The organism is Bradyrhizobium sp. SZCCHNR1051 (assembly GCF_032489615.1).
In the GTDB taxonomy this organism is placed as follows: domain Bacteria; phylum Pseudomonadota; class Alphaproteobacteria; order Rhizobiales; family Xanthobacteraceae; genus Bradyrhizobium.
Map to the genome: position 1 here is coordinate 1 of NZ_JAUEYJ010000030.1, position 57,671 is coordinate 57,671.

44 protein-coding genes, 1 tRNA gene and 1 pseudogene (1 of these 46 running past the window's edge) are annotated in these 57,671 nt (G+C 60.5%); 22 read left to right on the forward strand and 24 right to left on the reverse strand.

Features of this window, described 5'->3' with window-relative positions; genetic code table 11:
- The coding region (locus tag QW868_RS30095; protein ID WP_316232243.1) for an IS3 family transposase at positions 1-684 on the forward strand (684 nt) is incomplete at its 5' end.
- Here QW868_RS30095 and QW868_RS30100 read toward each other — a convergent pair.
- From QW868_RS30100 to rmuC, 3 genes are all read right to left on the reverse strand, one after another.
- Complete coding sequence (locus tag QW868_RS30100; RefSeq protein WP_316232244.1) at positions 671-1,396, reverse strand: hypothetical protein; 726 nt, start codon at positions 1,394-1,396, stop codon at positions 671-673. The two genes, QW868_RS30095 and QW868_RS30100, sit on opposite strands and share 14 nt — an antisense overlap.
- A 20-nt stretch (positions 1,397-1,416) precedes the next feature.
- Complete coding sequence (locus QW868_RS30105; protein ID WP_316232245.1) at positions 1,417-4,263, reverse strand: MIT C-terminal domain-containing protein; 2,847 nt, start codon at positions 4,261-4,263, stop codon at positions 1,417-1,419.
- Positions 4,264-4,389: 126 nt separating this feature from the next.
- A complete protein-coding gene (rmuC, locus tag QW868_RS30110; protein ID WP_316232246.1) occupies positions 4,390-5,988 on the reverse strand; it encodes a DNA recombination protein RmuC in 1,599 nt (532 codons plus the stop codon).
- Positions 5,989-6,097: 109 nt separating this feature from the next.
- Between rmuC and QW868_RS30115 the strand changes: the two genes are divergently transcribed.
- The 5 genes from QW868_RS30115 to QW868_RS30135 all read left to right on the forward strand — a co-directional run bounded on the left by QW868_RS30115 (position 6,098) and on the right by QW868_RS30135 (position 17,586).
- Complete coding sequence (locus tag QW868_RS30115) at positions 6,098-7,000, forward strand: WYL domain-containing protein (RefSeq protein WP_316232247.1); 903 nt, start codon at positions 6,098-6,100, stop codon at positions 6,998-7,000.
- Positions 7,001-7,136: 136 nt separating this feature from the next.
- A complete protein-coding gene (locus QW868_RS30120; protein ID WP_316232248.1) occupies positions 7,137-10,214 on the forward strand; it encodes a BPTD_3080 family restriction endonuclease in 3,078 nt (1,025 codons plus the stop codon).
- On the forward strand, positions 10,211-13,159 hold the full coding sequence (locus tag QW868_RS30125; RefSeq protein WP_316232249.1) for a site-specific DNA-methyltransferase: 2,949 nt from the start codon (positions 10,211-10,213) through the stop codon (positions 13,157-13,159). The genes QW868_RS30120 and QW868_RS30125 overlap by 4 nt, the downstream gene beginning before the upstream one ends.
- Positions 13,160-13,170: 11 nt before the next feature.
- Complete coding sequence (locus QW868_RS30130; protein WP_316232250.1) at positions 13,171-15,297, forward strand: 3'-5' exonuclease; 2,127 nt, start codon at positions 13,171-13,173, stop codon at positions 15,295-15,297.
- A 45-nt stretch (positions 15,298-15,342) separates the two neighbouring features.
- Positions 15,343-17,586, forward strand: a complete 2,244-nt coding sequence (locus QW868_RS30135) for a DUF262 domain-containing protein (protein WP_316232251.1) — start codon at positions 15,343-15,345, stop codon at positions 17,584-17,586.
- Between the two features lie 384 nt (positions 17,587-17,970).
- On the opposite strand, the gene QW868_RS30140 is transcribed toward QW868_RS30135, so the two are convergent.
- A complete protein-coding gene (locus QW868_RS30140) occupies positions 17,971-18,768 on the reverse strand; it encodes a hypothetical protein (protein ID WP_316232252.1) in 798 nt (265 codons plus the stop codon).
- 287 nt (positions 18,769-19,055) lie between these two features.
- On the opposite strand from QW868_RS30140, the gene QW868_RS30145 reads away from it, so the two are divergent.
- The 11 genes from QW868_RS30145 (at position 19,056) to QW868_RS30195 (ending at position 28,960) form a co-directional block, all read left to right on the forward strand.
- Positions 19,056-20,768 carry an AAA family ATPase gene (locus tag QW868_RS30145; RefSeq protein WP_316232253.1) on the forward strand — a complete coding sequence of 571 codons (1,713 nt, stop codon included), beginning with the start codon at positions 19,056-19,058 and terminating at the stop codon, positions 20,766-20,768.
- 84 nt (positions 20,769-20,852) lie between these two features.
- The gene (locus tag QW868_RS30150) at positions 20,853-21,443 is read left to right on the forward strand and encodes a hypothetical protein (RefSeq protein WP_316232254.1); all 591 of its coding nucleotides are present in this window, start codon (positions 20,853-20,855) and stop codon (positions 21,441-21,443) included.
- A 30-nt stretch (positions 21,444-21,473) separates the two neighbouring features.
- Entirely contained in the window at positions 21,474-22,130 is a 657-nt protein-coding gene (locus QW868_RS30155; protein WP_316232255.1) for a hypothetical protein, read from the forward strand.
- A gap of 185 nt (positions 22,131-22,315) precedes the next feature.
- Positions 22,316-22,891 (forward strand): site-specific integrase, encoded by a 576-nt coding sequence (locus tag QW868_RS30160; RefSeq protein WP_316232256.1) that lies wholly within the window; start codon positions 22,316-22,318, stop codon positions 22,889-22,891.
- Between the two features lie 137 nt (positions 22,892-23,028).
- Positions 23,029-23,952 carry a hypothetical protein gene (locus QW868_RS30165; RefSeq protein WP_316232257.1) on the forward strand — a complete coding sequence of 308 codons (924 nt, stop codon included), beginning with the start codon at positions 23,029-23,031 and terminating at the stop codon, positions 23,950-23,952.
- A gap of 211 nt (positions 23,953-24,163) precedes the next feature.
- A complete protein-coding gene (locus QW868_RS30170; protein WP_316232258.1) occupies positions 24,164-24,784 on the forward strand; it encodes a hypothetical protein in 621 nt (206 codons plus the stop codon).
- Positions 24,785-24,894: 110 nt separating this feature from the next.
- Positions 24,895-25,218 carry a DUF3768 domain-containing protein gene (locus tag QW868_RS30175; RefSeq protein ID WP_316228064.1) on the forward strand — a complete coding sequence of 108 codons (324 nt, stop codon included), beginning with the start codon at positions 24,895-24,897 and terminating at the stop codon, positions 25,216-25,218.
- A gap of 1,086 nt (positions 25,219-26,304) precedes the next feature.
- Positions 26,305-27,114 carry a hypothetical protein gene (locus tag QW868_RS30180; RefSeq protein WP_316232259.1) on the forward strand — a complete coding sequence of 270 codons (810 nt, stop codon included), beginning with the start codon at positions 26,305-26,307 and terminating at the stop codon, positions 27,112-27,114.
- A 221-nt stretch (positions 27,115-27,335) separates the two neighbouring features.
- Entirely contained in the window at positions 27,336-27,593 is a 258-nt protein-coding gene (locus QW868_RS30185; RefSeq protein ID WP_316232260.1) for a hypothetical protein, read from the forward strand.
- Positions 27,594-27,638: 45 nt separating this feature from the next.
- Positions 27,639-28,838, forward strand: coding sequence for a site-specific integrase (locus tag QW868_RS30190; protein WP_410051338.1), 1,200 nt, complete (start codon positions 27,639-27,641; stop codon positions 28,836-28,838).
- Positions 28,839-28,882: 44 nt separating this feature from the next.
- A tRNA-Met gene (locus QW868_RS30195) sits at positions 28,883-28,960 on the forward strand.
- Positions 28,961-28,977: 17 nt separating this feature from the next.
- Here the strand turns inward: QW868_RS30195 and QW868_RS30200 are convergent.
- From QW868_RS30200 to QW868_RS30220, 5 genes and pseudogenes are all read right to left on the reverse strand, one after another.
- A pseudogene (locus QW868_RS30200) lies at positions 28,978-29,565 on the reverse strand (tyrosine-type recombinase/integrase); the annotation flags it as partial.
- 93 nt (positions 29,566-29,658) lie between these two features.
- A complete protein-coding gene (locus QW868_RS30205; RefSeq protein ID WP_315775888.1) occupies positions 29,659-30,189 on the reverse strand; it encodes a hypothetical protein in 531 nt (176 codons plus the stop codon).
- Complete coding sequence (locus tag QW868_RS30210) at positions 30,179-31,069, reverse strand: FAD:protein FMN transferase (RefSeq protein ID WP_316232262.1); 891 nt, start codon at positions 31,067-31,069, stop codon at positions 30,179-30,181. Before QW868_RS30210 ends, QW868_RS30205 begins: the two co-directional genes overlap by 11 nt.
- Positions 31,050-31,508, reverse strand: coding sequence for an FMN-binding protein (locus QW868_RS30215; RefSeq protein WP_315715594.1), 459 nt, complete (start codon positions 31,506-31,508; stop codon positions 31,050-31,052). Before QW868_RS30215 ends, QW868_RS30210 begins: the two co-directional genes overlap by 20 nt.
- Positions 31,509-32,136: 628 nt before the next feature.
- The gene (locus QW868_RS30220; RefSeq protein ID WP_316232276.1) at positions 32,137-34,131 is read right to left on the reverse strand and encodes a multicopper oxidase domain-containing protein; all 1,995 of its coding nucleotides are present in this window, start codon (positions 34,129-34,131) and stop codon (positions 32,137-32,139) included.
- A 575-nt stretch (positions 34,132-34,706) separates the two neighbouring features.
- Here QW868_RS30220 and QW868_RS30225 point away from each other — a divergent pair.
- Entirely contained in the window at positions 34,707-35,009 is a 303-nt protein-coding gene (locus QW868_RS30225; protein ID WP_316232263.1) for a hypothetical protein, read from the forward strand.
- A gap of 97 nt (positions 35,010-35,106) precedes the next feature.
- Here QW868_RS30225 and QW868_RS30230 read toward each other — a convergent pair whose 3' ends face one another.
- The 14 genes from QW868_RS30230 to QW868_RS30295 all read right to left on the reverse strand — a co-directional run bounded on the left by QW868_RS30230 (position 35,107) and on the right by QW868_RS30295 (position 48,774).
- A complete protein-coding gene (locus QW868_RS30230; RefSeq protein ID WP_316232264.1) occupies positions 35,107-35,787 on the reverse strand; it encodes a hypothetical protein in 681 nt (226 codons plus the stop codon).
- A complete protein-coding gene (gspM, locus tag QW868_RS30235) occupies positions 35,784-36,341 on the reverse strand; it encodes a type II secretion system protein GspM (protein ID WP_315738695.1) in 558 nt (185 codons plus the stop codon). The genes QW868_RS30230 and gspM overlap by 4 nt, the downstream gene beginning before the upstream one ends.
- The gene (locus QW868_RS30240) at positions 36,338-37,435 is read right to left on the reverse strand and encodes a PilN domain-containing protein (protein ID WP_315771942.1); all 1,098 of its coding nucleotides are present in this window, start codon (positions 37,433-37,435) and stop codon (positions 36,338-36,340) included. Before QW868_RS30240 ends, gspM begins: the two co-directional genes overlap by 4 nt.
- Before the next feature lie 2 nt (positions 37,436-37,437).
- Positions 37,438-38,379, reverse strand: a complete 942-nt coding sequence (locus QW868_RS30245) for a type II secretion system protein GspK (protein ID WP_315771940.1) — start codon at positions 38,377-38,379, stop codon at positions 37,438-37,440.
- A 2-nt stretch (positions 38,380-38,381) separates the two neighbouring features.
- The gene (locus QW868_RS30250) at positions 38,382-39,086 is read right to left on the reverse strand and encodes a prepilin-type N-terminal cleavage/methylation domain-containing protein (protein ID WP_316232265.1); all 705 of its coding nucleotides are present in this window, start codon (positions 39,084-39,086) and stop codon (positions 38,382-38,384) included.
- On the reverse strand, positions 39,086-39,499 hold the full coding sequence (locus tag QW868_RS30255) for a type II secretion system protein (protein WP_315813765.1): 414 nt from the start codon (positions 39,497-39,499) through the stop codon (positions 39,086-39,088). The genes QW868_RS30250 and QW868_RS30255 overlap by 1 nt, the downstream gene beginning before the upstream one ends.
- Complete coding sequence (locus QW868_RS30260; protein ID WP_315771935.1) at positions 39,468-39,941, reverse strand: prepilin-type N-terminal cleavage/methylation domain-containing protein; 474 nt, start codon at positions 39,939-39,941, stop codon at positions 39,468-39,470. The genes QW868_RS30255 and QW868_RS30260 overlap by 32 nt, the downstream gene beginning before the upstream one ends.
- A gap of 2 nt (positions 39,942-39,943) precedes the next feature.
- Entirely contained in the window at positions 39,944-40,423 is a 480-nt protein-coding gene (gspG, locus tag QW868_RS30265; RefSeq protein WP_316232266.1) for a type II secretion system major pseudopilin GspG, read from the reverse strand.
- An 18-nt stretch (positions 40,424-40,441) separates the two neighbouring features.
- Positions 40,442-41,656 carry a type II secretion system F family protein gene (locus QW868_RS30270; RefSeq protein ID WP_316232267.1) on the reverse strand — a complete coding sequence of 405 codons (1,215 nt, stop codon included), beginning with the start codon at positions 41,654-41,656 and terminating at the stop codon, positions 40,442-40,444.
- Positions 41,657-41,660: 4 nt separating this feature from the next.
- A complete protein-coding gene (locus QW868_RS30275; protein ID WP_316232268.1) occupies positions 41,661-43,334 on the reverse strand; it encodes a GspE/PulE family protein in 1,674 nt (557 codons plus the stop codon).
- 113 nt (positions 43,335-43,447) lie between these two features.
- On the reverse strand, positions 43,448-43,975 hold the full coding sequence (locus tag QW868_RS30280) for a tetratricopeptide repeat protein (protein WP_316232269.1): 528 nt from the start codon (positions 43,973-43,975) through the stop codon (positions 43,448-43,450).
- Positions 43,972-46,329, reverse strand: coding sequence for a type II secretion system secretin GspD (gspD, locus tag QW868_RS30285; protein WP_316232270.1), 2,358 nt, complete (start codon positions 46,327-46,329; stop codon positions 43,972-43,974). Before gspD ends, QW868_RS30280 begins: the two co-directional genes overlap by 4 nt.
- Positions 46,330-46,466: 137 nt before the next feature.
- The gene (locus tag QW868_RS30290; protein WP_316232271.1) at positions 46,467-48,305 is read right to left on the reverse strand and encodes a porin; all 1,839 of its coding nucleotides are present in this window, start codon (positions 48,303-48,305) and stop codon (positions 46,467-46,469) included.
- A 232-nt stretch (positions 48,306-48,537) separates the two neighbouring features.
- A complete protein-coding gene (locus QW868_RS30295) occupies positions 48,538-48,774 on the reverse strand; it encodes a hypothetical protein (protein WP_315775874.1) in 237 nt (78 codons plus the stop codon).
- 449 nt (positions 48,775-49,223) lie between these two features.
- On the opposite strand from QW868_RS30295, the gene QW868_RS30300 reads away from it, so the two are divergent.
- The 3 genes from QW868_RS30300 (at position 49,224) to QW868_RS30310 (ending at position 56,781) form a co-directional block, all read left to right on the forward strand.
- A complete protein-coding gene (locus QW868_RS30300; RefSeq protein ID WP_316232272.1) occupies positions 49,224-54,278 on the forward strand; it encodes a helicase in 5,055 nt (1,684 codons plus the stop codon).
- A 34-nt stretch (positions 54,279-54,312) separates the two neighbouring features.
- On the forward strand, positions 54,313-55,833 hold the full coding sequence (locus QW868_RS30305; protein ID WP_316232273.1) for a formylglycine-generating enzyme family protein: 1,521 nt from the start codon (positions 54,313-54,315) through the stop codon (positions 55,831-55,833).
- A gap of 384 nt (positions 55,834-56,217) precedes the next feature.
- A complete protein-coding gene (locus QW868_RS30310; protein WP_315813784.1) occupies positions 56,218-56,781 on the forward strand; it encodes a DUF4399 domain-containing protein in 564 nt (187 codons plus the stop codon).
- Between the two features lie 45 nt (positions 56,782-56,826).
- Here the strand turns inward: QW868_RS30310 and QW868_RS33620 are convergent, their stop codons facing one another.
- Positions 56,827-57,117, reverse strand: a complete 291-nt coding sequence (locus tag QW868_RS33620; RefSeq protein ID WP_409998865.1) for a hypothetical protein — start codon at positions 57,115-57,117, stop codon at positions 56,827-56,829.
- Positions 57,118-57,376: 259 nt separating this feature from the next.
- On the opposite strand from QW868_RS33620, the gene QW868_RS30320 reads away from it, so the two are divergent.
- Positions 57,377-57,671, forward strand: the 5' portion of a protein-coding gene (locus QW868_RS30320) for a hypothetical protein (RefSeq protein ID WP_316177220.1). It continues 47 nt past the right edge of the window; 295 of the gene's 342 nt are visible here — the first part of the coding sequence; the start codon lies at positions 57,377-57,379; its stop codon lies off the right edge, out of view.

Below are 57,671 nucleotides of genomic sequence, written 5' to 3' on the forward strand. Positions count from 1 at the left end.
CTGTTCCGGCTGTACCGGGAGGAACGGCTCACGGTGCGCCGCAGAGGTGGCCGCAAGCGGGCCCTCGGCACACGAGCACCGATGACGGTGCCGCTGCTCTCGAATGATCGCTGGTCGCTCGACTTCGTGTCGGATCAGATGACCGACGGCCGGCGCTTCCGCGTCCTGACCGTGGTCGACGACTGCACCCGCGAATGCCTGGCGCTGGTGGCCGACACCTCACTCTCGGGCGCCCGGGTCGCTCGGGAGCTGGACCGGCTGGTCGCCGAGCGCGGCAAGCCCAAGATGGTGGTGAGCGACAACGGCAGCGAGTTCACGAGCAATGCCATTCTGACATGGACCGATCAGAGCCGTGTCGCCTGGCACTACATCGCACCGGGGAAACCCATGCAGAACGCCTTCATCGAGAGCTTCAACGGCCGCCTGCGGGATGAACTGCTGAACGAGACGCTGTTCACCTCGCTCGCCCAGGCCCGCGTTGCGCTCCGATGCTGGCAGACCGACTATAACGACTCTCGGCCGCACTCCCAGCTCGGATGGAAGACGCCATCCGAGTTCGCCGCCACCTGCAATCCGCGTCGGGATCTGGCGCTGCGCTATGCCGAGAGCTCCGCGCCAGCTCCCGCCGCTACGACCGCCCAGATGGGCACATCAAACCGCCCGAACGAACTCAGATCTGGATAAAACTTGGGGGCAAGGTCAACCCGTTGCCCCTTGACGGATGGGCCACGTGAACCCAGCGCTTTCCACCCGCGCGGTAGGAGACTCCCTCGTACTCTGGTTCTCCGCAAAAATCAGCGGAATAAAAGTCTCCGACAATCCTCTTCATTTTCCTCAAGTAGCCGTCCGAGTTACCCAGCAACACGACTAGCTTGGTCCGTTCTGGTAGAGCCGATAGGAATTGGCTGAAACAGTTGCGCACCACTGCTCTCATTTCCAAATGATCGAATGCAGGCAGAACCTTTCCGCTTTCACCAGAGTATTGGTTATTCTTTGCGTCCCATCCCGTGAGGCTGCATCGAATCACGGAACCCCATCCGAACTCCATTTCTTTAGATACAATCAGCGAATCCACACAATTGGTGTCCTTAGCCAACCCGACAATCTGGAGTACCGCTGTTAGTCGGTCGCGAAACTTTGCATACGCTACCTTGTCAAAGTCCCCCTCACCAATGCACGCGCTCATCGCATTGGATTGGGTATTCCCCTTTGTCATTCCCAAAACCAAGACGCGCGGCTCACGGGAGCCCCACGCGGCGGGATCATTTACAAGCTTGAATTTAGAATCTCTAGAGACATATTCCGCGCCCGTACCGAAAGACCCCCAACAGCGCCTGCACTCAATCAATCCATGTGCGGGCAACAAATTTGCGCTACGCGCCTCACTTTTGCTCACGCAGGCTCCAATCTTCACTATCAATGCAGCCCTCGCACCTTCTCAGGAGCAAACACGTCTATTTCGCACTCCTTTACTTTGCGAAGAGAGGCATTGGAGGCGGCCAACCCGCTTGCGGACTTATAGATGTCCAGGCCCCGTCCCAGCTTGAACACGTTCCCGTTGTCCAAGACAACAAATCGATCATGCAGGTCCTCTGAAAATGAAACACTGACGCGGCAGCCGATCTGTTCGTACAAATCTCGGTCGAACGCCTCCAAGAACTTGGATACTTGTTCCAGCTCAGCGCTATCCTGAACTTTGGTTTGAACGCTGATCGATTTGAGCTTTGCAGCAGAACATGCTGCCCGCACAAATTCTGAAAAATTGCGTCGTTGGTGCCCTTTGACTAGGAACGGTTCGATCAACCAAAGATTAACGGTCCCCTTTAAGAACTTCGGCGCAAAGATTTTATCGAATGTCCATCCCGTGGCATTGTTCTGCAGTGAAAATCGCGCAACACACGCCTGTGCATTCGTTCGAATTTCCGCCGGGTCGTCCAAGCGAATAACCGGAGCTTGACGCTCGCCTCGATCTGGCTCCTCCTCCTGTGGGCCGCCCAATGCTGTGGGCTCGGAAGGCACCATCGCGGGCGCCGCCTCAACCCAGTCTAGCAACGTTTGGACCTCGCCAACGACCTTGCCAATTTCCGACGTAAGCTCCTCAGCCAATCGTTCGAATATTTCCTTTTGGCCAGCTATTGCCGCTTCGGCTGCGGCGCGAATGTCCGCTGAAACTCGCTCGATCTCTGCACCCGCATGGCTCAGCGCCCGATTGGGAAGCGCCGCTGCCTGCTGATGAAGGTTTTGAGAAAACTCAGCGAACCGACCCAAAACATGTGCACGAAGAGCGTCGCTGAGGATCTTCACCACCCTCTTATAGAAGCTGCGGACCTCGACATTTTGATTGACTACGGTTCCCTTACCCCAAATTCCCGATACGCTTTGGCGCGCCTTGGAAATCTCGTCCTCGACCTTCTGATCTATGAAATCCTCCAACAAAGTTACAATCTTGTTCTCTTCTCCTGTGATCAATTCCTGCAAAGAACCGAGCGTTCCGTCCAAAAATTTCTCTAACTCGCCTGCGATGTCGAGCTGAACATCTGAACCAAATTCGAGTGCGCGCTTTGTTTCTCCGGCTCTATCGGACAGCGCCTTTAGGTGGAGGCGAAACTTGGCAATGAAACGGCTGAACTCCTCCGTCTGCTCATTCAGTTGTTGCGCGACCGTCGGAAATATTTTGTTCGCGACACGCAACTGGAATTGATGAAGGTAGCCCCAATTGCCGCCACGCCGGGTGCGCCAATGCCGACCAGCATCATCAGACTCGTATGCGCCCAAAACGGCTTGCGCATGTAACACGACATTCTCCGAAGCCAGCTTCTCGATTGGTGCCCTGTTCTCCAACGCGACTTTGAGTGTCTGAGCATCAGCAAGGGTTACTGCCGAAAATTTTGAACAATCGTCTCTAAATTGGTCACGAAAGTTTCCAAGCTTCTCTTCGGCCACCTCCCGGTTCTTGAGATTTCGAACAGCGGATCGGCGACCTTCAATCAACGCGAGCAGTTGCTGCAGAATCACGACCGTGTCAGCCTGAATCTTGTCTTTCGCAGCAGCGAGACGAGACTCTGTAGCCAGAACTGAAAACAGTATCTGCCGAATCTGATTCATCCCGCCGGGATCCGCGGCGGCGAGCGGAAAGCGCACAGGCTCTTTTTTCAACCAATCACGATGATTGGTCGCGGACGTAAAGGCTATCTCAATTGCGCCCAATTGTTCTCGATAGCGCTGCATCGAAGCGCCACCCGATGCTTTTTCGAGTTCGTCGAGCGTTGCCTCGATTTCACCTCTCAGCCTAACTCGTTCCGCTTCAATGCGTTGAGAAATCGGCTCGGGTTCTTCATCTTCGTGTTGCCGTTGTTTAACGTGCTGATCATAAGTGTGGTCAACTTGTGTTACGACGAAGATTAGCTGCTTGACCGTTCCTCTTCGCAAGAGAGAGAGCAAGAATTCCTTCTCTGACTGACCGTATGCAGCTCCTGACTTGGTTAAGAACAAGACGGCATCGACATTTTCGACGGCCTTTTCCGTAAGCTGGACGCGAAATCGTTCGGTATCATCCAATCCTGGGGTGTCGAGTAAAATGACGCCTTCCCCAAGAATCGTCGAAGGTGTCTGAATTTCAATCGACTCGACAAGGCAGTGATATGGCTTGGTGCTGCTGGTATATTCTTTCAAGCTACGTCGAAATTGACTTTCTTGCTTCTTGCTCGAATCACGCGACGAACTAGAAAGCGTGATCTCGCGCGAGTGCCCTCCAACATGAACCAAATCGCGTTCAATTCCCCTAAGGTCGAATTCGAACGGGCGGCCAGTGCCCGGCTCGACCCCCTTCGAGAATTTCATCCAGTTCGCGAATCGGTGAGCGTTTGGATCTGACTCGTCGAGTTCGTGGAGCTTCTTGAGTTCGTCCCAAACAGCCCGGTCAATTAGATTGATCGTTGCGCGGACCTCGTCACCGCTTCGGAAAGTTGTGATAGCTGCTGTTTCCGGCGACGTGTCTTCCCCCGCAAGTTGGCGTTCGAGCAACTCGTTCACAAACGAGGATTTGCCTGCTTTGAAGCGACCAATTACGGCGACCTTATAAGCGGCTGGAATCTCGCTCTGCTTCAGAACATCTCGAAGCTTGGCGGCTGCGGCGCTGCACTCCGAGCCGAGGTTCCATTGACTGTCAATGGACTTTGCCTCAAGGAGATTGGCTAGACGATTTATCCTGTCGCATGCCGTTTCGAGGTCCTTCTTGAGCTTGCTTGGTGTCTTACGGTTCAATTGCTCAGCCCCTTTTTCCCGAATATCACCCTTACTTCGCCATTCCTGCTTTTCAACCCTGCATTGGTATGAGACCTCGGAGCATCTACCCGGACCGAACGAGCGTGGCTGTACAGTCAAGCATGGTCAGGACTCCGCAGTTATCAGTTCACCCCCAACATTCACGGCGGGCATCGGAGCTTTGGTCTTTGCCCCCAAGCTCCGGATGCGCTCGCCTATGCTGAGCACATTACCCTTTCCGGTCGATAGCCGCTTTACTGCCTCGCTATGAGCAGCGAGCGCATTGTTCATGCGGTCTGCGACTACGTTTAGATCGGCCAAGCTTGCGCCTACCTTGTCGCATAGGGTGCCCGCAAGCTTCGCGATCTCCTGCGCATTCTGAGCTTGCAGTTCGTATCTCCAAATGGAGGCGACAGTTCTGAGAGTCATCAGAAGGGTCGGCGGCCCGACCAAGACGACGCGTTTATCCCAGGCGTAGGTGAACAGTTCGGGTTCAGCGGCAAGAGCGGCAGCAAGCGCCCCCTCAATTGGCACAAACATCAGAACGCAATCGTGCGCAGCAATTTTCTCGTTATCCTGATAGCTCTTGCGCGATAGGCCATCGATGTGCGTTTTGATATCCCGCACAAACTGCGTCGAATACTGCGCACGTTCGTCCTCGACTGTCGCTGAAATCAGCCGGTCGTAGGATGCCAATGATATCTTCGAATCGATGACCAGAGTTCTTTCTTCGGGCAAAAGAATAAGCACGTCTGGTCGCTGCGCCACGCCGGACTCGCTCTTGAGGCCCAGGCCGCGTGCTTGGGTGATGTATTCCCTGCCTTCTTGAAGACCAGCGGCCTCCAGAATACGTTCCAGAACCAGCTCACCCCAACGCCCCAACATTTGCACGTCGCCCTTAAGAGCCTTTGCGAGCCCATCAGCTTGCGAGCCGAGATTCTGGCTTGCCTCAACGACGAGCCTTATGTGCTCCTTGAGAGACAACACCTCTCGCTTCTCCGCATCATAAGCAGTCTCGACCCTATTCTGGAACTCGGAGATGCGCTCGCGCAAAGGATCCACAAGCGCAGCAATTTGCTTTTGCGATACCTCAGTCAGCTCGGCAGCGTTTACCTTCAATGCTCGCGTCGCAATGTTTTCGAATTCGGTTCGAAGCGTGTCGTTGAGCTTCTTGTCTTGGGAGCGAAGCAGCTCGATTTCATTGGCTTGAGCTTGGCAGCGCTCGCCAAGCCGAGCAACTTCTTCCGCAACACTTTTGCATTGCGCTCGGAGTTTCGAACTTTCCTCGTTCAAGTGATCGCGCGTGTCCTCCAGCGAGGTGATCTGCTTCTTGAAGGATTCTTCCCGTTCGAGAAGGCGCACCACCTTTTCACTTTCTTCCCGCGCCAAATCCTCCGCTCGCACCCGGGCGGCGCTGGCCTGCTTTAGGGATTCCGAAAGATCGACAACCTGTCTATCCAGAACTAGCGCCCGCTCATCCAGCCTAGCGCCGCTCTTTTCGAGGGCCGCAAGAGTTTCAGACTTCGCCCGAGCCTCCTCTGATGCCGCCTGTAGCTCTGACCTTGCTTCCCCGAGCGCGGTCGTAAGCCGCTCGACTTCTACCTGTGCCGCGAGCAAGGCTGCTCGGTCGGCTTCCCGCCGCTGTGGAAAAAGATACCTTCCAACGAAAAAGCCCAGCAATCCCAGGATCGCGGCCAGCAAACAGACAAAAATAACGAGTTCCATAGCTACCCCCGACGACAATCATTCTTGCAAACGAAGCATCATGGGAATATAAACTATACGCGTCTATAAACGATGTCAATATACTTTCTATTCCCATCTTGAGGAAGCAATGAGCGAGACCATCCCGGCGTTAAAGTGGGGCATCGAGCAGCGCTTGGAGTTTATCGAATTTCGATTGTTTTGGGATGGCCGCGTGAACAGGTCGGACATCATTGAGGTCTTTGGCGTCTCAGTACCTCAAGCCTCTAAAGACCTCGCGCAATACCAGGAGCTCGCACCTCGCAATCTTGAATATGACAAAAGCGCGAAGCGCTACGTTTGCACTTCTCATTTTCAACCACGCTTTTTGAAGCCCGACCCCGATGCCTATCTTGCTCGACTGCGCTCGCTTTCGGAGGGACAGACCAAGCCGTCTGAATCGTGGATCGCATCGCCGCCGGACGCCGATGTCGCACTCACTCCAAAGCGGGACATCAATATGGACGTGCTACGAACGGTGCTTGCCGCGATACGGGATCAAAGGTCTGTCGAAATCTTCTATCAATCGATGAACAAGGAAAGGCCCGATCCCATGTGGCGGCGCATCACGCCTCATGCCTTCGGGTACGATGGGTTGAGATGGCATGCTCGGGCATATTGCCATCTTCAGCACGCCTTCGATGATTTTCTGCTGCCTCGGGCTTTGAAATGTCGTGGGCTGGGTGCACCCGGTCTTCTGGCAAACGATGACCATCTCTGGCGCGAGCACTTTTCATTCGAGATCATTCCGCATCCGAAGCTGACTCCCAGCCAGCAAGCAGTGGTCGCCAAAGACTACGGAATGAAGGGCGGCAAGCGGACTCTCACGGTTCGCTATGCGATGCTGTTTTACGTCCTCAAACGCCTTGGCCTGCTCAACGAGGCGCGAGAACAAGACCCCAGGCAACAGCATATCGTCTTGCTAGAGTCAGCAGATGTGCAATCAGCGCTCAGAAGGGTTGAATCCTCGACAAGCATGGCCGAAAAAAACTGACAGCCATCTAGCGAGTCGAATAGGCGATCTCAAGCTAGGGTATCGTTCGAAAGTCGTTGTGGGCACACACCATTAATTTCGGCTATTGTCGGTTGATCAAAACAGCATTCGAACGGGCAGGTTGATTGGAAACAAGATGACTTCAGATTCGGCGGCATTCTTTGAGAACCCAATACTCAACTCACCCTATGAAGAGCCAAAACGCTACCACCCGCTCGATAACGAGGGACAGCCGCTCGATGAGCTGCCGCGCGAGGGACGGCGGAAGTCCGAACTGATTACGCCTGTACCCAAGCCGCGCAAGAAGAAGCGCAAGAGCGCCAAGGATCAGGGCAACCTCGACTTGCAAGGTGAGGATGGGCTTTCGACCGACGAACAGGAATACAACCCGACTCCCATCATCAACGAGATCCGTAACCACGTCGGCGAATGGCGGCGTTCAAATCCTGCCGCTTGGGGCGTTACACCGGCCACGGCGCGCTTGCTCAACTATTGGCGCAGCCATCAATTTCATGGAGTACGCCCGTTCTTCTGCCAAGTGGAGGCGGTCGAAACCATCATATGGCTCACGGAAGTGGCACGCACCAAGCGTCAGTATGCCCACATCTGGGAGCATATCCTTGGGGCCAACGAACAAGCCAACCCCGAACTGCTTCGCCTCGCAATGAAAATGGCGACCGGCGCGGGCAAAACCACCGTTATGGCGATGCTGATTGCATGGCAGACGGTAAATTCGGTCCGCTCGCCCACCAGCAACAACTTCTCGCGCGGTTTTCTTATCATCGCGCCGGGCATCACAATCAAGGACCGTCTCCGCGTCTTGTTGCCGAGCGATATCGAAAGCTACTACCGCGCCCGCGAATTGGTCCCCGGCGACATGCTGGAGGACATTAACAAGGCCAAGATCGTCATTACCAACTATCACGCGCTCCAGCTTAAGGAAGTTCTGGAGGTCAATAGGGTTGGACGCTCGCTACTCCAAGGCCGCCACGCACCGATTGCGACCAAGGAAACCGAAGGCCAGATGGTTCGTCGCGTGGCCGAAGAACTCATGGGCCTCAAGAATATCGTCGTCATCAACGACGAGGCCCACCACTGCTACCGAGAAAAGCCGGACAACGAAGACATCGACGAGCTGAGCGGCGACGACAAGGTTGCCGCCAAGGAGGACAATGAAGCGGCGCGGCTCTGGATCAACGGCATTGAATCCTTCAAGCGCAAGCTGGGTGTCCGCGCCGTCTACGATCTGTCGGCTACGCCGTTTTTCCTGCGCGGCTCGGGCTATGCCGAGGGCACCCTGTTTCCTTGGACGGTCAGCGACTTTTCGTTGATGGACGCGATTGAATGCGGCATCGTTAAGCTGCCGCGGGTGCCCACCGCCGACAATATCCCCGATGCGGATGTTCCGGTGTTCCGCGACCTGTGGGAGCACATTCGCGACGAGATGCCGAAGAAAGGACGCGGCAAGGGTCAGGGGGACCTCGATCCCAACTCGCTTCCGGCGAAGCTGCAAACCGCCCTTGTGGCTCTCTACAATCACTACCAAGAGACCTACGATAAATGGAAAAAGGCGGGCATCGACACGCCCCCGGTATTCATCGTCGTCTGCAACAACACGTCCACGTCGAAGCTGGTCTACGAATGGATTTCAGGCTGGCAGCGCGCGGTTGCGGAGGACAGCGAGGAGCTTCGCACCGTTCACCACGGCCATCTCTCTCTTTTCAGCAATTTCGATGAGCACGGAAACCGCCTCGCCCGGCCCAACACGCTTCTGATCGACAGCAAGCAGCTTGAAGCGGGCGAACTCGACGACGACTTCCGCCGCGCCGCCGCCCTTGAAATCGAGCAATTCAAGCGCGAGATCGCGCAGCGCTCGGGCGCAGCCGAGGTCGGAGAACTGTCCGACTCCGATCTGCTGCGCGAGGTCATGAACACGGTCGGCAAGAAGGGGCGGCTTGGGGAACAAGTACGCTGCGTCGTTTCCGTCTCTATGCTAACCGAAGGCTGGGACACGAACACCGTCACTCACATTCTCGGCGTTCGCGCGTTCGGCACGCAGCTCTTGTGCGAGCAGGTCGTCGGGCGCGGTCTGCGCCGCTATTCCTATGATCTGAATGCAGAAAGCCTGTTCAATGTCGAATATGCCGACATCATGGGCATCCCGTTCGATTTCACGGCCAAGCCGCAGGTAGCTCCGGTCAAGCCGCCCAAGAAAATGACACGCGTGGCGGCGATGCGCGACCGCGCCGCACTCGAAATGATTTTCCCGCGCGTGGTCGGCTATCGAATCGACTTGCCCGAAGAAAAGCTGCAAGCCAATTTCAACGAGAATTCTAAGCTCGTTCTCACGCCCGATATGGTCGGGCCGGGTCAGACTCTGCTCGAAGGCATTGTCGGCGAAGGCGTTACGCTCACTGTTGCCGAAATGAAAGACAAACGCCCGAGCACCGTGTCGTATGAATTGGCCAAGTATCTTCTCTATTCCTATTTCAGGGATGCCGACGGCGAGCCGAAGCTGCACCTGTTCTATCAAATCCAGCGCCTTGTCCGGCGTTGGATCGAGGAAGGTTATCTTGAGTGCAAGGGCGGCACTGGCCCATGGATGCTGCAAATCCTCAGTGTCGCCGCGCAAGCGGCGGAGCGCGTGTATCATGGCATCGCCGCAGCGATTGGCGACGAAGAGCGCATCCGCGCCGTTCTGGATCCCTACAATCCAAAAGGCTCGACGCGCCATGTCGGGTTCATGACTAGCAAAGACCTCTATACGACCGATCCTAGGAAATGCCACATCAATTACATTGTGTGCGACAGCGACTGGGAGGCCGAGTTTGCACGCGCGGCTGAGCATCACCCGCGCGTCCTGTCCTACGTCAAGAATCAGGGCCTTGGCCTCGAAGTGCCGTACAAGGACGGATCGACTGCACGACTCTACCTGCCGGATTTCATCGTAAACATTGACGATGGGCGTGGCCCTGACGATCCCCTGCATCTAATCGTTGAGGTCAAGGGCTATCGGCGGGAAAACGTGAAGCTGAAATCGGAAACAATGCGCCAGAAATGGATCAGGGGCGTGAACAATCTAGGCACGTATGGCCGCTGGGCATTCGAGGAATTTAACGACGTTTTCGAAATGCAAGAAGAATTCGCTAAGCTGATCGACGAAGCGCTCGAAAAGAATAGCGAACATCAATTGGAAGCAACGAGCCAAGCATGAGCAAGGGAACCAAGAAAAGATCAGCGGGTGCGCCAAAGCAGGTCGAAACACTGACGCATAAGGAAGCGAAACGAAAGAACATCCCGACCGCCGAGCTTCAATCCGCGGCACAGCGCGCTGAGGAAGTCGCCCCTTTCTCCCCAGTGGTATATTCGCGCCGCTACCCGCTCGCCCAGGGCGAAACCCGCCCACGTGATGGCGACCTCGACCCTCAGCTAGTCTGGAAAGGAACGCGCGTGCGCCTGACGCCGGAGCAAATCAAGAAAGCGGCGGCGACCGGCTACATCGAACTGTCCAATGCGGAGCTTACGTGGCGAGGCAAGGATCAGCAGGACTGGTCAGACCTCGTCGTGAACGCACCGCCGCTCTACATTCAGGAGAAGATTCACCCTAAGGCGATCATTGACGACTTGACCCGCCGCACGAAGGCAAAGCGCGAAGCCGAGAGCGACATCGCCGACTTGTTCCACGACTTCAACGGCATCGACCCCGAAGCCAAGACTGAATTCTACCAGCACGACCAGAACTGGTCGAACCGCTTCATCTTGGGCGACAGCTTGCAGGTGATGGCGAGCCTTGCCGAACGAGAGGGACTGCGCGGGCAGGTTCAGTGCATCTATTTCGATCCGCCCTATGGCATCAAGTTCAACTCGAATTGGCAGGTGTCTACACGTTCGCGCGAAGTAAAAGACGGCAGGCTCGAAGAAATCTCCCGTGAGCCAGAGCAAGTGCGTGCCTTCCGTGACACATGGAAAGATGGCGTTCACTCGTACCTGACCTACCTGCGAGATCGCCTCACCGCGATGCGGGACTTGCTGACCGAAAGCGGCAGCATCTTCGTGCAGATCGGCGATGAGAATGTCGCGCGGGTGAGGATGGTTCTTGATGAGGTGTTTGGACCAGATAATTTTGTTTGTGCAATCGCCTACCAAACGACTCCGTATGCCACCAGCAACTTTCTTCCTGCAGTATACGACACGATACTTTGGTTTGCTCGTGATAAACAAAGGCTGAAATACCGCCAGTTGTTTAAAAGCAAGAGCGATCTTGGTAGCATTGGTCGGTTCAGCACGGTTCGTTCGGAGGATGGCATCACCTGTCGCCTCATGACTGAGCACGAAAAGGCTGGCGATTTATCTATCGAGTGGTCGCCTTTCCAGCCAGTGTCCCTTGTTTCTCCAGGCGCGGCTTCCGACACGCAGCGGTTTGATTTCGAAGGACAGCAATATTTGCCGCCTGCTAGTTCCCACTGGAAGGTGCGACTTGATACGCTTGGCAGAGTCGGGCGCGCTGGCCGACTACACAAGACAAAGAGTGGGTTGCGTTTCCGAAGCATGCTATCGGATTTCCCAATTTCGATGACCCACAACATTTGGGTCGATACCAGTGGCGGGGTATCGAGCCGAGCGGACGAAAAGCGTTACGTTGTAGAAACGTCGCCGACCGTTATCGAACGGTGCCTACTCATGGCTACCGATCCGGGGGATCTGGTGCTCGATCCAACCTGCGGCTCGGGTACGACAGCAACCGTTGCCGAACAGTGGGGCCGACGCTGGATTACCATCGACACATCGCGTGTCGCGCTCGCGCTCGCCCGCGCGCGGGTGATGGGCGCGAAGTATCCCTATTATTTTCTCTCTGACAGTGAGGACGGCCGCCTGAAAGAAGCAGAGTTGACTGGGAAACCACCGGCCCACGGCGCAGCGCATGGCGATATCCGCCAAGGTTTTGTCTATGATCGCGCGCCTCACGTAATGCTAAGTTCCATCGCCCGTAACGCCGAGATCGACGTGATCTGGGACGAGTTCAAAGCGAAGCTGGAACCGTTGCGCCATGAACTGAACACCGCTCTCGGCAAGAACTGGGAGGAATGGGAAATCCCGCGCGAGGCTGCGCCGGGCTGGTCGAACAACATCAACGGGCTCCACAAGGCTTGGTGGGAGCAGCGCATTGCACGGCAGAAGAAGATCGACGATTCGATTGCGAAGAAAGCTGATGTCGAACTTCTCTATGACCGGCCCTATGAGGACAAATCCCGCGTCCGCGTTGCGGGCCCGTTCACAGTCGAAAGTTTGTCGCCCCACCGTGTGGTGCCATCCAGCGAATGGGAATTGATCGACGAACTGGACGCCATTGAAGGCACACGCAAGCGGAAGCTGCCCAAGGGTACCGAGGAACTTAACGACTTCACGACGATGATCCTGGAGCACCTTGAAACCTCAGGTGTCCAACAAGCGAAGAAGGAAGATCGTATCACCTTTACGGCGATCACTGGCTGGCCGGGGACATGGATCGCCGCCGATGGCCGGTTCATGGAAGGAGAGACGGAAAAGCGCGCCGCGATCTTCATCGGTCCTGAATTCGGTACGGTCAGCCGCGCCGACCTGACTGCCGCCGCGCGCGAGGCCCTGGATGCGCGGTTCGATGCGCTGATTGCCTGCGGGTTCAACTTCGAGGCGCACACCTCGGAGCTGAACAAGCTCGGGCCTCTCCCGATTCTCAAGGCGAAGATGAATCCCGAACTGCACATGTCTGACGAACTCAAGAATACGGGCGCAGGCAACCTGTTTGTCGTGTTCGGCGAGCCAGACATTAAATGGGAATTCAGCGCGGACGGCGAAATCGTTGTCGAGGTTCTTGGTGTCGATGTGTTCGATCCCAGGACCGGTGAAGTCCGGGCCAGCGGCAAGGACGATATTGCCGCTTGGTTCATCGACACCGACTACAACGAGGAAAGCTTTTTCGTCCGCCACGCCTATTTCCTTGGCGCTAACGATCCGTACAAGTCGCTCAAAACGTCGCTCAAGGCCGAGATCGACGAGGACGCCTGGGCAACCCTCTACCGGGATAAGTCGCGTCCATTCCCCCGTCCCGAAACCAACCGCTTTGCAGTCAAGGTCATCAATCACTTCGGCGACGAGGTGATGAAGGTCTTCGCGGTGTAGGAGATTTAAGAATGATCTTCTGCATCGCCGACAGCTTTCAGAGCGCTTTAAGTCGCCTGTCTGGCCAAGAACAAAAGGCGGTCAAGGAGACCGTTTTCGACTTGCAGATGAATCCAGCCGCGCCTGGGCTTCAATTCCACCGCATCGACAAGTCGAAAGATCCCAATTTCTGGTCGATGCGTGTCAGCCGCGATATTCGGCTCATAGTGCACAAGACGCAGGCTAGTTTTTTGATTTGCTATGTTGGGCATCACGATGACGCCTATGCTTGGGCAGAACGTCGTCGCATCGAAACGCACCCCAAGACAGGCGCGGCCCAGATCGTCGAGGTACGCGAGCGGGTTCAGGAATTCGTCGTCCACAAGCCTGTAGAGATTGAGCGGCCCGCAGCGCCGATTCGCGCCCTACTGCCGCCGCCGCTGTTTCCCCACATTACGGACGAAGAGCTCCTTAGTTATGGTGTCCCGGTCGATTGGTTGGCGGATATCAAGACAGCCACGGAAGACACCATTTTTGATCTTGCCGTGCATTTGCCGCGCGAAGCGGCGGAAGCGCTACTCGACCTCGCCGTTGGCGCAAAGCCGCAGATCCCGGCTGTCACAGCGCCCGAAACGGTTAGTCCCTTCGAGCATCCGGACGCCCAACGGCGCTTTCGCGTCATGGACGATGTCGAAGAACTCAAGCGCGCGCTCGATTTTCCGTGGGATCGATGGACGGTGTTCCTTCATCCGTCCCAACGGCAGGTGGTCGAGCAATCGTTCAATGGCCCTGCCCGCGTCTCTGGATCGGCGGGAACGGGGAAGACCGTCGTTGCCCTGCACCGCGCGGCGAACATTCTGCGCCAACATCCGCAGGCGCGGTTGTTGCTCACGACGTTCTCGCTGCCGCTCGCCAATGCGCTTGAAGGCAAGCTACGCATTCTGACCGGCGAGGATAAGGGGGTTGTCCCCCGAGTCACCGTCCTGCCCTTCAAGGGCGTGGCCAATGAACTGTTCACGCTGGCATTCGGCCATCACCCGAGGGCCGCGACCGAGGATCAAATTCGCGGGGCACTCAGAACGGCGGCGAGCGAGGCTTCGCTCACAAGCTTCACGCCGCGATTTCTAGCCTCGGAATGGCTCAATGTTGTAGATGCTTGGCAGTTGGAAAGCCTCGACGCCTATCAGGACGTTCCTCGTCTCGGTCGCAAGAACCGACTCGGTGTCAAGCAGCGGGAAAAGCTATGGCCTGTCTTTATGAGAGCAAGACAACTTATCGAGGCGCAAGGGCTTCTGACATGGCCTTCCATCTTCGGGAAGGTGACTACACATTTTTCGCAGCGGACCGATAAGCCCTTTACCCATGCGGTGGTCGATGAGGCGCAAGACCTTGGCGTGCCTGAATTGCGGATGCTAGCCGCAGTCACGCCCAAAGGTCCCAATGCGCTCTTCTTTGCGGGCGACCTGGGCCAGCGCATCTTTCAGGAGCCGTTTTCTTGGAAAGCACTCGGTGTCGATATTCGTGGACGTGCGCGCACCCTGAAGGTCAACTACCGAACGTCGCACCAAATCAGGCAGGCCGCCGACCGCCTCCTCCCGAAGCTCGTGCAGGACGTTGATGGCAACGAGCAAGATCGGCGCGGCACGGTGTCCGTGTTCAACGGCCCCGATCCAGAATTCCAGACATACGCCAATGACGAGCGCGAAATCGCAGGCGTGGCCGATTGGATCAAGAAGACCGTGGCCGACGGAATTGCACCCGCCGAGATAGGGATTTTCGTCAGGTCGAACGATCAACTCGCCAGGGCGCGCGCGGCGGTGAAGGCGGCCGGTCACACGCAAATGGAACTATCCGAACGTCTCGAACAGCCGCAGGGCCGTATTTCCATTGGCACTATGCACCTCGCGAAGGGGTTGGAATTCAAGGCCGTCGCCGTGATGGCCTGCGATGACGACGTGTTGCCTCTGCAAGAGCGGATCGAGACCGTTGCCGACGAATCCGAATTGGACGAGGTTTACGAGACGGAACGGCATCTATTCTACGTTGCCTGCACCCGCGCTCGCGATCAGCTTTTACTCTCTGGCGTCAATCCAGCTTCCGAATTTTTGCGCGACCTCGGAGACGCGAACGCCAAGACGGCTCATTCAGCAAACCGATGACTATTCGCCAACATATACAACAAGCCTCAGATTCTAGGAGCTAAGATGAGGGACGCGCAGAAGCCTGATCACTTGAGCCTGAATACACTGGTGAGTTGGCTGCGCGAGGGACGCTTCGTTATTCCCGACTTCCAAAGAGAGTTTGAGTGGAAGCCTTGGGACATTCGAGAATTGATGCGGTCGATTTTTCTCGACTACTACATTGGAAGCTTGCTTCTCTGGAAGGGCAAGCCAGAGAATTTTGAAGCATTATCGTGCGAGGGGGTTTACGGCCACAAGGGCAGTGAAAAGCCCGAATACATAGTACTCGATGGACAGCAGCGGCTCACCGCAATCTACTATGCATTTCTCGCGCCTGATATCCCGCTTCCAAACCGGTCAAACCGATTTTTCTATTTTGTCGATGTGAAGAAATTCATGGCTGAAGAGTATGATGAAGCGTTTGGATACGAGTGGCTGACGCGCCGATGGGCCAAGGTACTTGCTAACAAGGAAGCCCAGTACTCGACGCACATGTTCCCATTCTCTGTGATCGGGGCAACTGGCTGGGAGTTGCCCAACTGGGTCCAGGGATATGAGGGATTCTGGAAAAGAAAGGCGGCGGAGGCTGAAGCCGCAGAAGATGCCGAAGCTGCCGCGGAAGCTCACAACCACGCCAAGAACGCTTCAGACTTTGGGGTTCATCTCCAAGGTATTACCGGCCAATATCAGATTTCATACAACGAACTGAACAAGGACCTGGAGGTAGATAAGGTCTGCGACATCTTCACTCAGATCAACAGCCGCGGCGTTCGACTCGACGTATTCGATCTCGTGAACGCACTTCTGAAACCTAAAGGTTTGCAACTAAAACAAATGTGGCGTGATGCAGCACCTCGTTTGAGCGACGTGGATACGGAGAAGATGAATGTTTACATCCTTCAGGTGATGAGCATTCTTCGGCAAAGCTACTGTTCGCCGAAATATCTTTATTTCCTTTTGCCGGGGCAAGAAAAGCCCGTGCGAGATCCCGATGGAACGCGCCGCAAGGAGATTCTTGTTTCCGACATCGTTGTCTTTGAGGCTCGCTGGAAGGAAGCCGTAGACGCATTGGCGGACGCAATCAAAGTCCTAATGCATCCACAAGAATATGGCGCAGTAAGCTCTTCATTCTTACCTTACGTATCGATACTTCCTGTATTTGCAGCCCTGCGCGCTCACGCCAAAACTTTGCCACCCGCTCGGCAGCTCGATGCGCGCCGGAAACTCCGACATTGGTATTGGGCGTCAGTATTCAATAATCGATATTCTGGTTCGGTCGAATCGACTAGCGCACGTGATTTCCTGGACATCAAAGCATGGTTCGATGATGATGCGGCTGAGCCATCACTCATTCCGGAATTTGCGCAGCGGTTTCGAAACCTCGACCTCAGGAAGGAGGTAAAGCGAGGAACATCGGTCTACAACGGCATATTCAATCTGCTCGTTCTCCAAGGAGCAAGAGATTGGATGACAGGCGACGTGCCGCAGCATGGCGACCTCGATGACCACCACATCGTTCCCGACTCTTGGGGAAAGAAGCACATCAAGGGTGGGTTAGCCGGATCGATATTGAACCGCACGCCGCTGACGGCTGATACAAACCGAAATGTAATCAAGGCTCGCCTACCCAATGAATATCTGCCGGAATTGATCGCACAGAGCGGCGAAGCGACCGTGCGGGGTATCCTTGAATCCCATTTTATTTCACCAACGGCATTCGACATCTTGCTGCGTGATCCGTTCGGTCCAGATGATTTTGACGCATTTATCGCCGAGCGCCAGCGAACGCTTCAGGATGCAATTGAAAACCTGCTGATCAAGGAACGGTTAGATTTGTCGCCTCGGCTTCGCGAGCTAGATACGGCGACTGAGCAGATAGAACTTAACTTGCGAAAGGCAGTCGAAACTACCCTCGGGGGGGACCACAACGATGTCCCGCCGCATGTGCTGCAGAAGGTTGACGAGCGGATCGCACGAGCGGTCAAGAAAAACGCGTCTCTCGATGCGGAGTCGTATCAGAACCTTGCTGGAAAACTCGAATATTTCGATCTTCGGGAGCTGCAAGAGGTTATCACAAGTAAGGCCCTATGGCCTCGGTTCGAGCCCCGCTTTTCGACTAAAGAAGCGCTCGCGGCGGAGTTTGATCAACTAGCTGAACTCAGAAACGGCATCAGGCATAGTCGAGCCGTAAGCGAGATTGTCCGGAAACGGGGAGAGGCTGCGATTCTTTGGTTTGATCAAGTGCTGAAGAAGCAGACTGCTCAGTAGCCCGACAACGCACGGGTTGGAACACATTCCGAGAAGTCATTCGCTCGTCGCTTTGGGGGAGGAGGCCATGTCTTCGAAAAATTCGGATTTGCTAGGGCTCTTCAGATCAGAACCAACGCAATGGGGGCTGCGCGGTGATCCTTTTCTCTGGCAAGATATGAAACGAGCGCTGCAGAAGGCTTCACTTCCGGCGACAGAGGCTAACCTAATAGCTTTTCTGGAAGACACGTTTAAGAGACTGACCGGTCACGAGTTGCCGAGTAAGAACATATTAGAAGAGGACGACTCGATTTTTGTAGAGCAGTACGCGCACGGAGGAATGTCTAGTGGTCACGTCTCCCTACAATTTTGGCGCGATGTGGCCATACCAATGCTGTGCTCACGCTATCGTTCGAAAAGTAGTGCCGCGACCTGCTCCCAGGGCAAGTGAGATCGAACGATCTTGGCTTCGGTTTGTTTTCGACCATTGCCGTGACATTTCATCGCGGCAATAGCCCTTCTGATTAGCTTGGGGTCCTCACCTGCAGCCTCACTAAGCCACACAATCATACGCCCATTGGCAAGACGCTGGTATACGGCTCGGGCATCTACATTCCAGTCGCAACGTCCATAATAGCCCGGTCCGTCATATTCCTTGAGCCATCTTATCCAGTGATCCCGGTGAGTTTCGTAGCCACCTTTAGAGAGTTTATCCGACTGAGGCGCGGTGGCCGGAAGTCGTCCCACTGCTTGTAGAAGCTCTTTGATGGCGTAAGCACGGATCGAAGTGTCCTTTGTTGCAGAATTGAATAACAACTCCTCGATCTTTGACCAAGGAACGACCTTGCGAATAGCAGCGCACTTACCCTGAAGGCTTCGAGATGCCTCAAGTGCCGCCTTCTTGGCTCGCATTATTAGCGACGTGTTGACGCCACTGGCCTCCCCTAACCAAAGGACCATTGGTGGACAGACAACATGGTTGTAAGCAAATTCCGCCGAGCGCACGACCAGCGCTTTGCGACCGTAAGCTCCCGGCCCATCATATTCCGAAAGCCAACCCAGCCAGTGCTCTTTTTGCGATCTGTACCAAACACCATCAGCGCTCCACGTTCCTTGCTTGATCAACGCTCTCTGGAAACTAAGCGTAATCGGTGGAGCAGGCTCAAAGCCCTTAATCTTTCGGCGAAGTTGGTGCGGCGTCATCGTGCTTAACCTGCTCGGGCTTTCCATTCGCCTGCCGACTCTCGGAAGGCTCACTCGATCACTTTTCAACTTTCTGTTTAGAGACGCTATGGGTCTCGTACCCGAGACGAGCGCTCTGACGACTAGCCCACCCGTACCAATTTGCGCTTTTAAGTTACCCGCTGTCTTCGCCGCAGACTCCAGACCATCCAAGAAGCCCGTCGAAATGCGCAAAGAAGTGCTCAGATGACTATTAAGCACACGGAAAAGCTGATATTGGCAAGGCTTTCAACTCAACGAGTCGCCCCGTGGCCCGCATTTCCTCCGTCATTGTTCGTCGATTTAAGCGCATCGCAGAGATCGAAGTGCCCCTCGAGGAGGTAACGCTTCTAATCGGGGAAAATAACTCGGGCAAGAGCAGCGTACTTCAAGCGATCCATTTTGCTGTTTCAGTTGCGCAGACTGCCGACCTCGTCGGAGAAGGCATCTCATGGCGAAATGACAAGTTCGAGCTTTCCTACAACCCTGCGCAGCTTCTGTACTCGCCTGTAGGCGACGTTCTCTCGCTCAGCACGAACGCGGTGCTCACGGAAGACAAGCTCACCCAAATAGAAATCGAGTTTCGGGACGTAGAAGCGAATGTCTGCATCGTTGGCTTGAGGCGTGGCCGCAATCGAAATCTAGCGGTCTCGATTTCAGGGAGGACAATCGGCGAGCAGCTAATGAACTTGGAGTCGCCATTCACGGTGTATGCGCCAGGGCTCGCGGGCGTCCCGAAGGAGGAACGCTACATGTCGCCCGGCGTTGTACGGCGCATCGTTGCCCGTGGAGATGCCAACTTGGCCCTCCGAAACGTCATCCGCATGCTGACTGATGACGATTCGACCTTCGACCGCTTCCTTTCCGATATGCGCTTCATATTTCCAGGAATCGATGTCGATATCGAATGGGAACCTGCAACAGACGAGCACATAAACATCTTTTTCCAATTTCCCGGAGGCTCACGCCTACCGATGGATGCCGCGGGCACGTCCGTCCTGCAAGCTTCCCAAATCCTTGCCTATATCCACTTATTCAGCCCTCAGGTGCTCATTCTCGATGAGCCAGATTCCCATCTGCATCCGGACAACCAGCGCCTTCTCTGCGACTTAGTTTTCAAGGTCGCTAAGGAACGCGATTTCCAGGCCCTCATCAGCACGCACTCTCGACATGTTCTAAACTCAGTGACCGGAAGAGGAAGAACCATTTGGCTGAATAAAGGTGCAAAGGTTGACTCGCCCGATGCCAACACGACATCAGTCCTACTCGATCTGGGCGCGCTCGACTCGATTGATTACTTCGCAGACGGAGAAACACGCTGTGTAATCGCAACGGAAGATAGCGCCACAGACGGCCTGCGGGCTCTGCTCTTGAGCAACGGTTTTGTTGACGACGACATCGAGATCGCATCCTATTCAGGATGTACAAAGTTGGATTCAGCTCTGGTTCTCGGAGGCTTCCTTTCGGATAAGGCCCCCCACGTCAAACTCATCGTCCACCGCGACCGTGACTATATGGGCGATGCCGAAACCCAAAGGTTCGACCAGAGACTCACCGCGGCTCAGATTTACCCGTTTGTCACCGACGGAAGCGACGTTGAATCCTATTTCATCAATGCAGCGCACCTCCATTCCCTCAATCCAGCCGCTTCGCAGGAGCGGATACAGCAGCTTATCGACCAAGCTACCCTGGAAATGGCCTCGAAGTCAGTCGAAGCGATCATCAATCAGCGGACAACACAAGCGTTCAAGGATCGGCAAAACGGCGTACAGGTGAACCACGGGGCCATATCAACCCAAGCAAATGCTGATTATGCCGCGAGTCCAACCCTCATGAGGCGTGGAAAACCAGTGCTCGGCCGACTTACCGCCCTTCTACAGCAGGAGATACAAGCCAATCCGCGCATCTACGAACCGACCGAGTTTCTAAAGCTTCCCCGGCTTCAGGCTATAGCAGGCGCGATCTGGCCGCCCCAGCACTAGCCTGACACTGACCGGAGCCGTCAAGGAGGGGAAGCGCGGGCGGTTCAATTTACGCATTCGGGATAACCGTAAAGGAGCAATCGCATGACGGACTGCGCTGACCGCGAGCCTTCCGATGCCGAACTGAGCGCAGCGCACGAAGCTCTAACCTCGTGGCAGACGCCCCAGGAATTCGTATCCAAAGTCAGGGCGTTCGACTCGCTCGTTAAGTCATCTACGCTTTTCAACAGAGCGAATGCGGGCTTCTTGCTAGATGCAATTCCGATTGCTGCGTTCGCCAAGCATCGCGCCGTGCAGTCGGTTAGGCTGGTTCGACAGCGGGAACGGCTGAACGATGGGCAGTTCCGAAGCGCGAATGAAACTATTGATATCGAAGTAACCGAGATTTTGGACCCCGGCAGAAAGCGCGGCGACGAATATCGTTGCGAAGCAGAACAAAGCGTTCGGCATTTTGATCCCCAGCTCGGAGAAACAATCGCACATCAACTGGCGAAGGGAATTAAGAAGAAAGCCGACAAAGGATACACGACGACGCCGCTGCTTTTGGTTTACCTCAATATTTTGGGCGGCGGACGCCTCGGGGGCGAAATCGAAATTGCAATTGAACGACTGAGGGTGGAACACGCGAACGCGTTCCGCGAAATATGCGTGCTTTGGGGTACAAAGTGGTGCTGACAGGTGCCGTTCGCAGATTGTGATGCGTCGATGAGCGGAACGACACTTGCGCCTCTGAATATTCAAAAGGTGTTGTCGATCCCCCGCGGAGGGCAAATCTTTCTTCCTCGAAAATTCGGACTATTGACGATATCGCACTCAGGACGGCGGCATTCACTGCTTTGTTTGCAATCGAAACTTGAGGAATTAGAAGGGGCCAATGTGAACAATCAAATCGATCTTGACTCCAAGCACCGTACCGACAATTTCCGCGCGAGCGAACGCATTCGGGTGAAGAGTCTCTACTCACAAAAGCGTCATGGACTGTTAGGAGGCTTCTCTAGCGCGGCCGAGCTCGTTGATTGGTGGATGAATAGGATCGACGAGCAGAACGGTTGCTGCGCTTACTGTAAAACATCGATTGGCCTGATCAGCGAACTTATCGACGCTGGCTTGCTCAAAGCCAGAAGAGTGAACACCGACGGGAAGCGCGGCCCCTGCCTTGAGCTTGAGCGTAAGAACGCCGACGGCGGCTACTCGCCGGAGAACTGTGCGCTGGTTTGCTATTACTGCAACAACGACAAGTCATACGTCTATTCAGAAGATGAGTATCGACGGTTCTTTGCACCGGCACGAACACGTCACTTCCAGCATCTTGGCCAAATTCTGCTATCTCAGACTACTAGCGACGGCAAGCCCGGCGGCTAAGTCAGAGTTGCTACCTCTACACTATAGATGATCGAGTAAAGGCACGCCGCGCCAATTCAGGCAGATAAGTCGGCTGCAAACGATAAGCTTTTCATAGAAACCTTGCCGAAGTGCAATGGTGCTAAATTTCCGGTTGCATATCGATCAGAGCACTCTAGAATCGATTGATATTCATTCTGAGTGACATGGCAGGCAAGCAAGCCAAGACACTTTCGGCCGATCATATCGACGATCTCCTCCTTTTCGCCGAGCGCTCTCGCCATCCGTTACGCAACCGCTTGATCGTTCTGCTTTCGGTTAAGGCCGGTCTTCGCGCTGCAGAGATAGCCAAACTGACCTGGGATATGGTGCTCGACCCGAGCGGCGAAGTCGGCAGCACTATCGAGCTTCAAGACAAGATCGCAAAGAAGCGTAGCGGGAGGTCCGTTCCGCTGCACGCCGACCTGCGAGAGGCGCTTTCCGCAGTAAGGCAGTTAGGCGTAAATCAAGGGCCGGTCATTCGGTCACAGCAAGGCGGCGCAATGACGCCGCTGAGTATCGTTGTCTGGTTTCACCGCGCGTTCAAAGCGCTGGATTTGAAAGGCTGCTCCTCACATTCAGGTCGCCGAACATTTATCACTCGGGCGGCTAGGCTTGTACATAGAGCCGGTGGCTCGTTGCGCGATGTTCAGTTGCTTGCTGGACATCGCTCGATCCAGACCACGCAAGGGTATATCGATGGCGACAGTGACGCCCAGCGGAGGTTGGTATCTCTGATCTAGGGCCCCGCTCGCCTTATCCACGACCGCCGCAACGGAAGGCGGCAACGCTGAGTGCCCCGTTTCGCGAGCATCCTGAACCACAGAGTCAAGCCGACGCTTTGATCCGCACCGTCTGCACAGTCGCTGGATCATTATCGTTGCTCGATGAGATCGACGACGAATTTCGTTACGCGGGCTTGGATCAAGCTGTCGCGTCGAGCAGCACACCGCCCATTTTCGATTGGCTCCTAACGGCGTTCAGCTTTCAGGGCATCTCCGATCAGGTTGCCCGTAGCTACATGGAGAAGCATGGGAGGGCGTCGTGGTCCAAAATGGAAGCCAGCCTCCGAAATTCGCCCTCCTGCCCAAAGCTCCGAACCTTCTGGGACTACGGGAGCTGCCGATACGACAAGGGGAGCATCACCTGTGCCGAGCCCGATCATATCGACGCATGTCCAGTACCTCGTCCACACCTCCGGAACGGGCGACTGAATCAGACCGCATTCTCGTTCTTCTTGTTCGTCCGGGACGTGGCTCGCGGCGATCTCATTGGCTGGGTCGATAGCCAATTGGAAGCCGCCACAGGCGCATCTAACGCCGATCTGGAGCGCGCCCGACAGGAAGCCGTGATCGGCCCTCTTCGAGACGTTTTCGGCGTGGCCGACAAGGTCCTGACCAATGCGCTGTCGTGGCTAATGATAGGCGTGCGTAACCACCGGCCCGGTTGGTTCGAGACCGGAAAGGCCATGGTCGTCATTGATACCTTGGTCCACAATTTCTTGCACCGCACCGGCATCGTGGAAGGCTGCGGCCTTTCCCATCGATACGGCCCAGCCTGCTATGCCACGGGCGGTTGCGCCGAGATTATCCGAGATGCCGCAGAGCGGATCGATGCCCGCTCCTTCAATCCGAGCTTTCCAGAGACGTTTCCGCGTTTTGTCCAGCACGCCATATGGCGGTTCTGCGCCGCGGACGGCCTAGACCTGTGCAATGGCAATCGAATTGACGACCGCGAGGCGTGCCAAATCAGCTACTGCTATCTCTTTCGAATCTGCGGTCGAAAACCGATAAAATCGACGTAATTTCAGATATTTAACGCACTTTCAGATGCTTGTTCTCGACCATTTATTAGCGTATACTGTATAGGCAAGGTCGATTCACGACTTTGCACATTTTAGACTTGGAGATACTTCCGGGAATACTTTTGCCCCACCCTTCGGGTCTGAAATGACTGTTCCACTCGCGGATTGAGGGAGCCCTGCGGCTCCCTTTCGCATTTCTAGGAGCTGCTCAATGGGCAAGAAAACTGGGAAGACCGAACCGGCAAAGGTTGATCCGGTCTACATCATAGGACTGGACGCCAACGGTAAGCCGCGCGGCGCTCGGTTCGCCGAGCTAAAGGACAGCATCGTGTCTGCGGCCATCGACCTAAAGTGCCGCGTATTGATCGACCAACCGGCAGCAGTGTCGGCCTTGGGTATGAAGCTGCCGGTAGGACGAGTTTACGGCGGCGGCAAGGTCGTAAGGCTGTTCGTCCCGAATATCAGGCGCGAACTCTACGACAAGATACTGGAAGCGGCGGGTCCGCTTGCAGACGGAGAGCCTACCGCCGAAAGAGCCGATGTTCCGGGTCTTACGTCCGAGAACCCTCAGGCAAAAGGCGAAACGGATGCTGCGACGGACCACGTGAGGTGCATCTCGCCGGTAACATCGGGCTTGCCGCGCAGTTGGGAGGAAATCACCGTCGGCCACATGGTGCTGGCCCATGAGTCGCCTGACGATGGCTGGTGGGAGGCGGTCGTTATAAAGCGCGAGGAAGAGATTCTGACCTTGCGGTATCGCGACGCACCCAAGCTGCCGAAGTTCATCAGGCACATCAACACGGTCGCGTTGGTCAACCCCGGCCCCGGCTGATCTACCCACCCTCGTCTGCAAATTGGCTCGGGCCGCAGCCCGAGCCAAGCCCCTATCCATGCGCCGGACAGATTCTGGCAATCCCCCAAACATCAGCGGAGAAAGCAACCATGTCGGTTGAACGGATTCGTGCGCTCAATGATCAGCTTCGAACGACTCTCACGGGCGGCAAGGCGTTCATGACGCCCGGCATTGCCGCGCTCGGACCAGAGGCCGTTCAGCGTCTCGTGACAGCTATAGCGACGTTCGACGATTTCTGTATGGCCAACGATCCGCACGGCGAGCATGATTTCGGTATGTTCGAGTTCGAGAGTTCGTCCATAATTTTCAAAATCGAATACTTCGACACGAACTTTGAATTCGGTTCACCTGACCCAGCCGACCCCGCTGTCACTCGGCGGGTGATCACCCTGATGCTGGCCGAAGAATATTAGCTGGCCTCTAGGCGGACCACACCACCATTAGTCAGAAGTCAAAGGCAGGGAAAGCGCCTCAGCGATACGGGTCATAACCAACAGGCTGGGATTGCGTTTGCCTCGCTCGATCCCGCCCATATAAGTCAAGTCTCGCAGCCTGCGCGGCAGAACATTGCCTTAATGCTGGGTGCTTCATGAGCCAGAAAGCAGTGCTCGACCACGCGCGACGGCTTGGCAGCCCATTTCGGCCGTTCGGACTTGCGAGGCTCGCAACGGCGCTGTGCATCGTCAATCCGTCCCTCCTGCCACTAAGAAACGAAACGAGCCCCACCTATCTTTGGCGGGGCTCGTCTCTTCTGTTCAGAAAACCGCCCCTTCAGCTAACGGGCGAGCGTACTAAGCGGTTTATCCAAATTCCAGCCTCGTCGGCCATAGCGCCAGCTTGAGTCTCGCTGTCAGTTCGGAAAGCTCTTCATGGTTTCCGAGATTCCCAAGCTCCTCAAAGCAATCCGACACCAGTACGCTTCTCTCACAGGCGGCTATGTGATTGGGGCCCGGAAACCGCTGGGTAAGATGGCCCCTATTGCGAACCACCTGATTGGCCGCGAATGCCAGTCGGTGTTCTGCGTGGTTTGCGTCATCACTGCTATAAACTAGTAAATCGTGGTCGTGCTCTCTCTACCTCATTCGACGCTCTCTCTGCTCTGTATATATTACAAGTGAGACACTGCAAGCCACTGGCCTTTCAATCCGGAGCCCATCGAAAGTACTGACTGATCAGCAGGCCGATTTCAGTCGAGGACCCGTCCTCGACCTTCATCTTGTCTGCGACCTGCACGCGACGACCGCATCAAGTCACGGACTTGTCCGCCACTGAATTTCATGATAGTCGCGGACACACTGCTCCTGAATCCAATTGACCCACGCTACAAAGCCGTCGTTGTCGCGGCAAAGTTTTGTCCGTGATTACCTTGTGTTTCTAATGGCGGACTAGTCCGTGATCCACCACGACGCGGAAGTAGGATCGGGTTCAAGTGCCTCTGGTATTCGGCGTCCGTACCGTGTTGTAAAGATTCCAGGTGAATCGGTCTTCGTGAGGTGGCTGTGAAGTTCGACTTTTATTCAGCGGAAATTGACGACAACTTTGACCCCGAGACCAAGCTCCAGAAATTCGAAAGCGTCGAACAAGCTAGGGATGCGCGTAGGCAGCTCGCGCAGCATCTCTCGAACTTAGATTCCGGTCGCAAGCTCGGCCGACGCATCAGCGCATGCGGTTTGGGAAGATGTCGTTCGGCGGCATGTCCGCGCTGCCTCCGTGACTTCCGTCGGTGGTGGGGATCGCAAATTGCGTCCTACATGTCGAGGGACCCCGAAGGCTGGTACACGGTAACCATCACTCCCGCAGACCTGTTCTTCAACATAGGCGAATTAAACCGGTTTCGATGGGACCTCGTCAAAGGTCGCCTGAGAAAGCAGGTCGCACGTAGCGACATCAACAGGGCGCTGATACTTGGCGGCTTCGACTATGCAATCCAGAATTTTACGGACGGCCGCGCTTCAAAGTGGCGTCCCCATATTTACTTGCTTTTGACGCGAACCGGCAAAGAGGAGCGCATCGCCCGCGCACTGCGCGAGCATTATCCTGCCGACGAGGATACAAAGAAGACAGTGGTAGTCCACGAACAAAAGACCGATGATCGCGATCTGATCAGGACAGCAACCTATAGCTTCAAGTCTTACTTCTACGACCGAGAGCCTACCATTGATAGGCGCGGCAATGCCGACACTAAGAAGTCTCCCCTATCCGCGTCTCAGAAAGCAGAACTAGCAGTCCTGTTGGATCGGCAGGGTTTCCTAGGTCGAATGATTCGCTACGGAGACGATCCCTCGCTCCCCCTCCTTAGGACGCGATAATCTGCTGTTTTGCTTGACTTTACTGCTGTTTTTAGACTAACATAATTGTGCGTCTATACCCGACGCTGAAATCCTACTGAGTCTTAAGACCAGTCACACCCAACTTCGCCGCGAGTGACGGCGACGGCAGACTGGTTATGGATTTGACTCTTGGGCAGGTCGCGCCCGACGCTCCCCTCCGACTTTCTACAGCAGCAAAGTTAGCCTTCCCCGACGGCTCAATGACCGCATCAGGATTGCGGCGCGAGGCCAATCGCGGGCGACTGCGGATCGAGTGCATCGCCGGGAAGCACTACACCACGCTCAACGAGATCGAGCGAATGAGGGAGCAATGCCGCATCCCCGCAAAGGCGGCGGCCATGGAAAACCCCTCGACCGACTCGTCCGTATCATCGGGATCGGAGGTCGTCGTTTCGGCACAAGACGCTCTGCGCGCACGTCTGAAACACGCCCGCCTGCAAGCGCAAAGCAAGCCTTAGCGATCAGAGCAATTTGTCATTCGTTCGAGAACATGAATTGGAAAAATGCCAAACATAAGTAAGGGACCCCGTCTCTGGAAACGGCCTGCCGAGCCGGGGCGTCAAGCATTGTGGGTCGTTAAAGACAAGGGTAAGCGCATCTCCACGGGGTGCATTGCCAGATCGTCAGACACTCATCCGCCAGAGGCGGCAGAGCAATTCCTCGCCGAGTACATTGCGGCGAAGTACGCCCCTGAGCGCAAAATGAGGGACGCGGATCACATTTCGCTCGCCGATGTTTTGTTGATCTATCACACGGATCGGCGTGATCAATTTGAGGATAAACTTCAACAGCGTCGCTTCGATGCCTCAATCGGCCGCATCAACGAATACTTCGGAAATCACAAGCTCGGCGCTATGTCGCAGGCTCTGACCGACGGCTATGTCAAACACCGCGGCAGTCCCGGCGGCGCTCGTCGAGACCTTGAGAATCTCAGGGCCGCGATCAATCATCACGCCAGACAAAATCTTCACCGCGCGGTCATCTCGGTGACTCTCCCGCCGAAGGGTCGAGCGCGAGATAGATGGCTGGAGCGGAGTGAGGCTGCTCGATTGCTTTGGGCCGCTTGGAGGCACCGTGAGGAGCAGACCATCCATCGCGGCAAGAACAAAGGCATTAAGATCAAGACTGACAAGCATACTCTTCGTCACCTTGCGCGGTTCATTCTGATCGGGCTGTATACTGGGACCCGAGCCGCCGCAATTGCGGCTGCCTCACCGAGGCGTGAGGAAGGTCGTGCATATGTCGATCTGAATACCGGCATCTATTACAGGCTTGTCCGCGGAAAGCGCGCTACGAACAAGCGGCAGCCACCTGCCCCACTCCCTGATCGCCTCTTGGCTCACATGCGCCGATGGGTAGACAAGAAAATCATCGCGACGTGCTTCGTGGAGTGGAACGGCAAGCCAGTCAAGTCAGTGAAGAACGCGTTTGCTCGGGCTGTTGAGGTCGCCGGGCTCGACCTCGTCGATGGCAATGTGACACCGCACACGCTGCGCCACACCGCAGCAACTTGGCTGATGCAGCGCGGCGTCGATCCATGGGAGGCCGCGGGATTCTTGGGCATGTCGGTGAAGGTTTTGATCGACACTTACGGTCACCATCACCCTAACCACCTACGCGGGGCGGCGGACGCAATTACGAAAAAAGCTCGAACACCTTCTGTTCTAACCGCCCGGTCCGCGGACCGCTCGCGGACCGGTTGACCGTGAACAAACGCGAATTTTCGGAATGAACGTCCTCAAAAAGCGTAGATAAATCATATCCATCAAGCGCAACCAGATCGCTCATAACGGTCTGGTTGCAGGTTCGAGTCCTGCCGGGCCCACTCGCAAAGTCAATAGTTTACGGCTTGCGGGCCAAGTGCCTCTCCAGGTCAACCACTGTTTCGACCACCGATACGTTCTGCTTGCGGTCCTTTGACGTAATCGCGGCCGCGGCCTCGCGCATGTAATCCGGATGATGATGGCCATATGTGTCGAGCAGTACCTTGACCGACATTCCGAGAAAACCTGAGGCCCGCCAGGGGTCGGCGCGCCTCTGCATGAGCCACGTCGCTGCCGTGTGGCGCAGCGTGTGCGGCGAGATATTCCCCTCCCTCAGCGACAGCCCTGACAGCCGCACCGCGGTCGCAAATCCAGTTTTGACGGATTTGACCGGCTGGCCGTTCCATTCGACGAAGTGCGAACGCACTGCGCCGCGCCGCGTCCAGCGCCGCATGTGCGCCAAAAGCCGTCCTGGTATCGGTACTGGAGGCTTCCGCTTGTTAGTCGCTCGCTTGCCCTCCGCGAGGCGATAGAAGATCCCCCGATCGAGATCGACGAATGACCGGCCTCCGTCGCGCTCAGGCGAAGCCGACGCGATGGCCCCAGCGCGCGTACCAGTGTACAACCCGATCAGCAAGAAACGGGCGATATGGCGCAGCGGCCGCCGGCTCGGAGAATTCCTCCATGCGGCGACTGGCCAACTGCGAGCAAGGAAGTCGTTGCCGGGATGGAGACCTGCTCGGCCCAACGCCGGATGCGGTCAACCTACCTTGCTCATGACGTTGACCAGATCGGCATCGGCAGGCGCATCGGCAGGAACCAGGGTCGGAGAGGTCGCACGTTGTGGCCGCACGGACTGAGCCGTGGCGACAACGCTCGAGCGGCCGACGATGATGTGGGCGGTGATGACAGCCGGAACGCCGAGCCCGAACGCAATGTGGACCGTGCTGATCCAGGGCCGAAGCGCTTCGGATCCGACGTAGTAGAGCCCGAACGCCGTCGCGATGAGCAGACCATACATCGCGAGGCTGACGATACCGGTCGCTCGATTCTTCCCGGCACGCCACGCGCGCTGGACGTGCACGGGACCGAGCGCCCCAAGCAGCATCAGCGTCACCATTGCAGTTCCGCCATGCATGCTCAGCAGGAATGCGGCGGCCTGCTGCCACATCTCGCTGTCCAGCTCCGTGCGGGTCTTCATCTGATCGGCATAGATCCACAGCGCCCCGCTGGCGAACAAGAGTCCGAGAATTCCGTAGAGGGCGAACCGAAACAAGCCTTTAAGCCGCATGCTGGTGAACTCCTTGCCAGTCCGGTGTCGTATGAATGGCGCCGTTCGCCGCAATCAACATCGCGCTCGCCTGGAAGCGCGCCAGTGGCGCCGCAGCCTGTTGGCCAGCCACCATCACGACCTTGGTGAGGGCGTCGGCAACCATGCAGGTTGGCGCGCTCACGGTGGCGCCGTGGGCCACCCCTGTGGGCAGCCGGGTCGAAGGCGTGACGACCGCTGTATCCATTGTTTCCATCGATCGAAACGGGTCGAAGCGGCGCGCCGACGACGCGAGCGCCCCATTGCTTACTTCGACCTGGCACAAAAGCCTGTCTGGGAAACGCGGGTCGCGAATGTGGACGATGCGAGCATCGGGCCCGAAGGCGGCGAGGTCCCCACCTGCATTGACCATTGCGGAGCGCACGCCGCGGCTCTGCAACGCCGCGATCGCGCGGTCCACGGCGAACCCCTTGGCGATGCCGCCGAGATCGATCTTGACGGCGGAATCGCGGAAACGGACGCGGTCGTCGGCGAGCAACTCGATCGCAGTCGACTGCGGGACATCCGCTTGCGCCGTCGAGCCCACAGACGGCCTTCCCGCGCCGGCGACGGCAACGTCGAAGGCGCCGTCGGAGTGATGGGTCACATCGAGCGCCATCTTCAGCACGGCGTAGGTCCAGGAATGCACCTTCACGACGCCGCTCGATGCCGCGCGGTTCAGCCGCGACACGTCGCTGTCGGGATCGTGGAAACTCATCAGCCGATGCACGTCGGTCACCACGGAGAACGCAGCTTCAACGGCATTTTCCGCATCGCAGCGGTGTGCATCCGTGACGTCGATCTCGACGAATGTCCCGAGCAGAGCCCGTGCTCGTCGAAGGCTAGCGGAAGTGGCTGGCATGATACGACAGCACCTTCTTAACGCCCTCGGTCAAGTGGGTCGAGGACAGCGTGGCGCCCGAGATGTTGCGAATGTCGGAGTTGATGCGAAGCTCGTTCTGACTGCTCTTGCCGACGAACTGACCGAGCCAGCTGGCATCGTGCACCTCGCCGCCATAGGATTCGCGATAGTTCAGAATGTCGACGCGACGCACCCGCCCGTCGGGTCCGACGGCAACCGTGTAGTCGATCAGGAGGTGCTTGCCGACGACGTGATCGTAGTAGAAGTAGCCGCCATTGCTCGCCTTCCATACCCTGCCCGGCTGGACTTCGGAAAAGCTGGCTCCCGGAAAAGCGGCCTTCTGCGCCTCTTCGACGCTCATGTACTGAATGGCATGGGCCGGTGCGGCGATCGACATGACGGCCACTGCGGGCGCCGTCCATTTCAACCAATCGCTCATCTCGTCCACCTCAACTTTGTTTCCATGGTACGCCCTCCCTCGCCGAACGCATTTTCGTCTTCTCAGGGCATCAATCGCTGTCAACCTCTCCTGCGAAGCCGTCTAAACGGCAGCAGCGACGCTCCGAACCATCCAGTTCAGTGCGACAATGAACCCGAGCGATCGATCACACTTTGCCTCGGCAACAGCCCTACCCGTTCGCGGGTCTGCCTCCGTCCTTGCGACGTTCGCAACCAAGCGCGCTGCAAATGGCTCCGAATGTCAGTCGAGAGAGTAGTGTTTCGATTGCGGCGAATTGCCACGTCGATGTTGGCGATTTGCCGGAGCGGCTGAGGAATAACAATGTTGCTGCAGATCGCCACGTCGCGGGGACCGCGCTCGTGCAGCTTGCGGCACGCGAGCCTGACATTTCAAAGTCATGCAAAGACGTTTGCAGCCGTTTAGACCGATTCAAAATGCGTAATTCCTTCTTCGAACCGGACCTGGAAAGCGCGTCGCGTTTGGCAGGCGATCGTCCTTCGCGGCGGTAAGGCAGCCGCGCAAGAGCATCGCTGCGCACAAACGAAGGTCGGCGCCGCAGATGTGGCGCCGACCTCGTGAACGACATGGCAGAAGACCGCTGCCGCAACTACCGCGGCATCTGGTTCATTGCCTCCCATGGATTGCCGCCATAGGGCGAGGGCACGACCTTGATCTTCGCCATCATGCCTCCGTCCTCATGTTCGAGAATATGGCAGTGATAGACGAACTCGCCGACCTGTGAGAACGGGATATCAACCACCACGGGCTTCGACGTGCACTGCCCGTTCCGCCACTGCTCGATGCTGCAGACCCCGCTCTGGGATTCCATTACTTCCGGGACGTTCGGAGTCGCGACGCCGAGCGGGACGTTGTCCTGCAGCATGCCCCCGCCGATGCTCCTGTTCAGCGATACTGATAGTGGCGTGTTCTCCCCCGCCTTGCTGTTGACGGTCCGGAAGCGCGTCTGGTGAATGTGGAAGTTGTGATTTTCCGTCGACAGCTGCACCAGCTCCCAGGTCTCGTGGACGGGGCGCTGTCCCGGCGCGAGCGGTAGGCAGACGATGTTCTGCGACGGGTCGAACTGGCTCACCGGAAGCTGGGTGCCGGGCACCGGGTTGCCGTTCTGATCGACCTCCTCATAGCCGAGACCGAAGGTGCCGTCGTCGGTCAGGTCGGCGATGCCGAAGAAGATCCGGCGGCGATGTCCCGCCGGCAGCGGACGGCAGCCGGCACGCAGCGGCGCAGCGTTCGCATACGGCACCTTGGCATCGAGGATGCCTGATGGCTGCATGGTCGCCAAGGCGTCGCCCCTGATGTCCATGGCGTAGGCGATGTGGTTGCGCCAACCGCGCTGGTGGAAGTGCACCTTGGCGAGATCGACCGCCGGCCACTGATCGCCGCTGCCCATCGTCAGTCCGGCCATCTTGAAGGTCGCGGAGGCAGACCGCCCGAGGCTGGCGATCGCACCCGTCGCGGGATCGCGATAGGTGACGAACACTTCGGTGCGCGAGCTCGGCATCATGACCATCTGGGTGACGCAGACCGGCTTCGAATGGAAGCCCGACGTCGGCGACGGCGGACAGGGAACGACCCTGAAGCGGGCGCCGCCGAGACGAACCATGGTGTCCATCGTCGTATCCTGCGGCAGGTTCACGCTCACGCCGTCGACCGAGATCAGCTGCATGACCATCGGCTTCTGCGTCTCGTCATCGGTCAGCTGAAGATTGTAGGACAGGCTGCCGGACGCATTGGTAAGCCGCCAGATCTCGCCATCGGGATCGGTGACCTTGATCTTCGGGAACGTCTGGCCGTTGACCGTGAAGAACCATTTGCCGCCGGAGAAGTTGGAGCCGCCATCGGCCGACAGATCGACGCCCGGGCACGACCCTTCACGCACTTCGGAGCTGTCTGCCGGAAACTGGGCGCAGAAGCCCGGATCCTGCTGGTTGATCACCTCGCCCGGCTGGACGTCCACCGGACCGCTGTCGAACTGCACCGGGCCGCCGGGCGCGACCTGAAGATCCTTCAGGATCAGATGGCGCACGCTCGCGTCCGGAAACGGCGAATGCCTGGCATCGCCATGCGCGTAGTCCGAGACCTCGCCGACCGAGATGATGCCGGCCAGCCCCTGCGAGACCTGGTTGAGCGAAATGCCATGGATGTGCGGGTGAAACCAGAACTGGCCCGACGGGTGGTTGCGCGGGATCTCGATCCGGAAGTCCGCGGAGTCCATCTTGTTGGAGCCGTGCTGATGGGTCGTCTGCGGCACCGGCATGCCGTTGGCCGAGTTGAAGACCTGAACGAAGACGTAGTCCCCGAAGGTCTGGTCGGTCAGCGTCGGCGCGCGCGGCTCGACGATCAGCCCATGGGTATGCAGGTTGGTCGGGTTGCGAAACAAATTGGCCTGACCGGGATCGGTGTTGTGATTCACCTTGGCCGGGTCGAGCTGCGGCAGCTGGTTCACCAGCCTGATCTTCAGCGTATCCCCCTTCTGCAGGGCAAGTCGCACGCCACCGTAGTCCGCCACCGCGGCGCCGGCCGGACATTTGTCGCCTGAGGCGGGCCGCCGACAGATCTCGTAGACCCAGCCGGTCGGGTTCATCGGCGAGCCCCCAGGGGGCGCATAGGTGATCGTCGAGATCGGCTTGGGGCGTGCGATCATCAGCAGATCGAGCACGCCGTGCCAGCTCCTGAACACCGTCGGCTCGGCCAGATCATGGGCCTGCGCCGCAGAACCCGCAACGGTCAAACCGGCCAACATCGCGGCCGCCGATGTCAGTAATCGCAGAGTTGGCTTGCGCACACGCCCAACTAACATGCCTGATCCCCATCTGGCTCGAGATACACCGGTAGGAACGATCACCGTTCCCGGGATGCGGAATTCGAATGAGCAGTCCGAACTCATCAGCCGATCTGCCGCATCGTCCCCCTCTGCCTTCGTCGCTACGTCGGGTGGCTCCTTTGTGACGTTTTCTTTCGCTTTGTGAGAATTGCCGACCGGCGTTTAAGAATCGATCTAACTACACATCCAGCCGGCTGCGTTGTGCGCGTGGCGGACAGCAGCGACACAAAAACGACAACCAGCTCTCGTAGCTCGCCATGAAGCTCATGAGATCGTGTCGGATGCGAACGCTGCCGGACATGTTTGTGAGTGCCCCGCTCCGAGGAGACCGAACGATGCTGCTTGCTGTTGTTCTCGCATGGGCCTGCAACGTGACCGGCATGGCCTGTGGAGCACCGACCACCGAGATCATCCAGAAGGCCTATGAGCAGGAGGCGCCGTCATCCGGAGTCCGCCACGACAAGGGCCTCAAGATCGTCGAGGCGACCTGCGACAAGGGCGACGAGGGCGGCCGTTTCCTGTGCCAGGTCTCGTTCGTGTCGGAGGACGATCCCGACAAGCGCCTGTATTTCGACATCGTCTCCGCGGCTCTCACGGACAGGGGATGGGTGCTGACGAGCGGATTGTGCAAGCGCTGAGCGCCACCGACCGACAGCCGCATCGGCTTCGATCGGGGCATGCCGGTGCGGCCGTCCGGCGTCCACCGTCGCGCCTCGATCCAGATCGGATCCATCCTCACAATTGGCGGCGTCCCGAACGTTGGCGTTGATGCATCCGAAGTAGCCTGGACTCAGGCGACAGAAAGGGCGGCCCTGCTTGAGCCAGCGGAGGCGCCGTGGGGGTTGACGGCATCTGCGCAGAGCTTTCGTTAGCTGAATTTGTCGGCTGGGCCGGCGTCGGCAGCAGCGTGAGAACGGTGACGTCTTCGCCCCGTTGCAGCGTGACCGATCTCGCCTCGACGAGACGCAGCGTCCAACCCCGATAGTCTGCGCCGGTTCTGATCCGCAACGGCGTCTTGCTGCTCGTATCGACGAACACGGCAAGGCCGCGGTCCCCGTTCACGACGGTGCCGACGAGCGCGAGCTGCGGCCGTTCCGGAACGGACGGCTCCTGCACCACCGGAGCGGCCACGACGGCCGGCGGCGGGACATCGGTCGGCGGAGGGCGGCGAGACGGCGAGAACAGCGGGCGTTCGCGCGTTGCCGACAGCTGCTCGAGCGGAATGCCCCACAATGGGTTGCCGGTGCGCGACGGCGGTCGCTGCGCGATGGACGAGGCTTGCGCCGATCCGCTCGGCTGTTCGGCGGAGACCGCTTCCGAGACGTCCAGGCCGGTCGAATGAGCGATGCCGAACGCCGACCCCACCGCCAGAACGCTGCAACAGCCGATCATGCAAAGCTTGGCGAGACTGCTCATTGCGGGCCCTGCCACTGTCCAGAGACCGTGATCAGCACGCGCAGTTTTCCGCTGGATGCCGCCGCGGGGGCGTGCCCCTCGACGACCAGCTCGTCGACGAACAGACAGGGCATGCCGGCCTCCAGATCGTAGAGGATCGGCTGCAGGTCGGACTGACCGGCCTCGAAGTTCGCGCTCCCGCTGATATGACCGTCCTTGGCACGGGGGCCCTGCACATCGAGCTGCGACGACGACACGCTGCCGCCATGACGCGTCACCACGTCGCCGAGGCGCTGCAGCAGCGCTGCTCCTGCTACGGTCACGGTCGGTCCTTCGAGAAAGGCCGATCCCGTCATGCCGGCATCGCCGTTGCTGTCCTGACGCGCGGCCGCCATGCTGTGGGCGTCCAGCAGGTGGAGTGTATCGGCGAGCGAGGTCACTTCGCTGCGCTGATCGATCATGCTCTTGATCGACAGCACCGTGACCGAGATCAGCACGATCAGCAGTCCCGCATAGGCGACCGCGGCGATCGAGGGCGATGCGGAATTATCCGTGACGAGCTTTGCGACGCTCATGTGCCAAGTCCAAAATGGGGCTTGATGCCAGCTTCGATATGGAACCGTTCTCCGGGATCCTCAGCCGAACGCGTGGTCGGCGCGAAGAAGGTCGCACGCGTGAAGTGCGCCGACTGCTCGATCAATTTGACCAGCGCCGGCGCGTCCTGGGTCATGCCGACGATTTGCATCCTGTCCTTCTCGATCCGCAACTCGGTCACGTAGGTGTTGTCCGGTAGGATCCGGGACAGCGCCTCCAGCAGCACGACCGCTGCGGGAGTCTCCTGCTTGCGTCGCATCAGGCTACGCAGCGCGGCACTGTCGGCCCCTTGCAGATCGAGGCGCAGCGCTGCGCGCCGATCCGAGATCTTCTGCGCGAGCTGGCGTTGCTGCTCGTCCAGATGTCCTCCCAGCAGGCTCGTTGTCGCGAACGACAGCGCCGCCGCGAGGGCGGCGACCATCAGGAGCGCGGTGAGGACGCGACTGATACGGCCGACGTCGAACGCTCCCTCCAAGCGCTGCTCGGTCAGCCTCGTTTCGCTGAACGCAATGAGCCGGTCGTCACGCGGCGTCGGCGCCGTCTCGGGCGCAGCAAACAGGACGATCGATCCGGCACGCCAGGACTCGGCAAGGCGAATGAGCGGATCCAGCTTCGCTCTTGGTGCTGCGATCACCATGGTCCGGATGCGCTCACCCGATATCTCTACTGGCGCAGTCCTGCCGAACACGGCCTCTTCGGCCGACCACGGCGTCAGCCGATCGAGCTGCGAGCGTATCATGGCATCGAGAAACTCGACGGCCCGCTTGGGCAGATCGAGCGGCCGCCACAGGAAGCGGTCCGATCTCAGCGCCACTTCGATCCGGCTGCCGCGCAGGACTGTCTTCCAGCTCTCGGGAAGTGCGGGAAAGGCCTCGTGGCCGTCCGGCAGACGAACGCGACAATCCGGCGGGACCGGTCGCCGAGGCCGCGCGACCATCCGCATGATGAAGACGTTCCGTTCGGTCTCGATCAGCCGAATCCCCGGCCTGATATTGAGCCGGCCGATCGCGGCGACGATGGTTTCGGCGACGGAGCCGATCCAGGCCGCCAGTTCGTGGCGCACTCTCGTCGACATCGTCATCTCGGCGCCCTCCCCGCTTGTTTGAGCATCCCCGGAGCATCGACGTCATCGCGCCACGACAGCACCCGGTAAGGATCGTCACCATCGCCCAGCAGGATGACCGCCTCCGTTGCGGCCCGGCGACCGCCGTCAAAGCCGATCGTGATCCACACGCGGACGGCATCGGCGACCTCCAGCGTCGCTGCGGCGCGTGCGGGACCGAGCGCCGCGTTGAGCGACCTGACGTCTCGACGCAGGCCGGCTCGCTGCTCGAGGAAGCTCTTCAGCTGATCCGGCGTCATTCCGGGAAGCGCGGCCACCACTTCGGGGGCGGCCTCCAGCGGGTCGACCTCCCTGCGGCCGCTGAAGACGGTCACGAAGGGCATCGCCTTGTCGACCAGCGCCGGCGGCAGGTTGAGCACCAGCCGAAGCTCCTCGACATTGGCGAACGGCGCGGTGCGCGGCATGTAGTCCGCACCGGCTGTGCGGTAGAGATCGCGCTCTGTGTCCGCGCCGGTCTCGGCCGGCGGCGTTCGCCAGCCGACGATCCGCTCGGCATATTCGCCGGCCCTGTCAGCGCGCGCGCCGAGACCCTCTAACAAGGCGGCCAGCATCTGCTTGGAGGCATGATTGAGATCGATGCGAGCTGCTTCCGACCGAAACGCGACCGAGACCTGCGCATGATCGAGCCGGAACGAAAAGGCCCCGGCAGCGGGGCGCTGCGGCTTCGGCAACGCCAACAATTTGTAGGCCGCAAGCTCCAGGCCGGCGGGGACCAGCGCGGCGGATCGCAGGCGCGCATCGTCGAGCGACAGCCGCTGGGCGGTGCTGACGAGATAGACGGACAGGGCTCCCGCGAGTCCTGCGAGCGAGACAAGGAGCCAGAGCACCGCCACGAGGACGAAGCCACCTTCCCGATCATCGGGATCAGACTCTCGCGGATGGCTGTCTCGGCACATGATCATTGCTTCGATGCCGCGGAGGCACGCCCGACCGTCGCATCGGCGGAAAGCGCCTGCCTGTCGCAATTGGTGTCCGCGGGCCGGCAGACGCTGTCGGCCGGCGCCGAGACACGAATGACCGCGATCCGCGACAGCGATGGCGCGCTCCCGCGGCTTCCGTCATGCACCGTCACCCGCACGGCTGCCGGCAGCTTCTCTGCATTGCGCCACGACGGACTCCAGATCCGGTCGGACCCCGCATAGGCGAACGACACCCGGTACGGCGCCTGCAGCAGCACGACCGGATCGGCGAACTCCCAGGCGGACACACTGCCAGGTGCGAAGGCCGCGCGAGTCCGCGTCAACGCCACGTCGTCGCCACCGCCGCTTTCGGCGATGCGGATCACATCGAGACCCCGGCCCCGCTGCGGTCCGAGCGCCGTTCGGACGAGCGTGATCGACGTCTCCGATCCGTCGAACAGAACGGACTTGGCCTGTCCATCGGGCCTCATGAACTCGGCGGCCGCGATATCGGCGGCAATGCGGTCGAGCGCCACGCTCACCGATTCGCTGCGCTGGATGCGATGCAGACCGCGATTCCAGTTCGGCAGCCATTGCGCCGTGATCGCGAACAGCGCGGAGACCAGCAGCCCCATCACCACCATTGCGACGAGGGCTTCGACCAGCGTGAAGCCTGCTCGACGATCGTTGACCCGTGTCGTCATCACTCGGCCCGCCTCCGGAACAGCCGGACGGTTTCCAGCTCCATGGTCGCGCCCGATGGCGATCGCACCTGGAGCATGATCTTCTGCGGGATCCAGGCGGATGCGCCGCCCGGCGCGCCGATATCGACGGGGAAGGGCTCCGCCTGCGCGCGCCAGAGATGTGCCGTCGCCTCCCCCGACTGCGTCGGAGATGCCGGCGGCAGGCGCGACGGAAAGGCCAGCCACAGCGCGTCGTAGGCGGCCTGCACCAGCGCGACGTGCTGCTCCAGCTTCCTGCTGCCGCGCGCCGAGGACCCCATGAGCGCACCGATGGCGACGAGCGACACCGCCACGATCGCAAGCGTGACGAGCGTCTCTATCAGCGTGAATCCTGCTGTCGCCCTATCGCTTCGACAGACCAGCGTTTGAGACAACTTCGATCCTTCCTGTCAGCCAAGTGACGCGAATTTGGTAGCCGGCGTCGAGATGGGTGAGCGTGATGACGCCGCCGCACGACCTGCCCCATCCGAAGAAGCTGATGGTCTCGAAGGCGGGCCGCTCGTCGCAACTGCGCGGCAGCACCGTCTCGAACCGCACGTCCGCAGGTAAGCGGACGACCTGCCCGTTCGCGCCCGAGCGGAGCGACCGCGCCTGCGCATCGATGCGAGTCGTGACCTCGAGGCCCCGCCTGATCGCGGCATTGCGATCGGCCTTCAACAGCGCAGCAGCCTCGACCGCATAGGCTTCGAGTTGCGGCCGCGAGGTCTGTCGCGATACGGCGGGGACCACGACGGACGCCAGCAGCGCGACGATCGCGAGCACGCACACCACCTCGATCAGAGTGAAGCCGGCCTCGCAGCCGTCGCGGCCCCCCATTGCTATTTGGCACCGATCGTCATCGACGAGGAGATGTCAGCGGCGAGATCCACGCCACCCTCCTGCCCGTCCGATCCGTACGACACGATCTCGTAGGGCACATGCTGCCCGGGCGAGCGGTAGACGTAAGCGTGGCTCCAGGGATCGCTCGGGACGTTTCCTCCCTTGAGATACGGTCCCGCCCAGCCTGGGATGGTCGAGGCGGGCCGGACCAGCGCGGTCAGGCCTTCCGACGAGGTCGGATAGCGGCCGGTGTCGAGATAGAACAGATCGAGCGCGCTGGAAAAACTCTGAATTTGAATCCGGGCCGTCTTGACCCGGGATTCGTTCAGGGAGGACAGCACACGCGGTCCGATCAGACCCATGATCATTCCGATGATGGCAATGACGACCAGCATCTCGACGAGCGTGAAGCCGCTCTGAGGGTCGTCGCGCGCGGTGCGTCTCCGCCGCGCGGTGCCGCTGATCCCTGCCTGTTTCATGCGATGGTCCATCTTGTGCTACCCGACGAGTTGCGTCACCGACAGGAGTGCGGTCATCACCGAGACGATGAGGCCGCCAACGACGGTGCTGATGAGAATGATCGCGGCCGGACCGACGATGCCCACGATGCGATCGAGGCCGCGCTGCAGCTTCGCCTCGTAGAACTCAGCGATGCGGCCGGCGAGGACCGGCAGTTGTCCGGTCTCTTCGCCGATCCGGATCATCCGCGTGGCCATGGCCGGCAGAATGTTCGTCGCGGCCAGCGCTTCCGACAGCTTGCCGCCGTGACGAACACGGTCAGCGGCGGCGTTCCACGCTGCACCGCTGCCGGTGACCGACATGATGTCGACCAGGATGCGCAGCGTCGCCGTCAATGTCAGCCCGCTGCCAAGCAGGATCGCGAGATTGCGGCAGAACACGCTCGTGCGATACGACCGGAACACGGTCGCAAGACCCGGAAGTCGGCAGAGCCGCGCAATCACCGCAGCCCGTACGCCGGCGCGGCTGAAAGCGAGCAGACCTGCAGCGATCAGCGCGCTTGCCGATAGCGCCATCGCCGTGCCGTTGCCGCGCACAAAATCGGAGATGTCCAGAAACGTGTTGATGGTGGCATCGGTCCTGGCGCCGAAGTCGCGCAGCACGGCCGAAAACTGCGGCAGCACGACGATGAAGAAGAACAGCATCACCAGACACGCGGCGATCAGCACGAAACACGGATACTGCATCGCGTCACTGAGCTTGCGACGCATGGCTTCCGCGCGCGCCCGCTCGGCGCCGAGCACGTCGAGCACGTGATCGAGGGTGCCCGAGACCTCGCCGACCCGCACCAGCGCGACATACATCGCAGGAAACTGCACAGCATGATGCGACAGCGCATCGGCGAAACTTTCTCCCGCCAGCACGCTGGATCGCAACCGGCCGATGATCGGACGCAGCCGCCCGATATCGGCGTCGCCGGCCAGCAGTTCGAGCGACTCCTCGAGCCGTGCCCCGGCTTTCAACAACAGCGCCAGATCGCGCGTGAAGGTCGTGACATCGCCGTGGGTCGGACCGCCGAGCAGCGCAAGTATGTCGCGCGCGACGAAGCTCGCGGTCCTTTCCTCGATCGTCTCGATCGGCAACAGCCGCAGATACTCGATCCGGTCAATCACCTCCTTGGCCGTCGCAGCCGAGATCGTGCCGCGCACCACGTCGCCGTTCTCGGTCAGTGCGCGATAGCGGAACTTGCTCACCGGCTCACCGCAACGTTGTAACGCGCAGGATTTCCGCGACCGACGTGGCGCCGGCCCGGCACTTTTCGAGGCCATCGTCGAGCATCGTGGTCATGCCGTTCAGAATGGCGCTGCGGTCGATCACGGCCGCATCGGCCGTGCCCTGGATCAGCGATCGGATCTCCGGAGTCAGCTCCAGGACCTCGAAGATGCCGAGCCGGCCCCGATAGCCGGTACCGCCGCAGCTCTCACAGCCCGCCGGCTCATAGACCGTCTCGCCGACGTCGAAGCCCACCGCGGCGTAGCGCGGGTCCGCGCAGAGATCGGCGGCGCTCAGCATCCTTTTCGACCTGCAGCGCTCGCACAGCCGGCGCACCAGCCGCTGCGCGATCACCGCGCGGAGCGTCGATCGCAACAGAAAATCTTCGACGCCGAGATCGAGCAACCGCGGCACCGCCGCCGCAGCGTTTTCGGTGTGCAGCGTGGTCAGCACGAGATGGCCGGTCAGCGCCGCATGGACCGCGACATGGGCGGTCTCGTCGTCGCGCACCTCGCCGACCATGATGACATCCGGGTCCTGCCTCACGAAGGACCGCAAGGCAGAGGCGAAGGTCAACCCGATCGATGGCTTGACCTGCGACTGGTTGATGCCGGGAATCTCGTACTCGACCGGATCCTCGATCGTGAGGATCTTCCGCGTCGGCTCGTTGAGGATCGACAGCGCGGTCGCGAGCGTCGTGGTCTTGCCGCTGCCGGTCGGCCCGCAGATCACGATCATGCCATGCGGCAGCGCCAGCAGGCGGCGGAGCGATCGATCGTCGTGCGGGGCAAAGCCGAGCTTCTCGATGGCGAGCAGGCCCCGGTCCTTCGGGAGCAGCCGGATCACCGCCGACTCGCCATGCTGCGTCGGCATCACGGCAACGCGCACGTCGAGCTCGAAGCGGCCGGCGCGGAGCCGCGCAGCGCCATCCTGAGGCAGGCGCCGTTCGGCGATATTCAGCCCGGCGACGATCTTGATGCGCGAGATGACGGCTTGCGGCAGCACGCCCGACGGCTCAGGGACCGGCTTCAACAGGCCGTCCACGCGCATCCGGACCGACAACCCGCTCCGCATCGCTTCGACGTGAATGTCGCTGGCGCGCAGCTCGACCGCCTGCTCGAACAGATCGTTGACGGCGCGCACCACCGGCGCTCCGGTGGCGAGGTCGCGCAAACCCTCGATGTCGTCGTCGCGCAGCTGCGGCTCAGCCGTTTCGTTGCGCGCCGGTACCTCGTCCTCGCCGGCGAGCCGGTTCAGCGCGGTGGCAACATCCTCGGCGGAGGCGACCACCAGTTCGACCGCCGTGCCGAACACCAGCTCCGCGGCGCGTGCAGCCGCGGTGTCGCGGGGATCGGCCACCGCAAGGCATGGTCCGTGCCCGGCGGATTGGAACGGGAAGACCATCGTCTCCCGCAGGAAGCGCCGCGAAAAGTGCTCGGCCAGCGGCTTGGACGCCAGCAGATCCGGCAGCGCGATCCGAGGCAATCCGAGCTGTCGCGCGATGTCGTCGGCGGATTCGGGAATTGCGGCATCGGTCGCCGCCGTTGATCTCATCCCCGCGCTTTCGCGCGCCGCGCCGACCGATCGAGCGGCGAGACCGTCCGCCCCTCCGCCACCCTGCAGATCGTCAGCAAATCGGAGAAGAGGAGTCGAGCTCATGGCGCGTCCCGTGATGGATCGTTGTCGATCACCTCATTGCCGAGGGCCGGATCGTTGAACGGTTCGTTGTCGATGTCAAAGATGACACTTCTGCGATGACCTGATTAGAAGAACTACAAACCTGAATCCGATGCGGCCGCACCAACCCTGGTCGTCTGTGTCTGCCGCCATTCGAGCGCGAGGCGCTGACCGTCGACGATCTGATCAGGTGACATCTTGAGTGCGACCGCATCGCGAATTCGCAGATAAGGTTCGCGCAGGGGAACGGGCGCGGCAGCCGCTGCCAGGCTCAGCCATTTGTAGGCCAGCACATGGTCCCGGCACACGCCATGCCCCTTGTCGTAGTTCAGGCCCAAATGATGCTGCGCCGTGGGATCGCCGCGTTCGGCGGCTCCGGCATAGAGCTCGACCGCGGCCTCGTAGGACTGCGGAACACCGAACCCGTTGTCGTACATGTAGCCCAGCGCGGTCATGGCCCGCGGATGTCCGCGCTGCGCCATCGGCGCCAGCAACGCCGCCGCCCTGACATAGTCGCCATGCGCGAGCGCGGCCCATCCGTCTCCCTTCGGCCGCGCGCCGGACGGAGCGGTGCTCAAGGCAAGCGCCAGAATGGCGAAGGCGGCCGTCGCTTGCCGCGTCATCGATTGCTCCGCGGCGCCTGGAGCGCACTCGTCGACACCGGCCTGATCGTGCCGCGCAGCTTGGAGCGCAGCTCCTCGGCGACGTAATGGGCGTCGGTCCCGTCGCGGATGATCTGGGGGCGAATGAAGATGATCAGCTCGGTCCGCCCGCGGCTGCGGTCGTTGTTGCTGAACAGGTCGCCGAGACCCGGGATCTGGTCGATCCCCGGAATGCCACTGCGGCTGCCCTGATGGGTCTCGCTGATGAGACCGGCCAGCAGCACGGTCTGGCCGCTGGCGACTGCGACCGAACTCTTCACCTTGCGCTGCGCAACCGTCGGCGTGAGGCTGTTGGCGGTCTGCGGCGAGACGTTGCTGATCTCCTGCTCGATCTCCAGCCGGACGTTGCCGTTCTCGTTGACCCGCGGAGCGACCCGCAGGATGATACCGGTGTTGCGGTAATCGATCGTGTTGACGACCGTGTTGTTTGTCGTGAGCACCGTCGCGCTGCCGGTCGACACCGGCACCTGATCGCCGACCTGCAAAGTCGCCGCCTGGTTGTCGATCACCACCAGCGATGGGTTGGACAGCACCTTGACGTCGGTGACCGTATGCAACGCACTCAGGATCGCGCTCGGCTGGGATTCCGAGCCGACCAGGAAATTGAACCCGGGGAAAGCGCGGCTGAGAAAGGCGTTGGTGATCGTTCCCGCGGCCGAGGCAACCGTTGCCGGCGCCGATGTCGAGGTGGTGTTGAGCGCTGACCCCTGGTCGGGCTTCAGGCCGAGATTCTTGCTGGTGAGATAGGCCTGCACGCCGTAGTTCAGCGAATCGTTGAGCGTGACTTCGGCGATCGTCGCGTCGATTGCGACCTGCAGCTGCGGACGATCGCACTGACGCAGGGTGGCTTCGATCAGCCGATAGTTTTCCCTGTCCGCATAGATGAGAAGCGTGTTGTTGACGACGTCGGGCGTGATCCGCACGCCCTCCATGAGCGGCTTGCCGCCCGCGCCCGTTGCGCGCGATTCCGATCCCGCATCGAGGCCAGCCTGGGTCGGTGGCGGCGTCCCGCCGAAGCCGCGGTTGGCGACAAGGCCGGCGTTGCCCTGCTGCTGGCTCGCGAAGCCGCCCGACTGTGCCGTCGTGCCGGCGGCCGAGAGCCGCTCGCTGCTCGAGCTCGACGATGCTCCCGACCCGGGAGCGAGGTCAGTCGACGATCCCTCGGCCGCGCTGCCCGCGTTTCCGGTGAACATGTCGTTCAGCACCCGCGCCATCTGGCGCGCCTCGCCATACTTGACACGGTAGACATGGACGCTGTTGCGCAGCGTGTTGCCGGCATCCAGCCGCTTGATCCAGGTCTCCGCCGTATGCAGCAGCGCCGGCTTGCGGCTGATGATCATGACGGCGTTCATCCGGCTGACAGTCTGGAACTTGACCATGTTCTGGCCGAGCCCGCTGTCGCCTGTGTCCATGATCTTCTCGAGCTCGGCGACGATCGGCTCGGGATTGCCATTGACGATCGGAAAGATCCCGACCGACTGTCCGCGCATCCAGTCCGCATCGAAGCTCAGCGCGGCATCGATCGCGGTGCGGCGCTCGGCGCCGGTCCCCTGGATCAGCAGCAGGTTGCGGCCCGGGTCGGCGCGCACCGTGCCCGGCTTGAGCGCAAAGCTGTCGAGCAGCTTCAGCAGTGTCGGGGCGGAGACATATTGCAGCGGCAGCACGGAGATGCCGTAGCCAGGCTCTGCCGAGCCTCCGGCGGGATCGACGTTGCCGGCGCCGACCGCGTCGCCAAGCGGAATCAGCCGGTATCCGGAGTTGTCGCGAACCAGCGCCGTCCCCGAGAGCCGGAGCGCGTTCTCGAGCACATAGGCAACGTCCGATTTCGGGACCGGGCGCACCGAGGACAGGCTGACCGTTCCCTGGATCCTTGGATCGATGGTGTAGCCGACGCCGAGGACGTCGCCGAGCACGACCTTGGCCACCGTCGCGATCGGCGTATTCTCGAAGTTCAGCTCGAACCCGTTGCCAACCGGCTGCGAATGCGCCGCCACCTGCTGGATCGGAAGCGAGCCCGCGGCCGGCGCTTCCGCTCGCGCGTCCCTGGCATCCCGTGCATCGTCGTTGCCGGCATAGATCTCGGCACGGGCGCGCCGCGCCGCCGGCGACTGCTCCGGCATGGCCTGCCTGGGATAGCGCGGCGAAAGGTCGATCCGGCCGACCTTGTCAAGCACGTCATCGCCGCGGCTATCGCTGCCGAGCGTCGCCGGGTTGCAGCCCGCCAACGCGATCGACACCATGACCAGCGTTGCGAGCGTGCGGCATCGCAGCCAACCTGCGCTCAAATCAGCAATCTCAACCACTCGCCCGCCCACCCGATCTGCCGAGTCCGTTCTTCGTTTCGAGGCACACCCGGGCGGAGAGCGGTCGCTTTCCGCCCCGGTGCTCCAACCTGTGTCTTGCGAGGAGACGCCGCTGCCGTCAGGCCACGGCCCCTGCTCGCGTCGGTCGGCTACCAGAGCCAGCCGACGCCGGCGAGAACCCGATCGGACATCGCCCCCGCCGCGCTGTGATCGATCACCTTGGTGTAGTTCAGCTTGTAGACAAGGCTCGGATTGGGAAACACGGCAATGCCGACATCGTGGAACGTCATGTCACCGCTGCCCGTGATGTTGTTCAGGCCGTTGGTGAGATCGGAGCCGAGCATGCCCGACGTCTGGAAGTTCTGTCGGGTATAGCGGTAGAACGGCACGATATCGTAGTCGTTCGGCGCCCTGAAGTGGTAGGCGATCTCGCCGGAATAGCCCCACATGTTCTTGCCGACGTTGTTGTCGTCGACGAGATCATTGTTGGCGCGGAGGTTCTCCGGATTGGAGAAGTTTACATGGGCATATTCAGCCCGCAGCTCCAGCCCGGTGTTCGGAACGCGATAGCGAGCCTCGGTATTGAAGATCGTCATCGCGTTCTTGCCGAGCGGAACCTCGCTGCCGTCCGGCAGCGTCGCATAGGCGCCCCGCGGCGTGACGTTCGGCGAATAATAGATCGCCGAGCTTCCGGCAAAGCCGGGGAGGAACGATGGCGTGTAGCTCAGCCGGAGCGTATAGGCGAGCTGGTTGCTCAGCTGCCGATAGTCGCCGATCGGCGCTCGCGACAGCGCGAGCGCTTCCGAGCCGCTGATGCCGCCTTCATAGCCGCCCGGATTGATGTGGCCATTGTCGCCGCGATGATCGAATCCGTCGCCGAAGTCCTCCGCGCTCTGGCTGACCTGGAACTGGTAGTTCAAGCCATCGATGATCTTGCCATGAAATCCTGCCGATGGCGCATACCAGGTCGTCGGGATCAGGCCGTTGGCGAGCTCCGGCCGATGCACGCTGTAGAACAGCGTCGGCTCGTGATACAGGTTGGTGAAGGAGATCGGGATCAGGTCGATACCCGGCGAGCGCAGGGTGAAGTGGTCGTTGAACTTGATGTCGAAGAAGGCCTGCTCGACCTCGACCGCACCGTGGAGCTTGTCGTCATTGTCGAACGCGATGCCGCCATGCTCCCATTCCAGCTCCGCGTTGAAGGTGATGGAGTCATTGACCTGATAGGTCGGCAGCAAGACCAGGCGGGCCATGTCGAAGCCGTTCTGCCACTGACCGTTAGCTGCGGGATTTTGCACCGAGCCGAACTTGATCTCGCCGTACATGCCGATCTTCATGCCGGGGACCGGCGACGGCGCGGCACCGAACAGGTCTCTGCTGGGCTGCGGCGCAGGCGCTTTCAGATCGGCTGCTGGGAGAAATCGCGGCTTGGAATCCGAATCGGCGAACGCTGCCGCGAGCCGTGATGCCGGGGACGACGATGGTGCGGCATCAGCCGCCTTCGATCCACTGGCCTTGACGTCCTTCGGGTCGGCGAGCGCCATGGCATTGCCGACCGGCAACCTGGATGCAGCCTGCGCGTTGTCGGATGCCTTCGCGCCGCCGGCACGCGCGTCCTTGGCGCCGATCAGAGGCATCGGATCGGACGGGCGGCGGGATGCAAGTGATGCGGACTGCCCGACGCTGGTCGTCTTCTTTGCCTTGGCGTCCTTGAGCTCGACTTGAAGGCTGTTGATGCGCTGCTCCATGGACTCGAGCTTCGCCATCAGCGCTTTGACGGCCGCCCCGTCCGTGGACCGCGCCGAGCCGGCGTCGGCCGCCTGGGCTGCTGCCGCGCTCAACGCCAATGTCGATACGGCGGCAAGCAGAGATGGCAGGAGTCGGTCGCGGCCGCGAAGCGGGCCGCCGCCTTTGCCAATACTCAAAGCGCCGTCGTGTGAAGACGCGGAGCAATCTGCGCGCCTTCCGCTGCAGCTAATCAAGACCATCAGTCAAACCTCCCCATGATGATGCGCGGACGTGCATCCCCTTCGCCCGCGCCGCCGTGAGCACAGAATTCGTGCGCGACTGCGAGCCATTCGCGCTAGAAGCCCGCGATGTCGATACTTGGGCTCGTCGGGGATGCTCGCGTGTCAGCACTTGGGCGGCGCTCGTTGCGCGGCAGAGGCGCGGCTGGGCCTACCAATCGCTCGGACCCTGCCGAGATCTGGCTAAGTGTTTTCAGTCATTGATAATTGCTGCTGGGTTCATGTCCGGCGTGCGAAGCGCCGAGTAGCGCAGCGTAGAGCTGCATTCATGCCTTTGCATCGCGAAGTAATAAGCGATGTCACACTTCGTCAGCGACGGCCCTACTCCGAAAGAAATTGCGTTGGCGCGATGGCGCAGCTCGGACGAAGCGATGGAATCCGACGAAAAACCGCAAGTGATCGCGACTGAGATTGCGGCAAGACGCCGCATGCTTCTCTCATGGAGATGCCGCATCTACGCACGCGAATACCAGCCGTTTCCGATCAAGGCAGTCAAACCGGAAAGACGCTCGGCTTCTTTAAAGGGATTCTAAACCGGTTACGCGAACCGACAGCGGCGGTTCTCGAAATGATAACAAATCAGTTGGCGCAATTTTCAGGACCGACGACACGCCCGGACTAGCTCCCATCATTACGCCGCATTGCGTGACGCTACTATTCGCCAGTTAGTGCGGTCTATCTGACGTTGGCTTCAGTATTCCCTCGAATGCCGTCGACGAAAGACGTCGCCTGGCCACATCGGGATCGTGAATAGTCAGATACGTCCATCTTCTTCGACGCGCGTGACGGAATTTTCTGCAAAGCGGGACGAACGTCAGGACGGGAGTTGAGGGTGAACCGATTGCTTCGCTTGGTCGCCGCTATCATCGGAGAGGCACTATGAACGCTGTCCATCGGTTGGAGCCGGCGGCCGGACCGTTGCAGAATGTTCTTGGATATCTCACCGAGATGATCCTGCGCGATGCACGTGCGGTCGCGCGCCTGTCTGACCATCGGCTTGCGGGCGGACAATGCTTCGTGTTTCATCAGCATGAGCTGGAGAAGCTGCCCGGCATTACCTACAACACGTTCGATGCTGATGGCCCCGTGTGGCTCTCCATCGAACGCCTGGTCGCCACCGATCCTCCCGCCGTCGAGTACGACCTGGCGATGTGGATCGACGTGTCCGCCGATCCGGACCGTCGCCCTCTGGTTCGGCAGCGCGTGACGATCACGGTGCACGCGGCGGAAAAAGACCTGCTGATCGCGGCCGGTCACGCACGCGCCGAGCACTGCTCGCCGGCGAACGGCCCGGGGGTGGCCGCCGGGCTCTGGAGCGTGCGATTGCATCTTGAGCAGCGCCCGGACATCGTCGAGCGTCTGGACCGCTATCTCGCCGGCTCGTGGGCCAATTGGGCCGCGGCCGAGCGGCCACGCCGCAAGACCATCGCGGTTCACCAGCGATTGCGCGAGATGGCTCGCGTGGCGGGAGCCGGAGGCAACGATGGCAGCTGCGAAATCGTGTGGGGCGTTGGCGTGTCACGCTGGCGGCGACAAGGCCGCGAGCTGGATCTGCCGCTGCTCGAACGCCTGGTCGAGATCGAGGTCCTCGATGGCTCCGACACCGAAATCAGAATCCGGCCCCGCATGGTCGGCGCGACGGCCAATCTCAAGGCGTTCGAACCGCTGACATCAGCGGCCGGCTTGGCGGGGCAAACGGCCGAGCAGTTGCTCGAGACGATCGAGCGCGGCAACGAGCTTTCGCCATTCCAGCCCGCCAGCTTCGAGCCGGTTCTCAGCGCCATCGGCTCACAGCTCGACCCGCATGGGATCTACTGTCCCACCATGCCCGACTCCGCGTTGCTGCTTCCCGAGGAGGACGAGCAACTGGTCGTCTCCGATCGCTGGGTGATCTTTGCGCGGCCGCGCTCGGACGCACTGCTGTTGCGCGACATCGACCGACTGAAGCGAGCGATCGAATACGCGCCCGGCGACGCTTGCTGCCTGGCCGCACTGTCTCGCCTCCTGCTTGGCGCGCCGGACCACGAAGCCCATGACGGCGCGCGCCGTCGTCTATCCGGCGTGATCGGTGACCCGATCGACGTCGGGCCGGATGCGCAGATCGCGGCGGATCACGGCGACCTGTTCTTTCCGCTGCCGACGAACTCCGACCAGATGGAGATCGTGCGACAGCTCCGGCGATCGGACGGACTTGTCGTGCAAGGCGCGCGCGGGTCCGAGCGCACGTCCACCCTCGTCAACCTGGTTTGCCATCACCTCGCAATGGGCCTGCGCGTTCTCGTCGTCTCGCGCAACGAGGCTGCACTCGGACTGTTGTCCGAGAAGCTGCCGCGCGCCGTCCGTGATCTGACCGTCGATCTGACCGGCTCCGACAAGGACGTCTTGAAGCATGCAGAGACAGTCGTCAGCCGGCTGCTGTCGATCCTCAAGACCACGAACCCGCGCGCGCAGGCGGAACAGGTCAATCGGCTGGAGCGCGACATCATCGCGACCAGCGTCGAGATATCACGTCTCGATGATGCGTTCGCAGACATCGCCAGCCGCAGCATGCTGCGGTCATCCGGTGTCCCCGACCTGCCGTTCGACGCGTTGACGACGCTGATCGCCGACCGCGACGCCTATGCCTGGTTCACCGACCAGCCGTCACGATTCGTGAGTGAGAACGACCTTCTGGTTGCGGCGGTCGAGCAGGCCCGTGAGGCGCGTGTTCGGCTGGGTGCCGATCTCGCATATGTCGACGACGCGCTCCCGGAAATCGCGGCCCTGCCGGACGCCGCGACAGTGAGACGTCTGCACCAGGACCTGCAGCCGGCGCGGATCGACGGCGAAAGCCGTGACGGCCGGCTTGCCTGCCAGATCATCGCGGAGCTCGGGCCGGACGGAGCGGACTTGCTCGCCGGCGACCTCGACGCGCTCGCGGCGGCCCACCGGGTCATTGCCGACGAGCCCTGGCTCGCAGCGCTGTCGCCGGTCGGCCGCAAGGCCGATGCAATGTCGGTTGACGGTGGCATCCTCGTCGATTTTGCCCGCGATGCGTCGTCCCTGCTGTCGCAACGTGCCGGCTTCCTGGTTCGGCCGGTGGAAACGCCGGCGGACGCCTTCGCCAGCCAGGAACTGCTCACGATTGTCGAACGGCTGTCGGCCGGAGCAAGGCCGTTCGCGACATTCTCCCTGTCCGGCCGTGCGTTGAAGCAGACCGTGGAGGCGATCAGGGTGGCGGGCTTCGCGCCGAAAGGCGCGGCCGACTGGGGCCATGTTCGCGACTATCTGACCTGGCGTCGTCACCTGCATTCGCTCGACGCCAGATGGCGATCGCTGGCGGCCGAAATCGGTGCGCCTGCGCCCGAGCCGGACTCCTCTCACACGTTCCACGGTCACGAGCGCGTCGTCAAAAGCGTCGAGGCCGCGATCGTGCTGGCGGCGCTGGCGAAGCGCAATGTTCTCACCGCCGCACCGAAGCTGTCGATGTCGGACGACGCGATCGCCGGATTGCTCGGCGACGGCCGACGACTTTCTGCGCTGGCAGCTGCGGTGAGGAGCATGGCTCTCCGCATCACCAAGCAGCGGCTGGAGCTCACCCGGCTGAACGGGCTGTTTCGCGGCAGCGGTAAGCTCACAACGCTGGCTCATGCCGACGTGCTGTCGCAGATCGGCTGCGATGGTGTCGAGCCGCGCGACATCGAGACGCGTTGGACCACCCTTCGCACCCGGCTGAAGTCGCTGCACGACCGGCGCCAGGATCTCGAGCTGCTCGACGAGGTCTGCCGAGCGATGACCGAGGCCGGAGCAGATGCCTTCGCCCGTCGGCTCAGGACCGAGCCGGCACATCCGCAGACCGGCGATCCGGTGCTCGTTGCAGATTGGATGATGGCCTGGAACTGGGCGGTGCTGATGCGGCAGAACGAAGGCATCGGTCAGCATCAGCGCTTGCGAGATCTGTCCGACCAGCGCGCGGCGATGGAGATGCGACTGCGCGAGCTGTTCGGCCAGGTGGTCGTGGCACGGATGCATCTCGGCCTGGTACAGAACACCGGCAGCGCCATGAGGCAGGCCCTCACCGTGTTCATGACCACGCTGCGAAAAATGGCAGCGACCTGTTCCGGCCCCACCGCATGCCGGTTGCGTCAGGTTACACGCGAGGCACTCGAGAGCTGCTACGAAGGCATCCCATGCCAGCTCGTGCCGGCATGGCGCGTGGCCGAGCAGCTACCGGCCCGGCTCGGCGCATTTGATCTCGTCGTCATCGACGATGCCTCGCAATCCAATCTGCGCGAACTCACTGCGATGCTCCGGGCCCGCAAGGTCGTCGTCATCGAGGACGATCGGCAGACCGGCGAGCGCGTCGCGCAAGGTGAGCACGACATCGAAACCATCGCACGCAGCATCCTGCGCAGCGGTCCGGCTGCCATGCGCCAGTTCCTGCTGCCGGGCGCAGCGCTCTGCGATTTCGTCAAGATGCTGTTTCCCGACCGGATGATCAGACTTCGGGAGCACGCTCGCCGGGTCGATCCGGTCGCGCTTGCAGCCGTCGGCTCACCGCAGCCATCGGCACAGCCGGCAACCGGTATGCATCCGGCTGCCACGGGACCCGCTGCTGGCACGGCGGCGGATCACCCTGCATCTGCGCAATCCCTGACGCGCCGCGCCTATTCGCTGGAAGACGAGATCGCCACGGTGGCCGAAAGCCTGTCGATGGCCCGGCTGTCGGAGCAACGCGACGAGCCGGCCATCTCGATCGAGAGTCCGGTGCCGGATTGGCTGAGCAACAGGACAGGCGCCGGCATCGATGCACGCCCATCGCGGCGCGGGGCGCGTGAGGTCGCGACCGACGAAACGCCTGCCGCCTCGTCGTCTGATACGCCCGCCTCTGCGCCGCCAACGTCCGTCGCGCCCGCAGCGCCGGTCGAAATCGCGGAGAATGAGCCGCCCGTGGCCGATCGTTTTGCGCAGGCTGCAAGGCCGCCGGCGGACGATGTCGCCGTCGCACGAGTGGCCGTGCTCGCCCACGAGGTGGAAACGTCCGAGACGATGACACTCGGTCAAGCCGAGTCGGAGCCTGCCGCTGTCCGTATCGATCATCGCGCGCTGTCGCCGGGTCGGCGTCCGCGGCCTGATCATGGAGCGAGGCGTCCACACCGCTCGCTCCGCCGGCACATGATGGCCGCTGCCGCCGGCTTGGCGGTCGCGGTGGTTGGCGCATCGATCTACTGGCAGCCGGCGGCGAGCCGGATCACGACGTCCTGGCAGACGGTCTTGAACCGACTCCCGGTCTCCTGGAATGCGGCCTCGCCGGCCGCCGCGCTACCGGCCGGCACCGAGCCCCGCAAGGTCACCGCGGATCGGATCACGCCCGACGTCAGGGGCGGTGCAGGCGGCGATGCGATCACCACGGGGAACGCGACCGCGACGATGGTATCCCACGCCGTGCTGTATCAGGAGGATCCGCAGGATCCGAACGGCAAGCGCTATCTCGGGAAGGTAACCTGGCATGTCGAGCCTGAGGCAGGAGCGGTGCCGGCATCGATCAAAGGCGATGTGGAGATCGACAAGAGGATGAAGGCGACGTTGTCGCTGCGTCCAAATAAGGAAACCGAAATGCCAGCGAGCCACATCATGGAGATCAAGTTCAACTGGCCGGACGATCCGTCTCACGTCGGGGTGGAGACTTTGAAGGGCGTCAGCATGAAGCCCAAGGAAGCGGGCCGCGGGACCCCGTTGACCACCATGACCGCCAAAGTGACGCCAGAGTTCTTCATGATCGCGCTGTCGGCGGGTGATGTCGACATGAAGCGGAACGTGTTGCTGCTCAAGGGCAAGGACTGGATCGACATCCCGATCGTCTACAATGGCGGCAGCCGGGCGGTGCTGGCGATCGAGAAGGGAGCGGACGGTGAGCGTGCATTCAAGGATGCGTTTGCCGCCTGGGGCCAATGACTCGGCGGCAAGGCCGGCGCACGAAAGGTGTCCGATGATCGGCATCGACGTCGTCGCGCCAGCGCAGGCGCCGGCCACCGATCGAGACGAGCGACCGCTGACCGCCGTGACCTATCCGGTGCCTTGCGAGCAGTGCGGCCGGATCGTGCGGGTGGCGATGAACACGCTGCGCCCGCTCAGTTTCCACAGTGTCGACGAGCAGGTCGCCTGCCCCGAGATCCAGGAGCGCCGCAGCAGGGGCGACGGCGGACTGTTGTTGATGATGTGCGGCCCCTTGAAGCAATCGCTCGCCGCACGATGCGATGCGGCCGAGGTCGAGGCCACCGCTCCCGGTGGCGGACAGGCGGGACGGGTCGTCTGCAGCATTCCCGGCGTCTCGATCGCTCAATACGCCCCGAACGAGGCGCGCAGCCGCGCGGAGATCTGGCAGGCGCACGGCTACGACAAGCTGGCCACGACGCTTCGTGCGGCCGCGGCGAGGGCGGAGCGCAGGCCGCTGGTCTGGACCCGCGCTGCGGCGGCCGGCCTCGGCGCATTGTTGCTCGCTGCCGCCGCTAGCTGGTTCATGCTGGCGCGGGAGCCGGCCGCTCCCCCACCAACACAGCCGCAAGCCGCCGAGGCCTCCGTGGCCGCGTCGAGCCGCGCAAGCATCGAGAGTTCGGGGCGCGTCGTCACGGCAGAGGCCATGTCGGCCGCGACCGCCCCCGCCCCGGCGCCGATGCCGGACGCGCCCTCGGACACTGCAACGCTCTCGCGTTCCGCGGAAACCGCGCCGCTCGAGGCGCCCGCCCTGCTCGCGTCGGCAAGCGCTGCGACCGCTCCCGAGACTGCGCCGGCGGCAGAGTCGACTGCGACCCCAGGGCCGGCGGAGGCAGCGGCGATTCGCCTGCCTGACATGGTGATGATTCCAGGAGGGGAATTCGCGATGGGCGGCGTCGAGCGCTCCGAGCTTCCGGTCCACCGCGTCACGATCAAGCCGTTCGCGCTCGGCAAATACCCCGTCACGATTGGCGAGTGGAAGGCGTGCGTGGCTGACAGGGCATGCGCCGACGTGATGAGCGGCCCGGACGACAACCCCGTGACAAATGTCGGCTACGACGACGCCAGGGGCTATCTGGCTTGGCTCTCGCGGGCCATCGGCAAGCCGTTCCGGCTCCCGACCGAGGCCGAATGGGAATATGCAGCGCGCGGCGGCGCAACGACGGCGTTCTGGTGGGGCGACCAGATGCGCTCCGGCATGGCCAATTGCAACGGATGCAACGAGCCCGGCGCGCCCGCGCAGCTCATGAAGGTCGGAAGCTTTGCGGCCAATCCGTTTGGCCTGTTCGACATGGGCGGGAGCGTCGACCAATGGGTGGCCGACAGCTGGCACAAGAGCTATCAGGGCGCGCCGTCCGATGGCTCGGCATGGATCGACGAGCAGAGCTTCGTCCATGTCATTCGCTCGGGTTCATGGAAGAAGGATGCGAGCTATGCCCGCAGCGGGAGCCGCGATCGCTATGATGGGCGCGTCAGGTATCCGACCCATGGCTTTCGCCTCGCTCTTTCGCTCTGATGCGGCCGCTGTATGCTGAGCCAGGCCAGCGTGCCGTCGACACCGATGCCGGGCCTGCGCCCGCAAATGTCTCGCACCACAGCGAACACCAGCGTCGCAGATCCGCAGGACGCCTGTTCTGCCGAGCCTCTTTATTCAAATTCTTATCGGGAATCGTAGGACGAGACCGATCGAAACCTCAAATTTGCCGCGCTACGCCCCATTCATGGGCCGGCTACACCGTTCGATATTTGCGATCGATGATCGTCGTTGTTTATGAGTTGGGGATTTATGTGGAGTGAGAAATCTACGCGTCGCGCGCCGCTATTGGATCTGACGCCCTGGCGACGACGTCGTCTCGCCCCAGTCGCGACGCTCGGATCCACCGTGTTGGCCTGCACGCTGGTGCTGTTGCCGACTCTCGCATGGGCACAGGCGAAAACGGCGCCGAAGGACGCCTACCTGTATTTCATCACGCCAACCGACGGCGACACCGTGAAGAGCGCGTTCTGGTGCCGCTTCGGACTTCGCAACATGGGCGTGACCCATGCCGGTGACGCCTTTGCCAATACCGGCCATCATCACCTCCTGATCGACGCCGATGAGCCGATCAGCCCAGGCGAGCCGATTCCGCAGGACAGAAAGCACCTGCACTACGGCGCGGGCGAGACCGAGGCTCTGATCGAGCTGCCCCCCGGCAAGCATACCCTGCAGCTCGTCCTGGGCGACGGCATGCACTTCAACTTCGATCCGCCGCTGGTATCGAAGAAGATCACGATCACCGTGAGCAGTGCTTCGCAGAGGCACGGGCGGAGCGCCACTCACGCCCACCGGCGGACGCGGCATCTTCACGCGCACACCGCGCGTCAGGCGGCGCAACCGTCGGCCGCCGAAGCGCCGCCGCCCGATCCGGCAAAATCGGCGGGAGCCGTCGATTTCATCAAGAGCTTCCTGTCGGGTGCGAAATGAACCTCCGCCGCTCCCCCATGGAGCCGGTTCGGCCGGCACATCAGTTCATCGCGACGTGCCGAAGCCTCCAACCGCAGCGCTGCATTTGTCCGGCTCGGCTCTATTGATACGACCTCCAGACGCGTGGCTTGCTTCGCCTCGGCGAGCGCCAAGAGCGATCATCAGCATCGGTCCAAGCTCGGAGGCGAGGCGCTGGGAGACCACGCCACTGATCGTCCGGAACAGGTACGACAGGAAATAACCAGCCGCGAATGGAATGAACACCAGAGCCGTAACGGTCCAGCCTGGGATTGCGGCACCACCGACCTTGGCGTCAACGCCCATCCTGCCGAACATGTAGTCCGGCTCAAGCTCCCGGTGACCTCTTCCGAGCCGCTGCTCAGCGCATTGGTCCCTGCGCAAAGCGAAAGGAATCCTCGCCGCCCTCCCCGGCAGCCGGCACACCCCCGCGAATGCTCGTTAGCCGCGCCGACCTCGCCCTGCAGACGCGGGGACGCGCCGACACGCTCGTCGACCATGTCGTCGCCGATGTCGTCGCCGATGTCGCCGCCCGGGGATTCCACGGGGCCAGTTGCGCAGACGTCGCACGCGCTTCGTGATCGTGTTCGCGGGCTGCACGCATACCACGGCGCGATGGCTCGATGGCCTCGCCGAGAACGGCCGGCTGCTCCTCCCGCTGACCACCGAGGATTGGTCCGGCTTCCTGCTGCGCGTCGTCCGCCGCGGCACTTCTTTCGACGCCTCGTCCACCGGTGGGGTCAGCATCTACCCCTGCACAAATGGCCGCGATGAGGACGCCAGCCGCCGGCTGAAGAGCGCACTCGAGAGCGCGAACACGGTGAATGTCCCGATCCGGGCACTCCACCGCGGGAACCCATCGTCCGCAGATT

Bases quoted from the DNA above. Each gene is read 5' to 3' on its own strand.
- QW868_RS30305 (WP_316232273.1), top strand. From the start codon at position 54,313: ATGATCGGCATCGACGTCGTCGCGCCAGCGCAGGCGCCGGCCACCGAT.
- QW868_RS30135 (WP_316232251.1), top strand. From the start codon at position 15,343: ATGAGGGACGCGCAGAAGCCTGATCACTTGAGCCTGAATACACTGGTG.
- QW868_RS30190 (WP_410051338.1), top strand. From the start codon at position 27,639: ATGCCAAACATAAGTAAGGGACCCCGTCTCTGGAAACGGCCTGCCGAG.
- QW868_RS30185 (WP_316232260.1), top strand. From the start codon at position 27,336: ATGACCGCATCAGGATTGCGGCGCGAGGCCAATCGCGGGCGACTGCGG.
- QW868_RS30155 (WP_316232255.1), top strand. From the start codon at position 21,474: ATGAGCGGAACGACACTTGCGCCTCTGAATATTCAAAAGGTGTTGTCG.
- QW868_RS30250 (WP_316232265.1), bottom strand. From the start codon at position 39,086: ATGACGACACGGGTCAACGATCGTCGAGCAGGCTTCACGCTGGTCGAA.
- QW868_RS30210 (WP_316232262.1), bottom strand. From the start codon at position 31,069: ATGCCAGCCACTTCCGCTAGCCTTCGACGAGCACGGGCTCTGCTCGGG.
- QW868_RS30260 (WP_315771935.1), bottom strand. From the start codon at position 39,941: ATGGGGGGCCGCGACGGCTGCGAGGCCGGCTTCACTCTGATCGAGGTG.
- QW868_RS30225 (WP_316232263.1), top strand. From the start codon at position 34,707: ATGCTGCTTGCTGTTGTTCTCGCATGGGCCTGCAACGTGACCGGCATG.
- QW868_RS30120 (WP_316232248.1), top strand. From the start codon at position 7,137: ATGACTTCAGATTCGGCGGCATTCTTTGAGAACCCAATACTCAACTCA.
- QW868_RS30150 (WP_316232254.1), top strand. From the start codon at position 20,853: ATGACGGACTGCGCTGACCGCGAGCCTTCCGATGCCGAACTGAGCGCA.
- QW868_RS30220 (WP_316232276.1), bottom strand. From the start codon at position 34,131: ATGAACCCGACCGGCTGGGTCTACGAGATCTGTCGGCGGCCCGCCTCA.
- QW868_RS30240 (WP_315771942.1), bottom strand. From the start codon at position 37,435: ATGTCGACGAGAGTGCGCCACGAACTGGCGGCCTGGATCGGCTCCGTC.
- QW868_RS30175 (WP_316228064.1), top strand. From the start codon at position 24,895: ATGTCGGTTGAACGGATTCGTGCGCTCAATGATCAGCTTCGAACGACT.
- QW868_RS30295 (WP_315775874.1), bottom strand. From the start codon at position 48,774: ATGCGGCGTCTTGCCGCAATCTCAGTCGCGATCACTTGCGGTTTTTCG.
- QW868_RS30300 (WP_316232272.1), top strand. From the start codon at position 49,224: ATGAACGCTGTCCATCGGTTGGAGCCGGCGGCCGGACCGTTGCAGAAT.
- QW868_RS30245 (WP_315771940.1), bottom strand. From the start codon at position 38,379: ATGTGCCGAGACAGCCATCCGCGAGAGTCTGATCCCGATGATCGGGAA.
- QW868_RS30275 (WP_316232268.1), bottom strand. From the start codon at position 43,334: ATGAGCTCGACTCCTCTTCTCCGATTTGCTGACGATCTGCAGGGTGGC.
- QW868_RS30160 (WP_316232256.1), top strand. From the start codon at position 22,316: ATGGCAGGCAAGCAAGCCAAGACACTTTCGGCCGATCATATCGACGAT.
- QW868_RS30115 (WP_316232247.1), top strand. From the start codon at position 6,098: ATGAGCGAGACCATCCCGGCGTTAAAGTGGGGCATCGAGCAGCGCTTG.
- QW868_RS30215 (WP_315715594.1), bottom strand. From the start codon at position 31,508: ATGAGCGATTGGTTGAAATGGACGGCGCCCGCAGTGGCCGTCATGTCG.
- QW868_RS30280 (WP_316232269.1), bottom strand. From the start codon at position 43,975: ATGACGCGGCAAGCGACGGCCGCCTTCGCCATTCTGGCGCTTGCCTTG.
- QW868_RS30130 (WP_316232250.1), top strand. From the start codon at position 13,171: ATGATCTTCTGCATCGCCGACAGCTTTCAGAGCGCTTTAAGTCGCCTG.
- QW868_RS33620 (WP_409998865.1), bottom strand. From the start codon at position 57,117: ATGTTCGGCAGGATGGGCGTTGACGCCAAGGTCGGTGGTGCCGCAATC.
- gspG (WP_316232266.1), bottom strand. From the start codon at position 40,423: ATGAAACAGGCAGGGATCAGCGGCACCGCGCGGCGGAGACGCACCGCG.
- QW868_RS30290 (WP_316232271.1), bottom strand. From the start codon at position 48,305: ATGGTCTTGATTAGCTGCAGCGGAAGGCGCGCAGATTGCTCCGCGTCT.
- QW868_RS30140 (WP_316232252.1), bottom strand. From the start codon at position 18,768: ATGACGCCGCACCAACTTCGCCGAAAGATTAAGGGCTTTGAGCCTGCT.
- QW868_RS30205 (WP_315775888.1), bottom strand. From the start codon at position 30,189: ATGCGGCTTAAAGGCTTGTTTCGGTTCGCCCTCTACGGAATTCTCGGA.
- rmuC (WP_316232246.1), bottom strand. From the start codon at position 5,988: ATGGAACTCGTTATTTTTGTCTGTTTGCTGGCCGCGATCCTGGGATTG.
- QW868_RS30125 (WP_316232249.1), top strand. From the start codon at position 10,211: ATGAGCAAGGGAACCAAGAAAAGATCAGCGGGTGCGCCAAAGCAGGTC.
- QW868_RS30170 (WP_316232258.1), top strand. From the start codon at position 24,164: ATGGGCAAGAAAACTGGGAAGACCGAACCGGCAAAGGTTGATCCGGTC.
- QW868_RS30230 (WP_316232264.1), bottom strand. From the start codon at position 35,787: ATGAGCAGTCTCGCCAAGCTTTGCATGATCGGCTGTTGCAGCGTTCTG.
- gspM (WP_315738695.1), bottom strand. From the start codon at position 36,341: ATGAGCGTCGCAAAGCTCGTCACGGATAATTCCGCATCGCCCTCGATC.